The sequence below is a fragment of the Daejeonella oryzae DSM 19973 genome (genome assembly GCF_000422945.1).
GTDB classification, from domain to species: Bacteria; Bacteroidota; Bacteroidia; order Sphingobacteriales; family Sphingobacteriaceae; genus Daejeonella; species Daejeonella oryzae.
This window is the reverse complement of the sequence record NZ_KE383964.1, coordinates 526,992-584,662: the sequence shown is the minus strand read 5'-3', so window position 1 is coordinate 584,662 and position 57,671 is coordinate 526,992. Positions and strand designations below refer to the sequence as shown.

The 57,671-nt window shown below is 37.6% G+C and carries 52 protein-coding genes (2 of these 52 cut by a window edge); 23 read left to right on the top strand and 29 right to left on the bottom strand.

The features are described from left to right. A protein-coding gene (locus tag G521_RS0115780) for a DUF5916 domain-containing protein (RefSeq protein ID WP_026899387.1) crosses the window boundary here: on the bottom strand, positions 1 to 1,483 show its 5' portion. The gene continues 950 nt to the left of window position 1, outside the view; only the first 1,483 of its 2,433 coding nucleotides appear in the window; it begins with the start codon at positions 1,481 to 1,483; its stop codon lies off the left edge, out of view. A 155-nt stretch (positions 1,484 to 1,638) separates the two neighbouring features. On the opposite strand from G521_RS0115780, the gene sucC reads away from it, so the two are divergent. Then, positions 1,639 to 2,832 carry an ADP-forming succinate--CoA ligase subunit beta gene (gene sucC, locus G521_RS0115775; RefSeq protein ID WP_026899386.1) on the top strand — a complete coding sequence of 398 codons (1,194 nt, stop codon included), beginning with the start codon at positions 1,639 to 1,641 and terminating at the stop codon, positions 2,830 to 2,832. A gap of 94 nt (positions 2,833 to 2,926) precedes the next feature. Here sucC and G521_RS0115770 read toward each other — a convergent pair whose 3' ends face one another. Then, complete coding sequence (locus G521_RS0115770) at positions 2,927 to 3,838, bottom strand: DUF72 domain-containing protein (RefSeq protein ID WP_026899385.1); 912 nt, start codon at positions 3,836 to 3,838, stop codon at positions 2,927 to 2,929. A 139-nt stretch (positions 3,839 to 3,977) separates the two neighbouring features. Between G521_RS0115770 and G521_RS0115765 the strand changes: the two genes are divergently transcribed. Then, complete coding sequence (locus G521_RS0115765) at positions 3,978 to 5,762, top strand: hypothetical protein (RefSeq protein WP_155975832.1); 1,785 nt, start codon at positions 3,978 to 3,980, stop codon at positions 5,760 to 5,762. Positions 5,763 to 5,829: 67 nt separating this feature from the next. Here G521_RS0115765 and rplT read toward each other — a convergent pair whose 3' ends face one another. From rplT to G521_RS0115740, 5 genes are all read right to left on the bottom strand, one after another. After that, on the bottom strand, positions 5,830 to 6,174 hold the full coding sequence (gene rplT, locus G521_RS0115760) for a 50S ribosomal protein L20 (protein WP_026899383.1): 345 nt from the start codon (positions 6,172 to 6,174) through the stop codon (positions 5,830 to 5,832). 71 nt (positions 6,175 to 6,245) lie between these two features. Beyond that, on the bottom strand, positions 6,246 to 6,446 hold the full coding sequence (gene rpmI / locus G521_RS0115755; protein WP_026899382.1) for a 50S ribosomal protein L35: 201 nt from the start codon (positions 6,444 to 6,446) through the stop codon (positions 6,246 to 6,248). Between the two features lie 86 nt (positions 6,447 to 6,532). Next, on the bottom strand, positions 6,533 to 7,105 hold the full coding sequence (gene infC / locus G521_RS17515; protein ID WP_026899381.1) for a translation initiation factor IF-3: 573 nt from the start codon (positions 7,103 to 7,105) through the stop codon (positions 6,533 to 6,535). A gap of 15 nt (positions 7,106 to 7,120) precedes the next feature. Continuing rightward, positions 7,121 to 9,046 carry a threonine--tRNA ligase gene (gene thrS / locus G521_RS0115745; protein ID WP_026899380.1) on the bottom strand — a complete coding sequence of 642 codons (1,926 nt, stop codon included), beginning with the start codon at positions 9,044 to 9,046 and terminating at the stop codon, positions 7,121 to 7,123. Positions 9,047 to 9,401: 355 nt separating this feature from the next. Beyond that, on the bottom strand, positions 9,402 to 10,190 hold the full coding sequence (locus G521_RS0115740) for a GLPGLI family protein (protein WP_026899379.1): 789 nt from the start codon (positions 10,188 to 10,190) through the stop codon (positions 9,402 to 9,404). Positions 10,191 to 10,247: 57 nt separating this feature from the next. Here G521_RS0115740 and G521_RS17510 point away from each other — a divergent pair, with 57 nt between their 5' ends. Beyond that, positions 10,248 to 12,071 carry a glycoside hydrolase family 9 protein gene (locus G521_RS17510; RefSeq protein WP_245580882.1) on the top strand — a complete coding sequence of 608 codons (1,824 nt, stop codon included), beginning with the start codon at positions 10,248 to 10,250 and terminating at the stop codon, positions 12,069 to 12,071. Then, positions 12,041 to 12,769 (top strand): polysaccharide deacetylase family protein, encoded by a 729-nt coding sequence (locus G521_RS18390; RefSeq protein ID WP_309425085.1) that lies wholly within the window; start codon positions 12,041 to 12,043, stop codon positions 12,767 to 12,769. Before G521_RS17510 ends, G521_RS18390 begins: the two co-directional genes overlap by 31 nt. Here the strand turns inward: G521_RS18390 and G521_RS0115730 are convergent, their stop codons facing one another. The 6 genes from G521_RS0115730 to G521_RS0115705 all read right to left on the bottom strand — a co-directional run bounded on the left by G521_RS0115730 (position 12,770) and on the right by G521_RS0115705 (position 19,412). Continuing rightward, a complete protein-coding gene (locus tag G521_RS0115730; protein ID WP_026899378.1) occupies positions 12,770 to 13,498 on the bottom strand; it encodes a (Fe-S)-binding protein in 729 nt (242 codons plus the stop codon). A 59-nt stretch (positions 13,499 to 13,557) separates the two neighbouring features. Continuing rightward, on the bottom strand, positions 13,558 to 14,874 hold the full coding sequence (locus tag G521_RS0115725) for an MFS transporter (protein ID WP_026899377.1): 1,317 nt from the start codon (positions 14,872 to 14,874) through the stop codon (positions 13,558 to 13,560). A gap of 145 nt (positions 14,875 to 15,019) precedes the next feature. Next, entirely contained in the window at positions 15,020 to 15,478 is a 459-nt protein-coding gene (locus tag G521_RS0115720) for a MaoC family dehydratase (RefSeq protein ID WP_026899376.1), read from the bottom strand. Positions 15,479 to 15,667: 189 nt separating this feature from the next. Next, positions 15,668 to 16,387 carry a head GIN domain-containing protein gene (locus G521_RS0115715; protein WP_051189797.1) on the bottom strand — a complete coding sequence of 240 codons (720 nt, stop codon included), beginning with the start codon at positions 16,385 to 16,387 and terminating at the stop codon, positions 15,668 to 15,670. Positions 16,388 to 16,499: 112 nt separating this feature from the next. Further along, positions 16,500 to 17,174 carry a GIN domain-containing protein gene (locus G521_RS0115710; RefSeq protein ID WP_026899374.1) on the bottom strand — a complete coding sequence of 225 codons (675 nt, stop codon included), beginning with the start codon at positions 17,172 to 17,174 and terminating at the stop codon, positions 16,500 to 16,502. A 345-nt stretch (positions 17,175 to 17,519) separates the two neighbouring features. Next, on the bottom strand, positions 17,520 to 19,412 hold the full coding sequence (locus G521_RS0115705; RefSeq protein WP_026899373.1) for a RecQ family ATP-dependent DNA helicase: 1,893 nt from the start codon (positions 19,410 to 19,412) through the stop codon (positions 17,520 to 17,522). A gap of 414 nt (positions 19,413 to 19,826) precedes the next feature. Between G521_RS0115705 and G521_RS17505 the strand changes: the two genes are divergently transcribed. From G521_RS17505 to nhaA, 4 genes are all read left to right on the top strand, one after another. Continuing rightward, a complete protein-coding gene (locus G521_RS17505; RefSeq protein ID WP_051189796.1) occupies positions 19,827 to 20,609 on the top strand; it encodes a hypothetical protein in 783 nt (260 codons plus the stop codon). 210 nt (positions 20,610 to 20,819) lie between these two features. Then, complete coding sequence (locus tag G521_RS0115695; RefSeq protein WP_026899372.1) at positions 20,820 to 21,269, top strand: nuclear transport factor 2 family protein; 450 nt, start codon at positions 20,820 to 20,822, stop codon at positions 21,267 to 21,269. A 175-nt stretch (positions 21,270 to 21,444) separates the two neighbouring features. Beyond that, positions 21,445 to 24,699, top strand: coding sequence for an amidohydrolase family protein (locus tag G521_RS0115690; RefSeq protein WP_026899371.1), 3,255 nt, complete (start codon positions 21,445 to 21,447; stop codon positions 24,697 to 24,699). 116 nt (positions 24,700 to 24,815) lie between these two features. Beyond that, positions 24,816 to 26,024 carry a Na+/H+ antiporter NhaA gene (gene nhaA / locus G521_RS0115685; protein WP_026899370.1) on the top strand — a complete coding sequence of 403 codons (1,209 nt, stop codon included), beginning with the start codon at positions 24,816 to 24,818 and terminating at the stop codon, positions 26,022 to 26,024. On the opposite strand, the gene trpA is transcribed toward nhaA, so the two are convergent. From trpA to trpD, 4 genes are all read right to left on the bottom strand, one after another. After that, entirely contained in the window at positions 26,007 to 26,777 is a 771-nt protein-coding gene (trpA, locus tag G521_RS0115680) for a tryptophan synthase subunit alpha (RefSeq protein ID WP_026899369.1), read from the bottom strand. The two genes, nhaA and trpA, sit on opposite strands and share 18 nt — an antisense overlap. Before the next feature lie 62 nt (positions 26,778 to 26,839). Next, positions 26,840 to 28,021: a tryptophan synthase subunit beta gene (gene trpB, locus G521_RS0115675; protein ID WP_026899368.1), complete on the bottom strand. Its 1,182-nt coding sequence runs from the start codon at positions 28,019 to 28,021 to the stop codon at positions 26,840 to 26,842. Then, positions 28,018 to 28,665, bottom strand: coding sequence for a phosphoribosylanthranilate isomerase (locus tag G521_RS0115670; protein WP_026899367.1), 648 nt, complete (start codon positions 28,663 to 28,665; stop codon positions 28,018 to 28,020). Before G521_RS0115670 ends, trpB begins: the two co-directional genes overlap by 4 nt. Continuing rightward, positions 28,662 to 29,648: an anthranilate phosphoribosyltransferase gene (gene trpD, locus G521_RS0115665; protein ID WP_026899366.1), complete on the bottom strand. Its 987-nt coding sequence runs from the start codon at positions 29,646 to 29,648 to the stop codon at positions 28,662 to 28,664. Before trpD ends, G521_RS0115670 begins: the two co-directional genes overlap by 4 nt. A 232-nt stretch (positions 29,649 to 29,880) precedes the next feature. Between trpD and G521_RS0115655 the strand changes: the two genes are divergently transcribed. The 3 genes from G521_RS0115655 (at position 29,881) to G521_RS0115645 (ending at position 32,246) form a co-directional block, all read left to right on the top strand. Further along, a complete protein-coding gene (locus G521_RS0115655) occupies positions 29,881 to 30,768 on the top strand; it encodes a YitT family protein (RefSeq protein WP_026899364.1) in 888 nt (295 codons plus the stop codon). A gap of 87 nt (positions 30,769 to 30,855) precedes the next feature. Then, on the top strand, positions 30,856 to 31,716 hold the full coding sequence (locus tag G521_RS0115650) for an SDR family oxidoreductase (RefSeq protein WP_026899363.1): 861 nt from the start codon (positions 30,856 to 30,858) through the stop codon (positions 31,714 to 31,716). 71 nt (positions 31,717 to 31,787) lie between these two features. Continuing rightward, positions 31,788 to 32,246, top strand: a complete 459-nt coding sequence (locus G521_RS0115645) for a PA2169 family four-helix-bundle protein (RefSeq protein WP_026899362.1) — start codon at positions 31,788 to 31,790, stop codon at positions 32,244 to 32,246. Positions 32,247 to 32,311: 65 nt separating this feature from the next. On the opposite strand, the gene G521_RS0115640 is transcribed toward G521_RS0115645, so the two are convergent. The 3 genes from G521_RS0115640 to recR all read right to left on the bottom strand — a co-directional run bounded on the left by G521_RS0115640 (position 32,312) and on the right by recR (position 34,692). Then, the gene (locus G521_RS0115640) at positions 32,312 to 33,154 is read right to left on the bottom strand and encodes an alpha/beta hydrolase (RefSeq protein WP_026899361.1); all 843 of its coding nucleotides are present in this window, start codon (positions 33,152 to 33,154) and stop codon (positions 32,312 to 32,314) included. A 12-nt stretch (positions 33,155 to 33,166) separates the two neighbouring features. Continuing rightward, complete coding sequence (locus G521_RS0115635; protein WP_026899360.1) at positions 33,167 to 33,982, bottom strand: SDR family oxidoreductase; 816 nt, start codon at positions 33,980 to 33,982, stop codon at positions 33,167 to 33,169. Between the two features lie 92 nt (positions 33,983 to 34,074). After that, positions 34,075 to 34,692, bottom strand: a complete 618-nt coding sequence (gene recR, locus G521_RS0115630) for a recombination mediator RecR (protein WP_026899359.1) — start codon at positions 34,690 to 34,692, stop codon at positions 34,075 to 34,077. Between the two features lie 202 nt (positions 34,693 to 34,894). Between recR and G521_RS0115625 the strand changes: the two genes are divergently transcribed. From G521_RS0115625 to G521_RS0115590, 8 genes are all read left to right on the top strand, one after another. After that, a complete protein-coding gene (locus G521_RS0115625; protein ID WP_026899358.1) occupies positions 34,895 to 36,400 on the top strand; it encodes a sodium:solute symporter in 1,506 nt (501 codons plus the stop codon). A gap of 28 nt (positions 36,401 to 36,428) precedes the next feature. Then, positions 36,429 to 37,136 (top strand): LOG family protein, encoded by a 708-nt coding sequence (locus tag G521_RS0115620; RefSeq protein WP_026899357.1) that lies wholly within the window; start codon positions 36,429 to 36,431, stop codon positions 37,134 to 37,136. A gap of 290 nt (positions 37,137 to 37,426) precedes the next feature. Further along, positions 37,427 to 38,620: a DUF262 domain-containing protein gene (locus G521_RS0115615; protein WP_026899356.1), complete on the top strand. Its 1,194-nt coding sequence runs from the start codon at positions 37,427 to 37,429 to the stop codon at positions 38,618 to 38,620. Then, on the top strand, positions 38,620 to 39,279 hold the full coding sequence (locus tag G521_RS17935; protein WP_026899355.1) for a HEPN domain-containing protein: 660 nt from the start codon (positions 38,620 to 38,622) through the stop codon (positions 39,277 to 39,279). The genes G521_RS0115615 and G521_RS17935 overlap by 1 nt, the downstream gene beginning before the upstream one ends. 157 nt (positions 39,280 to 39,436) lie before the next feature. Next, complete coding sequence (locus G521_RS0115605) at positions 39,437 to 39,949, top strand: GNAT family N-acetyltransferase (RefSeq protein ID WP_162141802.1); 513 nt, start codon at positions 39,437 to 39,439, stop codon at positions 39,947 to 39,949. Between the two features lie 153 nt (positions 39,950 to 40,102). Then, the gene (locus tag G521_RS0115600) at positions 40,103 to 40,660 is read left to right on the top strand and encodes a hypothetical protein (RefSeq protein WP_026899353.1); all 558 of its coding nucleotides are present in this window, start codon (positions 40,103 to 40,105) and stop codon (positions 40,658 to 40,660) included. 181 nt (positions 40,661 to 40,841) lie between these two features. After that, positions 40,842 to 41,189: a GRAM domain-containing protein gene (locus tag G521_RS17930; RefSeq protein ID WP_051189795.1), complete on the top strand. Its 348-nt coding sequence runs from the start codon at positions 40,842 to 40,844 to the stop codon at positions 41,187 to 41,189. Between the two features lie 74 nt (positions 41,190 to 41,263). Next, positions 41,264 to 41,485, top strand: coding sequence for a hypothetical protein (locus G521_RS0115590; protein ID WP_026899352.1), 222 nt, complete (start codon positions 41,264 to 41,266; stop codon positions 41,483 to 41,485). Positions 41,486 to 41,496: 11 nt separating this feature from the next. Here the strand turns inward: G521_RS0115590 and G521_RS0115585 are convergent, their stop codons facing one another. From G521_RS0115585 to guaB, 7 genes are all read right to left on the bottom strand, one after another. Further along, positions 41,497 to 42,285: a PhzF family phenazine biosynthesis protein gene (locus G521_RS0115585; RefSeq protein ID WP_026899351.1), complete on the bottom strand. Its 789-nt coding sequence runs from the start codon at positions 42,283 to 42,285 to the stop codon at positions 41,497 to 41,499. A gap of 42 nt (positions 42,286 to 42,327) precedes the next feature. Beyond that, on the bottom strand, positions 42,328 to 42,972 hold the full coding sequence (locus tag G521_RS17490) for an ATP-binding cassette domain-containing protein (protein ID WP_036679495.1): 645 nt from the start codon (positions 42,970 to 42,972) through the stop codon (positions 42,328 to 42,330). 291 nt (positions 42,973 to 43,263) lie between these two features. Further along, on the bottom strand, positions 43,264 to 44,784 hold the full coding sequence (locus G521_RS0115570; RefSeq protein WP_026899349.1) for a serine hydrolase: 1,521 nt from the start codon (positions 44,782 to 44,784) through the stop codon (positions 43,264 to 43,266). A 121-nt stretch (positions 44,785 to 44,905) separates the two neighbouring features. Beyond that, entirely contained in the window at positions 44,906 to 46,351 is a 1,446-nt protein-coding gene (locus tag G521_RS0115565; protein WP_026899348.1) for a glyceraldehyde-3-phosphate dehydrogenase, read from the bottom strand. 81 nt (positions 46,352 to 46,432) lie between these two features. Continuing rightward, positions 46,433 to 47,293, bottom strand: a complete 861-nt coding sequence (locus G521_RS0115560; RefSeq protein ID WP_026899347.1) for a sigma-70 family RNA polymerase sigma factor — start codon at positions 47,291 to 47,293, stop codon at positions 46,433 to 46,435. Between the two features lie 219 nt (positions 47,294 to 47,512). After that, a complete protein-coding gene (locus G521_RS0115550) occupies positions 47,513 to 48,097 on the bottom strand; it encodes an LOG family protein (RefSeq protein ID WP_026899346.1) in 585 nt (194 codons plus the stop codon). Between the two features lie 56 nt (positions 48,098 to 48,153). Further along, positions 48,154 to 49,623, bottom strand: a complete 1,470-nt coding sequence (gene guaB / locus G521_RS0115545; RefSeq protein WP_026899345.1) for an IMP dehydrogenase — start codon at positions 49,621 to 49,623, stop codon at positions 48,154 to 48,156. Positions 49,624 to 49,772: 149 nt separating this feature from the next. Here guaB and G521_RS0115540 point away from each other — a divergent pair, with 149 nt between their 5' ends. After that, positions 49,773 to 52,106, top strand: coding sequence for a TonB-dependent receptor (locus G521_RS0115540; protein WP_026899344.1), 2,334 nt, complete (start codon positions 49,773 to 49,775; stop codon positions 52,104 to 52,106). Positions 52,107 to 52,143: 37 nt separating this feature from the next. Continuing rightward, positions 52,144 to 53,208, top strand: a complete 1,065-nt coding sequence (locus G521_RS0115535) for a PepSY-associated TM helix domain-containing protein (protein WP_026899343.1) — start codon at positions 52,144 to 52,146, stop codon at positions 53,206 to 53,208. 19 nt (positions 53,209 to 53,227) lie between these two features. Here G521_RS0115535 and G521_RS0115530 read toward each other — a convergent pair whose 3' ends face one another. Together G521_RS0115530 and G521_RS0115525 are read right to left on the bottom strand one after the other, a co-directional pair. Further along, positions 53,228 to 54,502 (bottom strand): M16 family metallopeptidase, encoded by a 1,275-nt coding sequence (locus tag G521_RS0115530; RefSeq protein ID WP_026899342.1) that lies wholly within the window; start codon positions 54,500 to 54,502, stop codon positions 53,228 to 53,230. Between the two features lies 1 nt (position 54,503). Next, positions 54,504 to 55,739: a M16 family metallopeptidase gene (locus G521_RS0115525; RefSeq protein WP_026899341.1), complete on the bottom strand. Its 1,236-nt coding sequence runs from the start codon at positions 55,737 to 55,739 to the stop codon at positions 54,504 to 54,506. 156 nt (positions 55,740 to 55,895) lie between these two features. Here G521_RS0115525 and mqnC point away from each other — a divergent pair, with 156 nt between their 5' ends. Both mqnC and G521_RS0115515 read left to right on the top strand, forming a co-directional pair. Then, positions 55,896 to 57,020 (top strand): cyclic dehypoxanthinyl futalosine synthase, encoded by a 1,125-nt coding sequence (gene mqnC / locus G521_RS0115520; protein ID WP_026899340.1) that lies wholly within the window; start codon positions 55,896 to 55,898, stop codon positions 57,018 to 57,020. 74 nt (positions 57,021 to 57,094) lie between these two features. Further along, on the top strand, positions 57,095 to 57,671 hold the 5' portion of the coding sequence (locus G521_RS0115515) for a LytR/AlgR family response regulator transcription factor (RefSeq protein WP_026899339.1). Its footprint extends 206 nt past the window's final position; only the first 577 of its 783 coding nucleotides appear in the window; its start codon is at positions 57,095 to 57,097; its stop codon lies beyond the right edge, outside the window.

Sequence of the window (57,671 nt, the reverse complement as noted above, 5' to 3'; positions counted from 1 at the left end):
TTTGAAGCAGATTGAATTGAAAATTACCGTTAATTTTTCCGTACTGCAGCGTGTATTTAAATCCATCCTGCACATTTGTTTCAAATATTTTTTGACTTAGGGCAGCAAATCCTCGAAGTGCATAGGTATTCGCACGGTTTCCTAATACAAAACCTAAACCGGTAACATTTGCATTATTCCTGCTAATATCATCGCGGGTTACATTTGTATTGATAAAACTAACTGATGAATTGTTATCAAAAGTTTGATTTAAAGCCAGGATATTGTAATTGGCAAAAGGCTCTGTAACAATAACAGAATCAGCACCTGAGCTGGTTTTAATATGAGCCTCCGTTCGGGCAGTAATTGCGTTTAATATCCCTAATCCTAAGCCGGATGGAGTGCGTCCTGAAATTTTTGCAGCATTCAGTAACCGAACCTGTGCCGGGTTATCAGTAACATCAACTCCTGATGCTGCCAATGATTGAATGCGATTAAAACCGGCTGGTGTTTTTCCAATTCTTCGCGGATAAAAAAGTGCGCCCTGATTAAATAGATCGATACCTTCTTTAAAAAACTCACGATTTTCATCAAACTGTACTTCATAAGGACTCAGATTTAAAACTTTTGGATCAGAAGCGATCTGGCCGAAATCAGGAACCAGAGTCATATCTAAGGTAAAGCTTTCATTAATGCCATATTTTAAATCAGCACCCGCACTATAAGATGAAGAGTAATTGTTCAGGCCGGATTTATTTATGGGATAATGACTTACGGTGGTTCCCAGATATGGAGTTAAAAACAAACGCAATGGAGGATTTACATGAGATATGCCCTGCAAAGAGCCGAAATAGGGTACAATATTTTGAGCCGTTGCCGGAGTTTGTGACCACAAATCTTCTTCGCGTAAGCGCCTGATATCCCGCCTAAAATTTACTCCCCATAGCTGTATATCCTTTTTAGGAAATCTTAATGCTGAAAATGGAATTTTCATTTCTACGAACCAGCCTTTGTCGGTTATTTTAACGGCACTTTCCCAAACTACATCAAAATTTGAAGCTGAATTAGCTGCAATATTGGATCCTATCCGGTCGTCAATTTGTACACCTGCGGCTGTAACGCCAAAAATAAAGGCATTCTGCTGATCCGAAAAAGTATCAAATGAAACCAAAAATTGATCGGCATTTCCCGAATCGTCTCTTTGAGTTAATTGTTTTAAAATACTGTCGGGATGTGTATCATAAAGAAATGCAGCAATATATATCGCCGAATGGTCATAGCCTATTTTGATTTCTGAATTTTGAGATGGTTCTGCATCATTACGTGGCGAATATTGCCTGAAATCTTTGGCAGGTTCTATATTTTCCCACACCTCATTTTCCAATATTCCATCAATGCGTGGCTGAATTACTAAACGTACCGCATTTACTTTTTTAGAAATCGGTTGAGCCTGAGATTGGAAATTGAAAAGTAAGAAGATAAACAATACGTAAAGTTGCTTCATAAATTATTTTGAGCCACAATGTTAAAGAGAAGCATTTACATAAATTGGATGGAAACGAAAGTTTTACATGTTTTAATTCCTGTCCTTATAATTTCCATAATATAAGTTTTGGAAACAAAAGCAAAATGGTAGTTTTACCGCAAATTACAAGCAAAATGAATATTCACGAATATCAAGGCAAAGCTATATTAAAAAGCTTCGGCGTACGCGTTCAGGAAGGCATGGTTGCCGATACTCCAGACCAGGCAGTTGAAGCTGCAAAACAGCTTAAACAAGATTATAATTCTGACTGGGTAGTTATAAAAGCACAAATTCATGCAGGTGGCCGTGGTAAAGGTGGCGGCGTGAAGCTGGCTAAAAATCTTGATGAAGTAAGAGAAAGAGCAGAACAAATTATTGGAATGCAGCTCATTACTCCACAAACAAGTAAAGAAGGTAAAAAAGTAAGTAAAATTCTGGTTGCCCAGGATGTTTATTATCCCGGCGAAAGTGAAACGAAAGAGTTTTATGTAAGTGTATTACTTGACCGTGCACGCGGCCGTAATATTATCATGTACTCTACACAAGGCGGAATGGATATCGAAGAAGTTGCGGAGCACACTCCTCATCTTATATTCAAAGAAGAAATAGATCCTAAAGTAGGTTTACAAGGTTTTCAGACTCGCAAAATAGCTTTTAATCTTGGCCTTAGCGGCGATGCGTTTAAGGACATGACCAAATTCATAGCTGCTCTTTACAAAGCTTATGAAGCTACCGATTCATCCATGTTTGAGATCAATCCGGTATTAAAAACTTCAGACAATAAAATTTTAGCTGTAGATGCAAAGGTAAATCTAGATGATAACGGATTATTCCGTCATCCTGATTATGCCGACATGCGGGATACAAGCGAAGAAGATCCAACTGAAGTTGAAGCAAGCAATTCTAACCTCAACTATGTAAAGCTTGACGGAAACGTGGGCTGTATGGTGAACGGAGCAGGATTAGCCATGGCGACTATGGATATTATTAAACTGGCAGGCGGTGAGCCGGCTAACTTCCTTGACGTTGGTGGAACTGCAAACGCAGAAACTGTAAAAGCCGGTTTCAATATCATTCTTCAGGATCCAAATGTTAAAGCAATTCTGATTAATATCTTTGGTGGTATTGTTCGTTGCGATCGTGTTGCACAAGGTGTTATTGATGCTTACCAGGAAATTGGAAATATCCCAGTTCCTATTATTGTTCGGTTACAGGGAACAAATGCGGTAGAAGCTAAAAAACTGATAGATGAATCTGGATTAAAGGTTTTTTCTGCTATTCAGTTAAAAGAAGCAGCAGATCTGGTAACGCAGGTTTTAGAAAATTAATTTGACAAAAGCCCGGTAATTAATTAGCGGGTTTAATTGAAATAAAACATGAAAGGCGCATTAAGCGCCTTTCATGTTTTATTTTTTTCTCTACTTAACTTTCGGTTTTTGTTATGATCTTGGGTAATTCAATACTCGTACCCAGTAGCCTATTAAATTTTTCTATTGCATAACTTGCCAATACAGGTGTATCTTTCTCATCATGCTGATGCAAAAAGAAATATAAAGATTGAAGTCCACGTTCTTTCCAGCTTAAAATCCTCTCAGCCCATTCATCGATCCGGCTATAATCGGTAGGATGCAAACCGTTTCCAACATAACGGATAAAGGCTTGCGGCATTGGCACTTCCATATGAACACAATCCCTCCGACCCGCTGCATCGGTTATTACTGCACCCTTATTTAATTCATGCAGCATATTAAACAAATCGGATCGCACAGATTTATCCGAAAACCATTCCGGATGCCTTACTTCAACAAAAAGCTTAAAATCATCGGGCAGCGCTTCCAAATATGATTTTAGAACGTCAAAATTTTTAGGTCCGAAATTATCGCTCAGCTGAAGAAAACAAGGGCCAAGGGTAATTCCAAATTCAGTTATATTCTCAAGATATTGCGAAGTAAGCTCATCTGCATTTTTCAGCCGCTTTAAATGACTAATACCACGTGTAATTTTTGGAAAAAACCTGAAATCATTTCGCACGTTCTCAGCCTTTTCACGCCAAATTTTAATCTGTTCTTTTTTAGGCATATTATAAAATACTGCATTTAACTCAATACTGTTAAATTGCTTTACATATTCATCAAGGAAATGTGCTTCTTTGGTTTTCTCCGGATATATCAACCCAATCCATTCTTTACGGCCCCATTTTGCACATCCCACATACGCATCAAATGAAACTTGCGTATTCGTTGATTTTAAAACACGGGATGTCAGGTCCGTATCCGGAGGTAAAGTGAAATCAATCTCTTTTATTAATTCAGGTTTAACGTATCCAAAATCCATTTTTTTAATAATTAATAGCAACTAATTACTCTAAATAGCTCTTAAATTGCTTATTGATAATTACTTTATTAAAATTATATTTATACAAGCTTTCTGCCAATAATCATTTCTCACGAATACTCATCTGTTATTAAATACGATGAAGAGATTACTTTTAGTTTTGCTTTTACTGCCTTTAATGCTGGTTGCTCAGCAAAGCAGCAGCTTACAGGAAGAAAACACCCGCTTAAAAAACCGAATCGATTCTCTTGAAAAAAGAATGGATGAAAAGTTTTACACCCGTGTACCTAATACAGATTTCGACAGAACATTACAGGATATGGTTGATAAGCAGGTGGGTAATTACATTTCGGGGAAAATTGCATTAACCAGTACTGTAATCGGTCTGATTTCATTTTTACTGGGATTTCTGGCTAAATATTTTTTTTCAGAAAGTACCCGTAAACAAATTGATAACAGTGTCTCAGACTTAAGCAGAAAAGTTAGAGAAGATAATCTGGAATCAAAAGAAAAACTTGACGTTCTTCTCTCAGAACAAAAGGATTTTATAAACAGCAGCACAAAATTATTCGATGAACGAATAAAAGATATTGGCCTTAGGCTTGATAATTTCAGGTCTATACTGGATAACCAGATCCAGCAGTTTAATTCAACCATAACCAAACGCATTGTTGATTTCGAAGGAACAACTCTTACCCGCATCAAACAATTTGAAGAAATTCTTAATAAAAATACATCAGACCTTTTTACAGCAATTCAAAGCCAGGAAAATTCCCGCAACAGTTTCGAGAAAACCATTACCAGCAGACTGGATACAAAGTTTTCCGAAACCCTTGATTTTTTATGGGCTGATGTGATAAGTGCTATGATTGACCGGGCGGCTGCAAAAAAATATGAAGGCGACGATCTGATTAACAGCTTTGAAAAGCTGTTACAAACCGAATTAAACGTAAGTAAAGGATTAAAAATCCAGATCATTGATACTTTAATGAGGTGCTATTACAGCTCAAATAATGAAAAAGAGAAATATGAAAAAATGGTGCAACTGATTCAGAACTATGAAAATAAATATGATCTTTTGCCCCAAACGTATGTAAATGCAGCCATTGCGCATACCAACATATTTGAGAAATATGGTACTCCGGAACTGAAAGAAACCTCGCTGTCTAATTGTGATAAAGCCATTAAAAAGGAACCAAGTTATGGAGAACCTTATGCTTTAAAACTGGAAATTTTCATGATCGACCTTTTCAGGATGCGGGATGATCAGCACAAATCAGCAGTTAGAAAAGAAATTCAGGATTTTTTATTTCTGATCAACAGTATAGAATCGCCACTTTTAAAAGGTTATTTCCTGGAACGCTTAATCACCGATGGATCTGTACCTTATCTCCAAAAATACATCAAGGCAATAAATGAAGATTATGCCCATGAATTAGCGCCTATTTATGAAAATGTTTTACAAGCTCTTTATGAAAACTATTCCATTGCCACAGACCGTGAGAAGGAATTGATGAAAGATATATTAACGCAGGGATTAAATTCCAACCCCAATATTGACGGGGTATGGGAGGGGGAGACTTATCAGCATTCGGGCGTAGGAATCGATCTAACAGGCACAACAATAACCTTAACGCTGCAGAGCTCCAGTTTTGAATTAGGACTTATGAATACTCATTCAGCCGGTCTGGTTTATTACCTGCCGCATATTCAACCCTATTGTATAAACCTGTTATGGGCTGATGAAAAGTCTAAATTCCAAATTGTCAGGGGAATTTATCAAATACAAAATCCGGATAAGATTTTGCTTTGTATCAGCGATGCTGATCAGCCCCGGCCTGCAGAATTTACCTCGAATGCCGAAAACGGTTATTCCATTCTGCTATTAAATAAGGTCCAGAAAATCGATGATCAGGAAGTGTAAGCTTAAAATTTTAATCAAAAAAAAGGGGAATCAATTGATTCCCCTTTTTTAAACTATTTCGAAGAGATTATTTAACTGATTCAACGATAGCTTTAAATGCTTCCGGATGATTCATTGCTAAATCTGCTAAAACCTTACGGTTTAATAAATTTCCGCTGGCAGTTAATTTTCCCATGAATACAGAATAAGACATTCCATACTGACGAGCACCTGCATTAATACGCTGAATCCATAATCCTCTGAATTCTCTTTTCTTTGCTTTACGGTCACGGTAAGCATATTGCAAACCTTTTTCGACTGTGTTTTTAGCAACGGTGTACACCTTGCTTCTTGATCCCCAATAGCCTTTGGCTAAATTTAAGATCTTTTTTCTTCTTCTTCTTGACGCTACTGCGTTAACCGAACGTGGCATGTTGTTTTCATTTTGATAAACGGTGCCCTTTATGGGAACTTTTAAACCGGTTACCTGGTTAAATTAATTAATTACTTTCCGATACAAAGCATACGCTTTACGTTGCCCATATCAGCATCAGAAACTAAACTGGTCTGACCTAAGCCACGCTTACGTTTGTTACTCATCTTGGTTAAGATGTGACTTTTGTATGCGTTTTTTCTGGCAATTTTACCTGTTCCAGTAAGCTTAAAGCGCTTTTTTGCACTGGAACACGTCTTCATTTTTGGCATAACTATTATTATTTATTTGTCAATTATTCAATGTATTCATCGGTTAAATCAATAAGCAAATGCAAACTGAAATAGTGCCGATGGATTTATTTCTTGCTTGCGCTTTTTGGTGCAACAGTCAGGAACATCCGTTTTCCTTCAAGTTTTGGCAATTGTTCTACTTTACCAACCTCTTCCAATGCCTGAGCAAATTTCAGCAAAAGGATTTCACCCTGTTCTTTATAAACAATAGCACGGCCTTTAAAATGAACGTAAGCTCTCACTTTCTCACCTGCTTCAAGAAAACCGATAGCATGTTTCAACTTAAACTGAAAATCATGTTCATTTGTATTAGGGCCAAAACGGATCTCTTTGATCACGGTTTGCTTTGCATTGGCCTTAATCTCTTTCATTTTCTTTTTCTGCTCGTAAATAAACTTGTTGTAATCAACAATTTTACAAACGGGCGGAACTGCATTTGGAGAAATTTCTACCAAATCAAGATCTTGTTCAACCGCAATGGCTAAAGCTTCCCGGATAGGATAAATACCTGTTTCCACGTTATCACCAGTAAGGCGAACTTCCGGAGCCCTGATCAACTCATTGATCTTATGCTCTGCTTCTTTCTTTTTAAACGGAGGGCGTGGTCCTCTGTTAAAGCCTGGTCTTCCTAATGCCAAATTATATTTTCTTTTTTAAATTGTAATTTCTTTAATCAACTGATTACTAAACTCCTCTGTTGTTATGCTTCCCAAATCTCCCTGACCGTGTTTACGAACTGAAACCAGTCCTTCGTTCATTTCCTTCTCTCCTACAATCAACATATAAGGGATTTTTTTCATTTCCGCATCACGTATTTTGCGTCCGATTTTCTCATCCCTTGAGTCTATCAAGCCGCGAATATCGGAATTATTAAGTGATTCTAAAACTTTTTTAGCATAATCCTCATATTTTTCGGATATAGGCAGAACAATAAATTGCTCGGGTGTTAACCATAAAGGAAATTCACCGGCACAATGTTCTATCAATACAGCAACAAATCTTTCCAATGATCCAAAAGGAGCCCTGTGAATCATTACAGGACGATGTTTTAGATTATCACTTCCGGTATATTCCAATTCGAAACGCTCCGGCAAATTGTAATCAACCTGAATAGTTCCCAGTTGCCATTTTCTTCCCAGCGCATCCTTAACCATAAAATCAAGTTTAGGACCATAGAAAGCAGCTTCACCTAATTCAACAATTGTAGATAATCCTTTTTCGGCGGCAGCCTCAATTATAGCACTTTCGGCAAGGGCCCAATTCTCATCAGAACCAATGTACTTAGTTTTATTTTCAGGATCGCGTAAAGAAACCTGAGCCGTATAATTATCAAAACCCAGTGCTTTAAAAACATATAAAACAAGGTCAATTACCTTTTTAAATTCTTCTTTCACCTGATCTGGGCGACAAAATAAGTGTGCGTCGTCCTGAGTAAATCCGCGAACTCTGGTTAAGCCATGCAGCTCACCACTTTGTTCATATCGATATACAGTACCAAATTCGGCATACCTTACCGGAAGATCTTTATATGAACGGGGTTTGAATTTATATAACTCGCAATGATGAGGACAGTTCATCGGTTTCAGGAAAAACTCCTCTCCTTCCTGCGGTGTCTTTATTGGCTGAAAAGAATCTGCTCCATACTTGTCATAATGTCCGGAAGTAACGTACAAATTTTTATGCCCGATATGCGGAGTAATCACTTGCTCGTATCCGGATTTAACCTGAGCTCTTTGTAAGAAATTAACCAATTTTTCGCGTAAAGCGGTTCCCTTAGGCAACCATAAAGGCAATCCCATACCTACTTTTTCTGAAAAAGTAAATAGTTCCAGTTCCTTGCCCAGCTTTCGGTGATCACGCTTTTTAGCTTCTTCAATCATTTGAAGATATTCCGTCAGCTCACTTTGCTTCGGAAAAGTCACTCCGTAAATTCGCGTTAGCTGTTTACGGCTTTCGTCACCTCTCCAGTAAGCACCGGCAACATTCATAAGCTTAACCGCTTTTATAAAACCGGTATTTGGAATATGTGGCCCGCGGCAAAGGTCTGTAAAGTTACCCTGATTATAAAAGGTTATCGTTCCGTCTTCCAGATCCTTAAGAAGGTCAAGCTTATACTCATCGCCTTTTTCGGTGAAATAATTTATTGCATCGGCTTTAGAAACCTCGGTGCGTTTGTACTCTGATTTAGTTTTAGCAAGCTGCAAAATCTTATCTTCAATCTGTTTAAAATCGTCGGAAGAGAAAACACGGTCACCGAAATCAACATCATAATAAAAACCTGTTTCGATAGCCGGACCGATACCGAATTTCGTACCCGGATATAATGCTTCCAGAGCCTCGGCCATTAAATGCGCTGATGAATGCCAGAATATAGATTTTGCCTCCTGATCATTCCAGGTTAACAATTTCACATTTGCATCCGTTTGAATTGGGCGGCTTGAATCCCAAACTTCTCCGTTTACTTGTGCTCCTAAAACATTGCGGGCGAGTCCTTCAGAAATTGATAAAGCAATCTGATGTGCAGATATTCCTTGTTCATATTGACGGACAGTTCCATCGGGGAGTGTAATATTGATCATCTACAAAATGATTTATAAGTTGTGTGTTAATAAAAAAACGAATCACCTACTACGTGATTTTTAAATTGAGGAGCAAAAATAATATTATTTGCCGAGCAAACCCTGCGCATTTTATTTATTCCATTAAATTATTCAGCAAATTAAATTGGCAGGAGAAAATGAAGCCGGGATTTTAATAATAGCTATTGTAACCTAATTAATTAAGAGAAGAAATTCCCCGTTTGAGTATTAAAATTTTCTAAAAAATTTAGGTTGAAAAGTAACTGAACTAATAGCTCAGTTGCTTTATTTTCGATTTTTAAATAGTTATCAATTCGATAAACAATTATTCAGGGCGATTGGAAACTCAATAAAATTAGTTTCCGCCTTCACGGATAATTACATTACCATTTCCACCGGAACGAAATTGTTCACGCATTTTTTTTCGCATCTCTTCCTGCTTTACCTGGTATTCTTCCTGACTGATCTTTGTTGATTTTTTTGGAAGCGTAATTTCTGAATCTTTAATTTTTGTATATTCTATGCTGCTTGCCATATACTTCATTCTTTGGTTCTCCACTCCCATTACAACTCCTTCGGTCCATAAGGATGGCACAGGCGAAGCAACAAAAGGCAGAGAATTAGTGTACCAAATAGATGTTTGATTTCCATCTTTATCATTCATCACGGCTTTCTTACATTTAATGCCTGCAATTATTTTTGTTTCATCAGTTTTTACAAATCCTTCAGATTTAGATCCCAACAGGCTTTCAAGCAGATAGGGAACACCATTCATTTCAAATGATTCAGTAGCTTTTTTATCGGCCAAATTAAAAAACACCTCACGGTCAGTACCTCCGGCAAAACGCATCATCATCTGTCCGCCGCCAGCAGTATTTCCAGCATCCGGATTCAGATCTTCATCTAGTATAGATTTTTGAAGTCGGGCGCCATTTGCGTTGTATATAATTTCCATTTTATTGGTAATGCTTTCGGGCATATTTGCTCTTTGAGGACGATTCCCCTGAGTAGCTGAATTGGCACCCACATTCCTCAAATTTATAACCTGAGTATAATATATAACTCCGGAAGTTTTCTGCTGGGCAACAACGTAGGTTGTTAAAAAACAACAAAACAATATTATAATTGAAAACTGCTTCGACATGGCTTTTTTATAAATGTAATCAAAGAAAGTTTACTTTAGCATATTATGGTTAGAGCAATGAAAAAGTTACTTTATTCACTTTTACTACTTCCTGTTTTATTTTCTTTTAAACCTTCAGGACAAAATTCATGGATTAGAATTAACCAGCTTGGTTATTTACCATCAGGAGTAAAAACTGCAATTTGGGTTTCAAAAGAAATAACAAGTATAAAACGTTTTGAGGTTATTGATGCAACAACCAATAAAATTATTTTTAAAGGAAAGGCGGGAACAAATTTTGGCGAGTACGGCCCTTTTAAATCATCCTTCAGATTATCCTTTTCCAAATTAAAGTTGGCAGGAGAATACTACATTCAGGCAGGAAAAATAAAATCACCCAGGTTTAAAATAGGTTCTGATGTGTATAAAGGTTCTGCGGATTTTGCTCTCCGGTATATGCGGCAGCAACGTAGCGGGTTCAATCCGTATTTAAAAGATAGTTGTCATACCAATGATGGCTTTGTAATTTACGGATCAAAAGCTGGACTTAAAGACAGCACTTTTATTGATGCATCAGGAGGCTGGCATGATGCAAGTGATTATTTGCAATATTCCAGCACCTCTGCCAATGCAACCTATCATTTACTTGCAGCTTACCGCGATTTCCCAAAAATATTCAGCGATGAAAAGCAAGCAAACGGTTTGGATGGTAAAAATGGATTGGCCGATGTTCTGGATGAGGCTAAATGGGGATTGGACTGGCTGCTTAAAATGCATCCCAAAGAAAACTGGATGTTTAACCAGATTGCCGATGACCGTGACCATATTTCTATGCGAATTCCCAAAGAAGATAATCAGTATGGGAAAGGTTTTGAAAGACCATTGTATTTTATTACAGGCGAACCTCAGCAACGCGGAAAGTTCATGAATAATACTACCGGAACCAGTTCTACCGCCGCTAAATTCGCAAGTGCCTTTGCTTTGGGATCTAAAATTTATTCATCCATTGATAAAACTTTTGAGGAAACATTAAGCATTAAATCTTTAACGGCCTATAAATATGCATTAAAGAAAAAGGGTGTTACACAAACGGCTTCGGTTAAATCTCCATACATATATGCGGAAGATAACTGGGTTGATGATATGGAACTCGCATTGGCATCCATAGAAAACTCCCCTGCGAAGCATAAATTAATTTCAGATATATATGGTAATTTAATTGATACAGCTCTTAATTATGCCAGATCAGAACCTGTTACGCCATGGATGGGTGCTGATACAGCTAAACATTATCAATGGTACCCATTCCATAATTTCGGGCATTATGAATTGGCAAAATCCGGACGTTCAGAAATAAAAAATGAGTTGATGGCTAGTTATAAAACCGGAATAGAGAAGGTTTGGGCAAAAGCAAAAAACAATGCATTTTATCGCGGAATACCTTATATCTGGTGTTCCAATAACTTAACAACATCTTTTGCAATTCAGTGCTACCTGTACCGAAGCTCTACCAATGACCGAAGTTATGAGGAACTGGAACAGGCAAATATAGACTGGCTTTTTGGTTGTAATCCCTGGGGAACCAGCATGGTTTACGGACTTCCGGCAAATGGAGATACTCCAATTGACCCGCATTCTGCCTTTACACATTTAAAAAACTACCCGATTGATGGAGGTTTGGTAGATGGACCAGTTTATGGATCAATTTTCAATAATCTCATTGGGATAAAATTAAATGATGCTGATGAATACGCCCAATTCCAGTCGCCGTTGGTTGTTTACCACGATGATTATGGAGATTATAGTACGAATGAACCTACAATGGATGGTACGGCTTCTTTAATTTATCTTCTCGCTTCTAAAGAAAACGCATCCCGGGAGGAAGATGCCGCAAAAAAGTAATTGATACATATGGAGCAATTAATCGTGGCGATATCACTAAAAAAGAAATAGCCATAGTTTTTACCGCCCATGAATTTGCTGATGGCGGTGAAAGTGTAAGCAAAACACTTAAAAAAGAAAATGTTAAAGCTTCTTTTTTCTTCACAGGAGATTTCTTAAGAGATCCTCAATTCAGCAACTTAATAAAAACAGTAAAACGGAATGGGAATTACATCGGAGCCCATTCAGACAAACATTTACTGTATTGCGACTGGACTTATCGCGATAGCTTGCTGGTAAATAAAAATCAGTTTTTTGAGGATCTAGAAAATAACTATTTAGAACTGGTCCGTTTGGGTATCCGGAAGAAAGATGCACCCTATTTTCTACCTCCGTATGAGTGGTATAATAAATCTATAAGCAGCTGGACTGAACAAGCGGGTTTGACACTTATAAATTTTAGTGCGGGAACCCGATCAGCGGCCGATTATACCTGGCCGGAAATGGGCAATAAATACCTGAGCAGCAATGAAATTTATAAATCAATCATGAACTATGAAAATTCATCGGCAAATGGATTGAATGGATTTATATTACTGATCCATCTGGGAACAGATCCGAGACGTACTGATAAATTTTATGAGCAATTAAATGAGCTGATTCCCGATTTAAAAAGAAGAGGCTATAGTTTTAAACGCATTGATGAACTGTTGCGTTGATTATACATTTCCCCAGCCGCCTGCAAGCACATCTGCAAGATGAATCGTTTTAATAGGTAACTGTTGTTTTTCAATATAGCTTTGCAAATGCAACAGGCACGAAGCATCAGTTGAAATAATATAATCTGCTTCCATATCCAAAGCATTGTTTACCTTTTGCTGAGCCATTGCACTGGAAATTCCTTCAAATTTAACAGAAAAAGTTCCTCCAAAACCACAGCAAACATCTGTATCTGCCATTTCCACCAGATCCAATCCATGTACTTTACTGAGGAGCAAACGAGGTTCATCTTTGATATTGCATTCGCGTAATCCGGCACACGAATCGTGATAAACAGCTCTTCCTTCCAATTCGGCACCAAAATAATCTTTCTTTAAAACATTCACCAGAAAATCAGAAAGCTCGAAAATATTATTTTGTACGGCCCTGCATTTATTGTGAACAGCTGTATTGGTAAACAGATCGTTATAATAATTTTTAACCATTCCTGTACAGGATGCAGAAGGTGAAACAATATAACTTGATTCAGAAAAATCATTTAAGAATTTAGACCCAACAGCTTTTGCTTCGTCCCAAAAGCCTGCATTAAATGCTGGTTGTCCGCAACAGGTTTGTTCTGCATTATAAGTGACGTTGCATCCTGCTTTTTCAAGGACTTTAATAGTATTGAATGCTGTTTTAGGATATATCTGATCCATAAAACAAGGTATAAAAAGCTCTACGTTCATAAATGTTTATAAGGCCCCATAATTGAGCTTTTTAAAAATGCTAAATTCAGAAAAATAATCTACTCTGGCTGTAAACGTTTCAGTTCTGCTGGCTTCATAAATAAAATCGAAATCAGAACCAGTAAGCCAATGATAAAAAAGGCTGTCAAACTTAAAGCCGAAATCCGCATATTACCTGTAAATTCTTCAATAAAACCAAAGCTTGCCAAGCCAATAACAATGGCCATTTTTTCGGTTACATCATAAAAGCTAAAAAAAGAAGCGGTGTCGGGAGTTTTTTCGGGTATTAGTTTGGAGTACGTAGAGCGAGATATAGACTGAATTCCACCCATCACTAAACCTACAAGTGCAGCAAGTACATAAAACTGGTACTCATTGCTGATATAAAATGCGCTTATGCAAACCCCAATCCAGATAATAACTACAAAAATCAGAACTTTCAGATTTCCGAATTTACGGGCAAAATAACCCATTATCAGTGCGCCCAGAATGGCTACCAGCTGGATAACAAGAAGGGTTGCAATCAGCTTGGAAGTACCCAGTTTTAAAATTTTTTCTCCAAAACCTGTAGAGGCCAGCATGATTGTTTGAACTCCCATTGAGTAGAAGAAAAATGCCAACAGGTAGCGTTTTAATAGCTTCATTTCATTTAACTGTTGCCATACTTTTTGCAGTTCCTGAAATCCGCTCTTAACCATATTTTTGTTTACCGCTTTGTAATTGGGACTTCCGGCAGGCAAAACTTTAAATGGAATTTGGGCAAAAGAGATCCACCAGATTCCTACCAATAAAAAGGATAATCTGGCGGGTAAAGACGCATCTGAAATACCGAATAATTCAGGTTTCAAAACAAATGCGAAGCAGATAATTTGTAATAGTACACTTCCAACATAACCGTATGCAAAGCCCTGGGCACTTACTCTATCTTGCTGATCAGGAGTGGCAATTTCGGGAAGGTAGGAGTTATTAAACATTACGCCACCGATATAGCCCATTGCGGCAAGTGTAAAGCAGATTATTCCAAGCTCCAAAGTTTCCAGTCTGAAGAAAAATAATCCTGCGCAGGCTACTCCACCGATGTAGGTGAAAATCTGCATGAATATCTTTTTATTGCCCCGGTAATCAGCTATTGATGATAAAACAGGTAATAAAAGGGCCATGAGCAGGTAAGCCAGCGATAAAGCATAACTTGAAAGAGCAGTATTGGTAAACTGTCTTCCGAAGAAAAAAACCTGATCTCCGTGTTGCTGGGTAGTAGTTATAATGGCATAATAAGCCGGAAAAATAGTAGAAGTGATTACCAGATTATAGGCTGAATTTGCCCAATCGAACATAGCCCAACCCCGGATGGTTTTTTTATTATTTTTGCTATTCATACTTAAGCTAAAGTAAAAAAATTTAGCAAAGAAAAAACCTGGAGGTAAAGAGGATGACTTATCGCCTTCTATAAGATCATATGCAAAAAGGCCGAACATAAATTCAGCCTTTTAAAAATATAAATTAGGGATGATTTAATCAGCACTAAATAAAGTGGTATAGAAATAATACATCTCCGGTAAAAGCAGGTTTTTGCTGATCTTTAATTTCCAACTGGATGGCCAATGTAGCTTTAGTAACTCCTCTTAAATTAGCAATTGATGCCAGTTTTACTCTGCAGCGAACTTCACTGTCCACTATTACGGCCTGACCAAATTTCAATCGTTCAATTCCGTAATTCACCTCCATCTTCAGATTTTGAACATCCACAATTTGTTTCCACAAAAATGGAATGAGGGAAAGAGTAAGATATCCATGGGCTATGGTAGCCTTAAAAGGACTTTCAGTTTTTGCTCTTTCGGGATCTGTATGTATCCATTGATGATCCAAAGTGGCATCGGCAAAACTATTAATCTGTTCCTGAGTAATTTTATGCCATGATGAAACTCCAAGTTCCTGGCCTAGTTTTGATTCAAACTCTGTATAACTTTTTATAATCAGCATATCGCTAAAGTAAAAAATTATTCAAATTAATAAACGGATAAATTAAAATTATTGCTCTGGGAACTGTTTAGAAAGGCACAAATGGTTATCAATTTATAAACTAATTTATCCGGCGATAGAACCGAAACCATAATCAGTTGTCTTCCAGAATTATAAGACTATAAAATTCCGATTCAATTCCTGCTCCTATTAATTAATCTTTTTTAGACTGGAAGCACCCGAGTCGTTATTGGAAACCGATGTAGGATTACCACGATATTGAACATCACTGGCACCGCTTGATTTTACACGTAATTCATTTAAAACATTTATCCGGGATTTGCTTGCGCCGGAGGACTCGATTTTATATTTACCGACAATAAAGTCAAGTGCTTCTATTGATCCCGCCCCGCTCAGATCTACTTCATGTGTTCCCGCCTGCCCCTTCAAATAAATCTCTGATGAACCGCTGGAAGTGGTAAGTACATTCGCTGCATTCAGATCAAGATTAACTTTGCTTGAACCGCTTAAATGAATTTCAAAATTATTTACCTTCAAATTCCCGTCGCTGTTTAATTCTACAGCCCCAGATGCATCAACACCTTCAAATGCTGGTGCGGTTATGTAGGCAGTTATTGGACCTGAATCACATAAATTCCCTTCCAATTCAATCTTAAGAGTTTTTCCATTAACCCGTGTTGTGATTTCTTCCTGTATATTATCATCAGCCACAATGCGTACATCCTGAACCGGGCCCTGTTTTAAAACAAGTTTAATAGATCCACCTGTTTCAATAAATGTAAACGAATCTAATTTACGGCTTTGAGTTACCTCATTGCCCGAACCCGAAATACAATCAATTTGATTACACCCGCTTTGCGCAATTAATATAACAAGAGCAATAAAATAAAACGAGGCTGATCTTTTCATAATTCTTTTTTTGAGACGTTGTTTTGTTGGTACAGGTAACTGCTAAAATAGAAAAAGGATTTGAATAGTATACAAATCCTTTTTTTAGAGATATATAATGAAGTTATGGATATTATATAGAAGGCTCAAAAACGAATCCATCTATAGGAGAAAGCGCTTTTGCAGATTTAATACTGGTAACTTTTCCATCCTGATAGTAAGAAGCTTCTGCTCTGTCTGATATTGAAATTGACCGGTTTTGGACATTCAACCCAACAGATTCATATACAGATGCATCACTTAAAGTAATTTGCTGGTTTTCAGCTTCCCCCCTCATTTCCAGTTTTGACGAGCCCGAAACATGGGTATTTAAATTGTAAACACGGGCATCCAGTTTTGCTTTTGCTCCATCCAATAAGTTAACATTTAAATCTACTGAACTGAGCTTATTGGTTGTGCGTATAACTGAATTGCCGTTCGCTTCTATGTCAGAAAGATTTTTTACAGTGATCCAAACACTCAGCTTATGATCTTCAAACGATGAAATTCTAAGCTCGCCGTTTTCCCACTGAACCAGGGCATTTTTTGAATAATAATCATCATAAATTCTTAAATTTTCGGTAATTCCCTGGGTTAAAAAAACTTCAACGTTTCCGTTAAGAATGATCTTTTGAATATTTTTAACAGAGGCCAGTTCGGTGACTTTAGCGTTTGCGTCGGTAGCTTTTGCAGGACGAGAACTACTAATGATAATAACAACGAAAGCTAAAACTATTAAAGCTAACCTGTTTAAAATTGTTGTTTTCATGAGGTTTAAAATTGAGAGCGTTAATTTTTGAGCGATTAATTTTTGGTAAATATTTACAAACTGCTACTATGTTAAACATAATACTATGTGCAATTTTAAAATGTGCAATAATTTATTGTTAACCTGTATATATGACGCAGTTAAAAATTAAACGTTACATATCCAATTAGAAATAAACGTTAAAATTTTGTTAAAAATAAATTGAAGCACATACAATCAATTGAATTTCAGGAGGAGATTTTCAGAAATTCGGATTGCAGAAATTGAATTTGAAGAATTCAGATTCTTCGGATAAAATATCCGGAAAGAATGGTTTGTAGTTGAGTAGGAATCGTTAAAGCAATATTAAATATAATATGTGTCACCGGTGGTTTTAATCTTTCCGGCATCCAGTAAATTACGGATCACGCTGAGTTTTTCCTTTTCGTTGCCTGATTTAATTCCCGATACCAGCTCATTCAATTTGAGATGTTTCTGATCCAGAAGCTGAAGAATATTCTCAGTAATAGTATCCTCAATAAATTCCTTTTTGTCAGAGCGCTTTAAATCCAGACAAACATCGCACACACCGCAAACAGCCGCATCGCTTTCGTCAAAATAATTCAGAAGTTGTTTGCTTCGGCAAATTGGTTCTTCTGCATACTTAATCACAGCTTCTATTTGCTGCTTAAATAAATGCTGTCGTTCTGCTATATGTTTGCCGTTGATGAATAAATGAGGAGAATCAACCCTTGGTTTAATGTAGGTGAGCTGTGGCTTATCGGTTTGAGGAAGATAATTGAGCAAAGAAAATTTTTGCAGATCCTGAAGCATTTTAACAATTTCAGTTTTTTGCATTCCGCAGCGTTTCGAAAGATCACTTTCTTTAACAGGAACAAAATGGTCAAAGATTCCTCCGTAAGATCTGAGCAGAGTTTTAATAAAGCTGTCGTAAACTGGCTGCTCAATCTGGAATCGGTATAATTCTTCCTGACCGGTTATAATCTGAACCCGGGAAGGTAGAAATACATTTTCGCTCAATACGATATATTCATTTCGTTCTAAAAATTTTAAGGCGTTTAAAGTCCGTATTGCGTCTAATTTAAATCGGCTGCAAAAATCACCCACATCAAATTCAAGGCTTAAACCCTCTCCTGCACCGTAAGCAAGCTGAAAATAATTCCCTAAATGGTGATAAACCTGCTTAATCTCTTCAACTGACGGAAAACTTTGTTCCAGCTTTTTATGCAATTGAAATTTGTCTGCCGCATTGTACAGCAAAACCGCGAATGCTTTCTTCTCATCGCGACCGGCTCTTCCTGCTTCCTGATAATATGCTTCCAGACTTTCGGGCAGATCTAAATGAACAACAAACCGAACATCCGCTTTATCTATTCCCATACCGAATGCATTGGTGGCAACCATAATGCGGGTTGCACCATTTTTCCAGTCGGTTTGTTTTTTCATCCGTAAAGGGGTTTCTAATCCGGCATGATAAAATTCGGCAGAAATCCCCTGCAGGTTTAATAGTCTGGCTACTTCCTGGGTTTCACGCCGGTTTCTCACATACACAATTCCGGTTCCCTGTACGCTTGCCGCTACTGCTTGTAGTTTTCGCATTTTATCATCCTGGTTAAAAACTACATAACTCAGATTTTTTCTTTCAAATGATTTTCTGAAGAACTGATCATTTTTAAAATGCAGTTTTTCCTTAATATCATTGATTACACGTTCGGTGGCTGTAGCCGTGAGGGCTAAAACAGGAATGCCCGGCTGTAAATTACGGAGTTCGGAAAGATGCAGATAAGGCGGACGAAAATCATATCCCCACTGAGATATACAATGTGCTTCGTCTATCGCGATCAGGTTTACCTTCATGTGCCGTATACGTTCCTGCACAAGGTCAGATAATAGTCGTTCCGGCGATATATACAGAAATTTGATATCTCCGTAAATGCAATTATCCAGTAAAATATCAACTTCCCGGTTTCCCATGCCTGAGATAATTGCGATCGCTTTAATTCCCTTATCTTTCAGGTTTTCAACCTGATCTTTCATCAGGGCAATTAAGGGGGAAACTACAATGCAAATTCCAGGGTTAAGCATTGCAGGAACCTGAAAGCACAGAGACTTGCCTCCGCCTGTAGGCATTAGGGCAAGCGTATCTTTCCCATCCAAAACAGAATGAATAATCTCTTCCTGTAAAGGACGAAATTCAGAAAATCCCCAATACTGTTTTAATATTTGATGAATGGTCATAGCCTGACAAAACTAAAGCAATGATTTGGGATTTTAGTTCTTCGAAATTTGACTTCCCTCAAATCAAATTCATAAATAAAGAATAATACAGGGTATCTTCTTATTCTGATATCTTAATTTATAATTTACAATTTTTATTTCAGTCATTATACTACCTCACACTTACTCATTTTTATTTTTCATTGAAATTATCCTATTATAATTATAACTTTAATACATAATTAGCCGGATCTCCCAATAGCTATTTATTTGCCAGAAACTTCGTTTCATAAGCATCCACATAATCTCAAAATTGCTGAATTCCTACTGATTAGTGTACTTAAGTAACACATATTTATGCTTGTATAATTTTCTGACTTCAGCACATTATTAATATAATGTAAAACTCAATTCAACTATTTTAAACTTTTAATTATGAAAAATTTCAAACTATTATTAATGGCCATGGGATTTTTGGTTCTTAACATTTTACCCGGTTGTGAAAAAGAAATGGTTTATAATGAACCCATTGTTTTAAGCCCGCTATCAGGGAAAACGTACTACTGCGACAAAGTAAGTTATTGTCATGGTACTATTCAATCATTCGTGACTTTAGATAATGAAAATAAGCCACTAAGTTTGGGTGTACGCATTAGTGAAAATACTTTAAAAGGTTTACCTACTGATATAAATAACAATCTAAAGCAAGCTCTTTTAAAAGTACCGAAAGAAGCTAAAGATATAGGTATCGATCATATTGATTTTGGCTGGAACCCTCAAGGTCACGAACCTGATCCGATCTATACTCTGCCCCATTTCGATCTTCATTTTTATATGATTAGCCGAAAAGATCAGGCCGCAGTAATTCCTGGTCCTGATCCTATTATCGTATTGCCTCAATTTATCCCTGAAAATTACATTTCAGGAGTGGTAGCCGTACCAAATATGGGAGTTCATTATGTGGATGTTACTGGTCCGGAGTTTAATGGCTCTACGTTCGACAAAACTTATATTTATGGATTCTACCAAGGCAAAATGATATTCTGGGAACCCATGTTCACCCTTAATTTCCTTTTAACAAAGCCTGATTTTACAGCAGCGATTAAGCAGCCTCAAAGCTTCCAGAAATCTGGCTACTATCCAACTACTTATCGTATTTCTTTTGATGCTGACAAAAATGAGTATGTGGTAGCAGTAGAAGGTTTTAAATATCATTAACGTATCATATATATTGCTTTGTTGAATCTTTCAATCATAACAGAAACGTTAAATACATATTCTCAAAATCAGAAGAAGTCATTTCCAATAAATTATGTTTGGAAAGCCATATTTGTTTAAAGACCATTTAACAGGAAGGGGCGGATTTTCAATCAGCCCTTTCTTTTAAAACGCAGAATATTCGTTTCCACTTAAAATAAATTCATCCTAATGAAAAAACTCAGAATTATACTTTTATTAACTTTCCATATTTCCATTAGTACTATTTGTTTGGCTCAGCACCCTGAAGAAACAATAATAAAAGGACTGGAAAATGAAGAACGTGAGGCCATATTAAAAGGAGATACAAGCAAGCTTTATCAATTAATGTCTCCCGAAATTGTAGTTCAAAATCCTGAAAATGCTCTTGTCGGACTTAGCCAAATCATGGAAAGAATCAGAACCGGGAAAATCAATTATGCTTCTTTTGAAAGACATATTGAAAGGATAACATTTTTCAACAATGTTTCTATAGTGATGGGAAAAGAGGTGTTAATACCTCAGGGCTTAACTAATAATCCCGGGAAAACAATTACAAGAAGATTTACCAACATCTGGATCAAAGAACAGAATATCTGGAAATTAACTGCCAGACAGGCAACCATTGTTTCGATTAAATGAGACAATATTGTAATTGTGCTTTTTAGATTTGGAAAGTAAATACATAGCATAGCATACCCACAAATACTTGCATGCATTAAAAATCTTGAAAGTAGCGTCTGCCGGAACAGTCATAAATTTGATACTATCCAAAACTATGAATATTCTTACATTGCGGGTTCAAGCATTGTAAAACATGAATAAAACCATTATTGTCGCATTCGGTATTGTATTGTTCAGTCAACAAAACTTCGCCCAGCAAATTCCCAAAGAAAGTCCAAAATGGAATATTGAAAAACCGGCGGGTCCCAGCAAAAACATTTCTTTTACCACCGATGAAGGAACCTGGATGGACCTGGATGTAAGTCCGGACGGGAAAGAGATCGTTTTCGATCTGCTCGGCGACATTTATAAAATGCCAATTAGCGGCGGAAAGGCCAGCCTGCTTGCCGGCGGAATGGCCTGGGAAGTACAGCCGCGTTTCAGTCCGAACGGAAAATACATTTCATTTACCAGCGACAAGGAAGGGGCTGATAATATTTGGGTAATGAATGCCGACGGATCCGCCAAGCGTTCAGTTACAAAGGAAAACTTCCGGCTGCTGAATAATGCTGTATGGACACCAGACAATCAGTATTTAATTGCACGAAAGCATTTTACAGGTTACCGTTCACTTGGCGCCGGTGAAATGTGGATGTACCATATTGCCGGAGGCGGCGATGGAATTCAATTAACCAAACGCAAAAACGATCAGCAGGATGCAGGCGAACCTAATGTTTCTGCAGATGGCAAATATTTATATTACTCTGAAGATGTTTCTCAGGGGCCGACATTTCAATACAATAAAGATCCCAATGGCGAAATATATGCGATCCGTCAGCTGAACCGTGAAAGCGGCGAGATAAAAACTGCTGCCGGTGGACAAGGAGGAGCTTTCCGCCCGCAAATTTCTCCGGATGGAAAATACCTGGCTTTTGTTAAACGTGTTCGCTTAAAATCAGTTCTGTTTTTGCAGGATCAGGAGACTGGTGAAGAATGGCCGCTTTACGATGATCTTTCTCACGATCAGCAGGAAGCCTGGGCGATCTTTGGCGTTTACCCGAATTTCTCATGGACACCTGATGCTAAAAACCTGATTTTTTATGCGAAAGGAAAAATCAGAAAGCTGGAAATTGCTACTCAAAGAGTGAACGAAATTCCTTTCGAAGTTAATTCAAATCAACAGATTACCGAAGCCCTGCATTTCGACCAGCAGGTTTTTAAAGAGGAGTTTTCGGTTAAAATGATCAGGCAGTTAACCACTTCGCCGGATGGCAAAAAAGTGGCTTTCAATGCAGCAGGTTATCTTTATATCAAAGACCTTCCAAACGGAGTTCCTGAAAGGGTTACTAAAAGTGTTGATTTTGAATTTGAACCCGAGTTTAGTCCGGATGGAAAATCCCTCATCTATGTTTCATGGAATGATGAATATAAAGGTTCGATCAATAAAGTTGAACTTAAGAATGGTAAAATCAGCAAATTAACTTCTGAAAAGGGTTATTATTATTCGCCCAAATATTCAAACCGCGGAGATAAGATTGTCTATCGCAAAGGTGTTGGAAATGATGTATTGGGATTTGCTTACGGTAAAAATACTGGTATCTATGTAATCCCTGTAAATGGTGGAAATGCTGCCTTGATTTCAGAAGAAGGAATTCGTCCGCTGTTTAATGCAAATGACAGCCGAATTTATTTCCAGTCTTCAGAAGCCGGTAAAAAAGCTTTTAAAAGTGTAGATCTTAATGGAGGAAATAAGCGGACGCACTATACTTCTACCTATGCAAATTTATTTATTCCTAGCCCGGATGGAAAGTGGATGGCCTTCACAGAGCTTTTTAATGTGTATATCACCCCGATGACCACGTCCGGGAATACTTTGGATCTGTCTTCTACAAATAAATCTTTGCCATTAACCAAACTTAGCAGAGATGCCGGTAATTACCTGCACTGGAGCCGCGACGGACAAAGAATAAACTGGTCTTTAGGGCCTCAGTATTTTTCCCGTGAGGTAAAAAACGCCTTCACTTTTGTAGACGGAGCACCTGATAAATTACCGGCTATTGATAGTGTCGGTTTAACTATCGATCTGAAACTAAAATCAGATCTTCCTTCAGGAAAAATAGCCATCACAGGCGCCCGCATAATTACCATGAAAGGTGATGAGGTAATAGAAAATGGAACTATCCTGATCGACAAAAATAAAATAGCAGCCATTGGAGCAAATGTGCAAATCCCTGCTGACGCCAGGGTTGTAAATGCTAATGGAAAAACCATAATGCCCGGCATTGTTGATGTACACGGTCATTTACATACCAGTCCGGATGGAGTTTCTCCTCAACAGGATTGGAGTTATTATACCAATCTGGCTTATGGCGTAACTTCATCTCATGATCCTTCGGCAAACAGCGAAATGGTATTTAGCCAGGCCGAAATGTTAAAAGCCGGGCGCATGGTTGGGCCACGGGTTTATTCAACAGGTACCATATTATACGGAGCCGATGGCGATTTTAAAGCCGTTATTAATAGTTTGGATGATGCACGCTCAGCACTTCGCAGAATGAAAGCAATGGGTGCTTTTTCGGTAAAATCATACAATCAGCCCCGTCGTGAGCAAAGACAGCAAATAATACAGGCTGCACGTGAACTTAAAATGGAAGTAGTTCCGGAGGGCGGCTCTACCTATTTCCATAATATGACCCATATAGTTGACGGACATACCGGTGTAGAACACAACATACCGGTTTTACCTCTTTATAAAGATGTAAAAACGCTCTGGAACCAGAGTAAAACCGGATATACCCCAACATTAATTGTAAGCTATGGTTCGCAAAGCGGAGAAAATTACTGGTATGACCGAACCAACGTGTGGGAAAACGAACGTTTATTGAACTTTACGCCAAGGCAAATAGTGGATCAACGTTCCAGACGAAGAACCACTTCCGAATTTGGAGATTATGGCCATATAAACGTTTCTAAAGCCGTAAAACAACTTGCCGATGGCGGAACTAAAGTAAATCTGGGAGCTCACGGACAATTACAGGGTTTAGGTGCACATTGGGAATTATGGATGCTTGCTCAGGGAGGCATGTCGCCATTACAGGCTATCAGAAGCGCTACCCTCAACGGTGCGGACTACTTGGGAATGAGCAAGGAAATCGGCTCATTAGAAATCGGCAAACTTGCCGACCTGATTATTATGGATGCTAACCCGCTGGATGATATTCGCAACAGCGAAAAAATTACATATGTAATGCTTAACGGTCGTTTATATGATGCAGAAACCATGAATGAAATAGGAAATCATCCAAAACCAAGAAACAAATTCTGGTGGCAAATGGGCAGGTCAGATAGTTTCAGCATCCCAAACGGAAATGTTGAAACCTATACTTTTACTACTCCGGATTGTGATTAGAGATTAATTTCGCTTAATAAGCTGAAATAAGATCCAAGAAAGAGCATTGCCTGCCAGGTAATGCTCTTTTTTGTTTTTGATAAGCTATATAATTTTAAATTGTTACTTTCGGGATTATGGGAAAATTGATTAACCTAAACACATTTAAGGCATTTTTCAGGTCGGAGCAAATTGGTGGAATTATACTTATTTGCTGTGTCATTATTTCTTTATTAATTGCCAATTCTTCATTAAATGATGAATTCAGTTCCATATTAGCTCAGCAATTAGGTTATGAAAGTTCTGATATTCAACTTAAATATTCTGTATCTCTCTGGATCAATGATGGTTTAATGGCCATATTTTTCTTACTGGTGGGATTGGAAATCAAGCGTGAAATTGTAGAAGGAGAATTGTCATCACCCAAAAAAGCGGCCATGCCCATTTTTGCGGCCTTAGGCGGAATGCTTGTTCCTGCAGCTGTATACGCGATTTTCAATTTAAACGCCCCAACAAGTCATGGCTGGGGAATTCCGATGGCAACAGATATTGCTTTTGCATTAGGTGTTATCTCTTTATTGGGGAAGCGGGTTCCAGCATCATTAAAAATTTTCCTGGCAGCTTTAGCCATTGTTGATGATCTGGGAGCAATTCTGGTGATTGCCATTTTTTATACCAATGAACTGCACTGGATGCAGTTATTGTATTCAGCCGGTATTTTGGCCTTATTAGTTGGAATGAATTTCATGGGAGTAAAAAAATTGATTTTTTATATTATACCCGGAATATTCCTCTGGTATTTCATTCACCATTCGGGCATACACGCTACAATAGCCGGTGTATTGCTCGCATTAACAATTCCTACCAATGAAACTGCTGTTGAATCTCCGCTTGAAAAACTGGAGCACATGCTGGTCAGGCCGGTTAACTTTGTAATCATGCCTATTTTTGCTATCGCCAATACCAATATACGTTTCGAAAAACAGATGATAGATGGATTGTACAGTCCTTTAGGAATTGGAATTATTCTGGGACTTCTGGTAGGAAAACCGATAGGAATTACCTTATTTTCATGGTTATCGGTAAAATTTGGCTTTAGCACTCTTCCTTCAAAATCAAGCTGGAATCATGTGATCGGGCTTGGTTTTTTAGCCGGAATCGGTTTTACCATGTCGATATTTATCGGCTTACTTTCCTTCAGTGATCCCGAGTACCAGGTTGAAGCAAAATTCTCCATCCTGGTTGCTTCCGTATTGGCCGGTGTTGTAGGTTATTTATACCTCAGCATGCTAAATTCAAAACGGAAAAAAAGGATTGAAAAACAACGGTTAGCCTCGAATTTCTGAAATAAACTGGGGTATTTGATTTAACGCATTTTCAGTATCAAGAAATTTTACAAAAGCGCTTCCGACAATAGCGCCGCGGGTATATTGGGCTGCTTTATTAAAGCTTGTACTATCTGAAATTCCAAATCCTATCATTGTTGGATTCTCTAAGTTCATTGACTGAATCCGGGAAAAATAAGTTTCTGAATCACCGGAAATGCCTGTGGATTTACCGGTTGTTGAATTTGAAGAAAGCAGGTAGATAAATCCATTACTCAATCCGTCAATTTTGCGGATGCGCTCTTCTGAAGTTTGAGGAGTTACCAGAAATATGTTTGTGAGATTATTATCTATAAAGTAATCTTTATACATTTCTTCGTATTCATACATCGGCAAATCAGGAACTATAACCCCATCAACACCAGCCTCAGCGCAAGCTTTACAGAAATTTTCCACTCCGAACTGAAGAACCGGGTTCACATATCCCATTAATAAAACAGGGATGGTTACCCTTTTCCGCAGGTCTTTTAACTGCTCAAAAAGAACATGGAGAGTCATTCCATTTTCAAGAGCTTTTTGAGAACTGTTTTGAATAACCGGTCCATCGGCCAGCGGATCAGAATAAGGGAATCCTATCTCAATAAAATCTGCGCCTGCTTGCTCTAGCTTTTCAGCAATATCAAGTGTACTTTCGAGCGCAGGATAACCTGCTGTATAATAAATTGAAAGAATTGGCTTGCTTGTATTTTTGAAAAGTTGGTTTAATCTGTTCATTATATATTATGAGATTGATATTAAGGTTTTAGAATACTGAAAAAAGCTTTAGATAATGAAATTTATAAATCGAAGTACCTCATATACGTATCCAGATCTTTATCCCCTCTTCCTGAAAGACATATGACAACAGTTTCATTACCTGAAAATTTCATTTTTTCCAAATAAGCAAATGCATGTGCAGATTCTATGGCAGGAATAATTCCTTCCAGCCGGGCGCACAGTAATCCGGCTTGCATAGCTTCATCGTCTGTAATACTCACGTACTTTGCCCGCTTTACTTTAAATAAATGAGCGTGCTGCGGGCCAATGCCGGGATAATCCAAACCTGCAGAAATAGAATAAGGTTCTACAACCTGCCCATCAGCGGTTTGCATTAATATAGAGCGGCTTCCATGTAAAACTCCTTCTTTCCCAAGTAAAGTAGTGGCTGCAGATTCACCGCTTTCCACGCCTTTGCCGGCCGCTTCTATAGCAATGAGATTTACATCCACATCATCCAGAAAATGGTAAAACATACCCATGGCATTGCTGCCGCCTCCAACACAGGCCAAAACATGATCCGGAGTTTCAGAACCTGTTTTTTCTTTCAGTTGCTTTCTGGTTTCTTCTGATATTACAGATTGAAATCGGGCAACCATATCCGGATACGGATGGGGACCTACCACCGAACCAATAATATAATGGGTATCCACAGGGTTGTTAATCCAGTCACGCATAGCTTCATTGGTTGCATCTTTTAAGGTCTTGCTTCCGGATGTTGCCGGAATTACCTTTGCTCCCATCATTTTCATACGGGCAACATTGGGTGCCTGGCGTTCAATATCTACTTCGCCCATGTACACTACACATTCCAAACCCTTTAAAGCACAAACAGTTGCTGTAGCAACACCATGTTGGCCTGCTCCTGTTTCGGCAATGATTCTCTTTTTGCCTAATCGTTCGGCAAGTAAAATTTGCCCAACGGTATTATTAATTTTATGTGCACCAGTATGATTCAAATCTTCGCGTTTCAGATAAATTGTGGTTCCGTATTTTTCTGATAATCGCTCAGCAAAAAATAAAGGTGATGGACGTCCTACATAATCTTTTAAAAGCTGCTGGAATTCCTTCTGAAACTGACGTTCCTGCATAATTTCCAAATACTGCTGACGCAGATGTTCTATATTAGGATAAAGCATCTCGGGAATATAAGCCCCTCCAAAATCACCATAATATCCCTTTTCATTTACCTGATATTTCATATATCCTCCTGTTCCCTAACGGGATTTAATTTATTAAATGCCAATTTTAATTTGCCTATATTTTTAAAACCCGGTTCTGTTTCAAACCGGCTGTTCAAGTCCACAGCATATAGACGGTTATCGCTTACAGTTAAAACTTCATCCAAATTTTCCAAACCGATACCGCCGCTCAGAAAGTAAGGCTTCTGATAGGAATATTGTTTCAAAACATTCCAGTCGAAAGTTTTTCCGGAACCCCCATGCTGTGCTGATTTGGTATCGAAAAGAAAAAAATCAGTTACTGTTAAAAATGGTTCCAAGTCAGAAAAATTAAAGTCCTCATCTATCCCGAATGCTTTAATTAATTCTACCGAAGGATTTTGCATTTTTATTGAGTGGCAGTAAGCAGGTGATTCATTTCCATGAAGCTGAACGGCTTTCAATTTAAATAATTGAATCTTTTGATTTACAATTTCGGGTTGCTCATTTACAAAAACCCCTGTAATCTTACTTAACTGTGAAACTTCGGCTACTAATTCTAACTGAAGTGTTTCTAGATATCTTTTAGAACCGGGATAAAATATCAGTCCGAGATAGTCAGGTTTAAGTTCAATCAGATCCCTGATATTTGAACTGTCCCTCATTCCGCATACTTTTATTTTCATGCAAGTAGTTTTTTAAAACTTGTCAATGCAGCCTTGCTGAGTAATGATTCTTCTGCTTCATAAAAACAATCGGCAAAACTGGCGGATGGTTTAATAGTGTTAATTGCGATAGCAGCATTGCTTAACACCACATTATTTTGCTCTGTACTTCCCTCTCCAATTAAAACAGCTTTGAAAATTTCTGCCGATTCCTTAACCGAACTACCACCGGCAATTTTATTTGGTTGAATTTTCTCAAACCCCAAATTTTTAAGGGAATAGGTACGCTCTCCCGCATTAGAATATGTTTTAAAATCGCAGGTTAATGAAACCTCATCATATCCTTCTAAAGAATGCAGAATAGTGTATTTCTGATCTGATTTCTGGTATAAATATGCATATAGGCGAGCTAATTCCAGACTGTAAACCCCAACCATTTGGAACTGCGGTTTAGCAGGATTTACCATCGGGCCCAACATATTGAAAAATGTCTTTACTCCCAGCTCTTTACGAATTGGGGCAACGGTTTTCATGGCCGGATGAAATAAGGGAGCGTGCAAAAAACAAATCCCTGCAGTATCCAAATTATGTTTAAGTGCTCCAATATCATTTGTAAACCGGTAGCCAAGGTATTCCATTACATTAGAAGAACCGCATCCGGAAGAAACGCCGTAGTTGCCATGTTTGGCAACTTTGTATCCTGCTCCGGCAACTATAAAAGAAGCAAGGGTAGAAATATTAAATGTATCTTTTCCATCGCCACCTGTTCCGCAAAGATCTATAAGCTGATAATCTGCTAAATTTATGGGCAAGCACAATTCAAGCATGGCATCTCTAAAACCTTCCAACTCTTGTACCGTTATGTTGCGCATGCAATACACCGCCATAAACGCAGCCATTTGCGAAGTATTAAATTTACCTCTGGTCAGATCCATTAAAATCTCTTTGGCCTGTTGCTTGGTAAATGTTTTTTGTTCGAATAAATGATTTAATATCTTCTTCATTTTATAATCTTTTCCGGCATAATTTTCAAAAACCGGGGGTACAAAAAAAGGGTTGCTTGCGGCAACCCTGGTATCTGTATTTTTATTAATAACATTACATACCTATCCTGATCGCCAAATTTTGATTTTGGTGCCAGCGCCAATTGATATGCAGGTTGTTGATTTTCATGTGTCTGCTGCAAAGATGAAGAATCTTTTCTTCTGCTGCAAACCATTTAAGTATTTTTAAAAAATGAAGGCGACCAGAAGATCCAGAAACATTTTAAGACTTAAAATCAGACTTGGGAAAATATCACTGATGTTATTGGGGATTATGCTGGCTGCGTTTGGCTTAAAAGGTTTCCTTGTACCTAACCATTTTATTGACGGCGGAGTTACCGGCATTTCATTATTAACATTTCAAATTACCGGAATTCCTGTATCTGTCTGGCTTGTTGTATTTAATATTCCATTCATTCTAATCGCTGTAAAGCAAATGGGAAAAGAATTTGCTATCAATACCAGCATTGCTATCGTCATACTTTCTCTGGTAATTTACTTTGTTACATTCCCGGTTATCACCAATGATAAATTGCTGATCTCAATTTTCGGAGGTTTTTTTCTGGGTGCAGGTATCGGGCTTTCAATTCGGGGCGGATGCGTTATTGATGGTACAGAAATTTTAGCGGTTTATATTACCCGAAAGAGCTTTTTAAGCATTGGCGATATTATACTTCTTATCAACCTGGTGATTTTTATAGCAGCTGCCTTTATCTTAAATATTGAAACTGCTCTTTATTCAATTCTAACTTATTTATCTGCTTCCAAAACAATCGATTTTATTATTCAGGGTATTGAGGAATATACCGGCGTGACCATTATTTCATCAAAAAGCAAAGCCATTCGTGAATCTATAATTCAGACCCTGGGCCGCGGTGTCACCATTTATAAAGGCGAAGGAGGCAGAGGAAGTGAGGATTTCAAAAATAAAGAGATAGACATCATTTTTACAGTAGTTACCCGTCTGGAAGTTTCTAAATTAAAGGATGAAGTGAACCGGATAGATCACAAGGCGTTTATGATTATGAACCCCATTAATGAAACCAAAGGCGGTATGATTAAGCAAAGACCTTTACATTAAGTTGAACGCTGATAACTAAAGTATCGTAAAACTTCCAAACAATAGGTTTTTCAGCAGGTTTCTATAGGATATTAATTCTCAGAAACTATGGAAGCAAAACCTAAAAATTTCCCGAAACAGAAGCAGAATCATCAGCCGGGTAAAGAATCAGAAATGAATCCCAAACCTGAATATATCAGTAAACATTACAAAGCTGCAGGTAAGTTGCAAGGCAAAATTGCCCTGATCAGCGGAGGTGACAGCGGTATTGGAAGGGCAGTTTGTGTTCATTTTGCAAAGGAAGGTGCGGATATAGCTATTCTTTATCTGGATGAAGATAAAGATGCGAAGGAAACCCAAAAACTGGTAGAAAAAGAAGGCAGGAAATGCCTGCTCCTAAAAGGAGATATCAGCAATTCTGACTTTTGTAAAAAAGCAATAAAGCAAACTGTAAATGATCTTGGAGGTTTAAATATCCTTATTAATAACGCAGCAAAGCAATATCCACAAAATGACATTCAAGATATTGATGAAAAGCAGCTGGATCTGACTTTTAAAACCAATATCTACCCCTATTTTTATCTTTCGCAAGAAGCATTAAACTATTTTAAAGAAGGTGATGTAATTATCAACACAAGTTCTGTAACTGCATATCGCGGCAGCGAACACCTGATAGATTACTCAGCTACCAAAGGCGCCATTATAACTTTTACACGGTCGCTGGCAAAAAATCTGGCTGCTAAAAAAATACGTGTCAATGCGGTAGCACCCGGTCCGGTTTGGACACCGCTCATTGTTTCAAGTTTTGATAGTGAGCATATTAAAAACTTTGGGAAAGATACTCCCATGGGGCGTGCTGGGCAGCCTTCTGAAATTGCACCGGCTTATGTTTACCTCGCCTGCCCTGATTCTTCTTACGTAACGGGCCAGGTTATTCATATAAATGGAGGTGAAATAGTGAACGGTTAAATTCAGTTTTTAAAATTCAATTAAACAAAAAGTAAGTCAGGGGGTTAATTTAGAAACAAAAGCTATTAATTATGGAAAATAACAAAGAAGCAGTAGAAGTTTTAAATGACCTGGTTTTAATTAATAATGACAGAGTTGTAGGGTACGAACGTGCCATCGAAGAGACTAAAGCTGAGGACGCAGATCTGAAGGCTGTTTTTAATGCTATGATTCAGGAAAGCAATCAATACAAACAGGAGTTGAGTAATGAGATCAGAACTCTGGGAGGAGAAATTGAAAGCGGTACAACCAATAGCGGTAAAATCTACAGAGCGTGGATGGATGTTAAAGCAACATTTACCGGTCACAGCCGACAAGCAGTTTTAGAAAATTGCGAATTCGGTGAAGATGCTGCTCAAAAGGCTTATAAATTAGCTTTAGAAGACGAAGATCTTTCCGGCACTTGTCGTGAACTGGTAAGCAGACAAAAGCAGAGTTTAAGATTATCTCATGATAAAATAAAAATGATGCGTGATCAGCAAACTCATTAATATTTCTAATTAATAAAAAAAAACCGGTACTAATAAATACCGGTTTTTTTATGCAGTAAAGTTCATCAGATAGAATTCATGAAGTTTAGTATTGTTTTATAAACATCATTCCCTTTGAACAGCATTTGAGTAATCATACCTATATGCCTTTTCTTTTCAATAAGTTCATATTTGACCGGTACATTTAAAGTAGAAAGGCTTTCATATAATCTTTTAGATTGCAGCTTAATAGCTGGATAGGTTTTCGCTCCGACCAGTATCAGGTATGGATTCTTCATGTTATCGAGATATGTAAAAGGCGACCCTTTTATCCAGTTTTGTGACTGATCTGTAAAAGTGAATAGAAAACTGTTGGTTTGCTCATTTTTAGCAGCCTGTAGTAAATATTCATTCATATCAAGTCCAAAACCATCATTTAATATGACCCCACGGATTGGATTTTCGATTTCCTGTTCATTAAAAAACCGGGGATCTGAATCAATTAAAGAAGCCAGATGGCCGCCTGCCGAGTGACCCATCACAAATATCCGGGAAGCGTCTCCGCCGTATTTTGATATATTATTTTTAACCCATTTTAAAGCCGCAGCACAATCGCCAGCCATTTGCTCATACTGATATGCCGGAGAAAGACTGTAATTGATAGTAACCGTAACTACATTTTTTTTGGCAAAATTTCTGCCCAGCCACCAGTATGTATCTTTTTTACCGCTGTTCCATGAACCACCATGTATAAATACAAGAACATCTTTCTGCCCGCTTACATCTTCCGGGAAATAAACATCCAATAAATTGCGATTTCCATAAGACTGGTTGGTATAGCTTATATTGAGATCGTTCTTTACACTTGAAAATACAGAAGTAATATTTGTAAGAAATATTAACATAAGCAACCAGACTTTTAATTTCATAGGTAGATAAATTTATTTAATCAGCGGATCTTTTTCTTTGGTAAAATGATTATAAACTAAAGTATCCAGCCATGATGGTAAAAACTTGTTCAGGAAAATAGTAAGCTTGCCCTGCCCTGTCATGATGAGACTGCGCCTGCGGTTTACAATTCCATCTGCAATAATTTCGGCCACCTTTTCCGAAGACATCATTTTCCCTTCATCCATGCTGCTTTCGCCCTGTGCAGATCCATCTTTAACAAGGGCGGCATTCCGGATATTTGATGCTGTAAATCCCGGAGAGGCAATCAATACATGTAAGCCGGTTTTTAGATTTTCCACACGTAAAGCTTCCAAAAATCCATTTAAAGCAAACTTCGATGCAGAGTAACCGGTGCGGCCCGGTAATCCGCGGTAGCCTGCTATTGATGATATTCCAACCACAGATCCCTGTCGTTTCAATAATTCAGGAAGCGCATATTTAGTGCAGTACACGGCACCCCAAAAATTTACATCCATTAAATTACGTAATACCAGCAGATCCAGATCTTTAAACAGGGCACGCATAGAAATTCCGGCATTATTAACCAGCACATCTATCCGGTTGAAGGTTAACAAAGCTTGTTTGATCAGGTGCTCACATTCAATTTCTTTGGAAACATCACATTGCACTGCAACCGCTTTAATATTGTATCTCTTTTCCAGATCCTCTGTTATCTGGCAAAGAGTTACATACTGACGGGCCCCTAAAACGAGGTTGGCTCCTCTTTTTGCAAATTCTTCGGCACATGCTTTTCCAATGCCTGAAGATGCTCCCGTAATAATTATTGTTTTATTTTTCAGATCCATGATATGCGAACTCGATTTGGTGATATTTATTCAACCGGAATAAATGTTCATCCGGCAGAACTTTAATTATATATAATTAAAAAATCAGGAATTTATTTAATGAGTGAGTTTTCATAGGGAACCCGGGTTGCAATAGAACGGCCCAGAGTTACTTCATCTACATATTCCAGTTCACCGCCGAAAGCAATTCCGCGGGCAATTGCACTGATTTGAACACCCGCATCTTTAAGCTTTTTATAAATGTAAAAAATGGTGGTATCCCCTTCCATGGTAGCGCTAAGCGCTAAAATAACTTCTGTAATGCCGCCGGAATTAACACGTTGCAGCAGACTTTCAATATTCAGATCAGATGGCCCTACTCCATCCATAGGAGAAATTAATCCGCCCAAAACATGATACACCCCATTATACTGATTTGTATTTTCGATAGCCATCACGTCGCGGGTATCTTCAACAATACATATTATAGATTTATCCCGCTTAGCGGCAGCACAAATTTCGCATATTTTCAAATCGGATATATTGCTGCATATTTCGCAAAACCGGATTTCCATTTTTAACCGGGTAATTGACGAACTGAACTTTTCTACATCTGCGGCAGGCTGATTAAGTAAATGAAGTACCAATCTTAAAGCAGTTTTCTGGCCCACTCCCGGTAATTTGGCAAATTCGCTGACGGCGTTTTCTAAAAGTTTAGAAGAGAAATTCATTCTGCAAATTTAATTTTTATACTCAATGTTTATCGAACCCGCTAATTTAATTCAACAGGGAATCCTAATCTCCAAATGGTTTCCCGATAAATGACACTTAACCCTATCCGGGATGAAATAATATTTTTAAAGTTTTATCTCAAAGGGAATTGATTTTTTAAAAACTTAAATATTACTTTTAGCGGCTTAACTAAAACAGAATATGGCCCCAGCAGTTCTATTATCTTTTCTCGTCGGATACTTTATCGTTTTAATCAGTATTTCCTACTTCACATCCAGAGAATCTTCAGACAATTCAACCTTTTTTACAGCGAACAGAAATTCTAAATGGTACCTGGTTGCCTTTGGAATGATAGGTACTGCGCTTTCAGGAGTTACATTTATTTCGGTACCCGGAGAAGTTGGTTCACCCGCAGGTAATGAATTTAAATATTTTCAGTTCGTTTTAGGAAACGCAATCGGGTTCATCCTGGTGGCCACGGTTTTGCTTCCTTTGTATTACCGGATGCGCCTGACTTCCATTTATACGTACATTGAACAGCGCCTTGGAACCTACAGCTATAAAACCGCTGCCAGTATTTTTCTTTTAAGCCGGACCATTGGTTCTTCATTCAGGTTATATCTTGTTGTAATTGTATTGCAGCGTTTTATTTTTGATTCGTACGGCGTGCCTTTCTGGGCAACAGTATTAATTTCTTTGGGATTGATCTGGTCGTATACGTTCCGAGGCGGATTAAAAACCATTATTATTACCGATACGCTTCAAACCATTTTTCTGGTTTCTTCCGTTTTTTTAACCATTTATTTTATCTGCAGCAATTTGGGGCTTAGTATTCCGCAAGCCTTTGAAACTATTAAGGAAAGCGGGTATTCTAAAGTGTTCTTCTTCGAAGATTTTGTAACCAGCAAATTTCATATTTCAAAGCAGTTGCTGGGCGGTATTTTTGTTACTCTGGCAATGGTTGGCCTGGATCAGGATCTGATGCAGAAAAATTTAAGCTGTAAAAATATCGGCGAAGCACAAAAAAACATGTTCACATTCACCGCCATTTTCGTGGTGATCAATATCTTCTTTTTAAGTGTCGGAGCCTTGTTATATGTGTTTGCAAGCAAAAATGGCATCGCTATTCCAACAGATGCTGCCGGAAATTTACGAACAGATTTTCTGTTTCCTGAAATAGCCCTAAATCATTTATCAGTAGTGCCTGCAGTAGTTTTCATGCTTGGCTTAACCGCGGCAACTTTCGCAACAACGGATTCTGCTTTAACCGCCTTAACTACCTCTTTTTGTGTAGATTTTCTGGGCTTTGATAAAAAAGAAAATATCAACGAGCCATCGGTTGTTATGACCCGCCATGTTGTTCACGTAGGAATTTCCCTGCTGATGTTTTTAGTGGTTATTTTATTTAACGCCGTTAATAACGCCAGTGTAGTAAGCGCCATTTTCACCGTTGCATCATACACTTACGGACCATTACTGGGCTTATACGGCTTCGGATTATTTATGAAAAATCGCGGAGTTAAAGATAAACTTGTTCCATTTATCTGCGTTTTGTCGCCGGCCATCTGTTTATTTTTAAATGCAAATTCAAAAACTTTGATGGGTGGCTATGTTTTTGACAATGAATTAATTGTTGTTAACGGCCTGATCACTTTTGTGGGATTATTACTGATCAGTCGCCCGACTACTTCTAAAACTCAATTTTAAAATAAATACCTAATATATTGTGGAGATTATGACGAGTGAAGACAAAATAAGAAGCGCCTTCGAAAATAAAAACTGGCAGGAAATCAAGGTAACCGACTCCTGGCAGATATTTAAAATAATGGCCGAATTTGTAGATGGATTTGAGAAAATGGCCCGTATCGGTCCATGCGTTTCTATTTTCGGTTCTGCCCGTACGCATAATGAAAACCAGTATTACAAGCTTGCAGAAGATTGCGCCCGACTACTTACAGAACGCGGCTATGGAGTAATTTCCGGCGGTGGCCCGGGCATTATGGAAGCGGCCAATAAAGGAGCTTACGAAGCCGGCGGTAAATCTGTTGGATTAAACATTGAATTGCCTTTTGAGCAATTCCATAACAAATATATCGATCGGGATAAAGTAATGGAATTTGACTATTTCTTTGTCCGTAAAGTAATGTTTATGAAATATTCCCAGGGATTTATTATCCTTCCTGGAGGATTTGGAACACTGGATGAAATGTTTGAGGCATTAACCCTGATTCAAACCGGTAAAGTAGCCCGTTTCCCCATCGTTTTGGTTGGAAAGGCTTATTGGGGCGGATTATTAGACTGGATTAAAAACACGATGCTGGCTACCGAAAAAAATATCAGCGAAGAAGACATGAACCTCTTCCGCCTGGTAGATACCGCTGAAGAAGCTGCCGAACATATTTTCAGGTTCTATGATAAATATGTGTTGAAGCCGAACTTTTAGGGAGCAGTCGGGAGTTCAAACGGAGGTTTAAAAGACTTAAAAGAGAATCCCGGAGCTCAAATGAATTTCTCTTAATTATTTAATTACAAATCTATCTTTAAGAAAATTATTGAACAGATAATGCCCTTGATCAATGAAGTTGGACACAGTACTTAACCTCTACTTTTAGAGAAAATTGAATATATATAGTATATATATATGCAATTGACAGCCTATATCTACTAGTTAGGTGACATTTTTGAGCCATCCACCACTTAATTCACTATTTTAGAATTAACAAATAGATAACAATGAAAAATTACGATATAGAAGAAGAGCGTATTGGCGAAGAAACCGAAAATGATATTCAGAATTTAAGCAAAGAGAGTTTTTCCGAAGCAGTTTTATGGTCTACTGACTGGACAACGGAAACTATCGTATCCCAGCTAAAAAAAGGTAATATTGAGTTATCCCCAAATTTTCAGCGTCGAGATGCTTGGGGTAGCGATAGAAAAAGTAAATTCATTGAATCAATCATTCTCGGTTTACCAATTCCTCAAATCATACTTGCAGAACGCAAAGATAAACGGGGGTCTTACATAGTAATAGATGGAAAACAACGTTTATTGAGTATACGTCAATTCGCCTCAAATGATGTTAATGATGAATTTGAACCTCTAAAATTAGTTGGACTTAAAGTACTAGATGATTTAAATGGTAAAGTCTACTCTCAACTTATCGCTGAAATAGATTATAATAACTATATCACTGCTTTTGAAAATCAGACTATTAGGACAATTATCATTCGCAACTGGCCAAACCATAATTTTCTTTATACCGTTTTCTTGAGACTAAATACAGGAAGTCTACCTCTTTCACCGCAAGAATTGCGGCAAGCGCTGAATCCTGGACTATTTACCTCATTTGCAGATGCTTTTTCAGCTCAAAATGAGGAAATAAAAAGAGCTTTAAAAATCAAAAAACCAGATTATAGAATGCGTGATGTCGAGGTGGTTGTCAGATTTTTTGCATTTAAAAATTATATTGACACATATACTGGAAATTTGAAAGAATTTCTAGATGGCACTTGTGAAAAGCTAAATAGGGAATATATTAAGAGTGAAAAAAGAATACATGATCAAGCTAATGAATTAACGGAGTCAATTAAGGCTACTTATTTGATATTTGAAGAAAATGCGTTTAGCAAATTCTCTGATGGTACGTATACTGGAATCTTCAATAGACCAGTATATGATATTATGTCTTATTACTTTTCTATTCCGGAAATTAGAGATGAAGCCGTTAGAAAAAGACAGGATGTAAAAAAACTTTTTGAGTCTTTATGCACACACGATATTGATTTTTTAAGGAGCCTAGAAACATCAACAAAAAATATTGAACCTACCATGAAACGTTATAATACATGGGGAACTAAATTAAAAGATGTTTTGCAAAAGGAATTCAAAATCCCAACAAAAACAGATGATGGCATAAAATTATTATAATGGCAGTATCTCACACTTATACAACTACGTTTGCAAGAATCCATCAGCTCGAAGCGCATTTACTTCCTCCTATAAATCCTATGGGAACTTACACAGATAAAGATCAAGATCTCCTGCGAGCATATTGTCTATTATGCCACGCTGAATTTGAAGCTTATCTGGAAGGAATTACTTTACAAGTAGTGACTCGAGCATATAATAAGTGGTTGACAGATAAATCTGTAATATCACCTATAATATTCCAGTTAGCATATAATTTTGCTTCAAAGATTAAAGATGTCCCGTATTCACTAGTTGTCAAATCCTATCTGGAATATAAAAAATCCATTGAAGGCAATCATGGAATTAAAGAAAATAATTTGTCAAACTTCTTTAGGCCAATAGGTTTTGAAATGGATTCGCTATTAAAAGCTACCTTACATAATTTCGGTGGTGCTCGTGGAGAAATTGCCCATACTTCCTTTAGCACACAACAGCCGTTAGATCCAGCAACCGAAAAAGCAAACGTTGTTCAAATATTAAATGGTTTACGTTTATTTGACGATGAATTAGATGTCTATGAATCACTGGGGACTTTGAGCAGAAGCCCTAAGTCAATGCAATGGTCAAAATTTAATTTGCTACAAAGAATAAAAATTTTGTTTACCGGCCAAACGTAAAAACGTCACTTACATCGCATTTACGCAAGAGCTGGTTTTTAGTTAATTGAACGTTTTTCCAAACCAAGAAAGTTGTAAGTTAGCGGAGAGAACTCTGCTCCTATTTTCCGCTCCTGAGCAAATGCGAGAACCGCTATACACTATTATAAGAACCTTCATGATCGAACTACAAGACTTTGAAGAAAAGGACTTTAACCGACTTATTACTTGGGTCAAAAATGAAGAGGAAATGATTCAATTTGCTGGACCTATATTCACTTACCCATTGAACCTGGAGCAGTTATCAAAGTATACTAGTGACACTACAAGAAAAATATTTAAAGTTCGACTAATATCAACCGGAGAAATCATCGGGCATTGCGAACTTAACTTTCAAAATGAGATTCCACGACTTTCAAGAATATTAATAGGCGATCGTTCTTTCCGAAATAGAGGGTTAGGAAAAGCAATAATAAGAAATTTATTAACGCGTGTATTTACAACCACTGAGTTTGAAAATGTTAACCTAACTGTTTTCGACTGGAATTACAACGCAATCGCTAGTTACAAAAGTGTAGGCTTTGAAATCAGACCAGGTTTTGAAACTCACATGAAAATCAATGAGGAAACTTGGACCGCTTGTAACATGATAATTAGTAAGCAAGTGTATTTGATTATTAACGGTGTATAACAAAGCCTATTTCAAAAATGGCGGGTGACGTTATTCTTGAAATTTCTACATTTAACTAAGTTTTGTGCCGGGCGACAATGAAGTGTTTTCTATCCGCCATCTTCGGCAAGCCCGAACCGTTGTACGACATTATATAAAAAAACGCATCAACAAATGAATATCAATAAATTTCATCTTCTCATTTTTTCTCTACTTTTTTTTTCTTGTTCTGCTCAAAAGAATAAAATGGGAAAAATTAATACTAAAATTAATAAGGAATATATTGCAAGTAGAAAAAAATCTGTAGGAAAACTGAATCTTGACGAATACAAAAAAATTCGTGAATTGATTATCGACGAATTAAAAACAGAAATTCCAAGTAACAAGTCTATTCTAGTAAACTTTTATCAATTTGGTTCAAATTGTTTCGAGTATGGTATTACTAAAAAGGATGCAATGACTGTGATTGACAATAGCATTCGTATTTCTTCAAGGATGTCAAAGGAAAATAATGCAATTGACTTTTTTGTTTATTCTGAAAATGTGTTGAATAAAGAAAGAGTTGAAAATAGAAAAAACTTCATTTTAGATTCAGGTTTTTTCGCTGAAAATATTTTCACATTGCAAGAAAATTGTAGAGCATTCTTTATATTAAAACCAAATGGAGAATTTTTGAAATACTATGGATCTGATTATTATTCTGAAGTAGAAAAGTTCCTTAAGGAAAAATAAAAAAAACGTCGCACAATACCTTATTTCTGTTAGCGGGTTTGAAGTTTACAACATAAAGATTTTCTCTAATTATTCTTTTTTGTTATATCTACTAAGACTTGTAATAAAAAGTCCCGACAACAGAAATACCCAAACGTTACCTGGAATTTCAGAACATGCAAAAAATAGAATATAAAATATTATGTTAAAATTATTAAATCTCTTTATCGATGACATTGAAAAAAAACTCGAAAATGATGAAAATATCATTCTTCAAGATGCCGCAAATCTCTTTCGTGGTCCAATTTCAGTAGGCGGAAGATTAACTCTAACAAATAGCAGGTTAATTTTTCAACCACATAAAATAAATTTTGAAAAAAATGATGAAGTAATAGAAATTGAAAAAATTAAAGGAGTAAAAAAAGTAAGAACTCTTGATTTCTTTGACACCTCATTAAGAGTAACTATTGAAAATGATGATGAATATAAATTTGTATTATCTGCAAATACAAGGGAAAAATGGTTTGAAAAGGTAAATTCAATGCTTTAAAAATAAACTGCAGGTAAAAGCAGTTTAACATTGACATTTATAGTTTGAAATCTCTCAATAAGAATTTATAAACAATGAAAAAATCACTAAAAATCATTTCTATCGCTTCAATTATTTTGTTTGGAATTTTATGGGTTTTAAGCAAGTTTGTTGATTCCACTGAATTCAATACTATGGATATCAGAAATATTCTTGTTCTTATTTATCTGGTCACAAGTCTTAAATATTATCAAATGGAAGTAAAAGATAAGAACTCCATTATTGAGGAACTACAAACAAAACTGGTAGAAAAATAAATTTTTTAAATCTAAATATAGATTTCGCCTTTTAAATAAGTTACCGCTTTGCCGCTCATTAGTACCCGGTTTCCCGATAGCTCGCACCACAATTCCCCCAGCCTCCCGGAAACCTGGAAAGCATGAAGTTTATTTTTTCCCAGCTTGCCGGCCCAGTAAGGAATCAGGTTGCAATGTGCAGAGCCGGTTACCGGATCTTCATTGATTCCTGCTGCAGGAGCAAAAAAGCGGGATACAAAATCGCAATGATCTCCCGGTGCCGTCACTATAATTCCCAAAGCATCAATTTTTGCCAGAGCATTAAAATCAGGTTTAAGGGCTCTGATTTCTTTTTCATTTGCGTAAACCAGCATGTAATCCCGCGAGCGTAAAACTTCGAGAGGTTTATTCCCTCCCAGCGCATCGAGCAATCCGTCCGGTGATTGGGAAACCTCAGCAACTCTCGAAGGGAAATTCAATGTATACAAATTATCTGCACGGCTAACTGTCAGAGAACCTGCTTTTAAAGTGTGAAAGTGAATAACATCATCGGTATACCCCAATTCTGTAAAAATGATATGTGCGCTTGCAAGTGTTGCGTGACCGCAAAGATCAATTTCAAGTTCGGGGGTAAACCAGCGCAACTCGAAACCCTTTCCCTGCTGAATAAAGAAAGCGGTTTCAGCCAGATTATTCTCTGCTGCAATTTTTTGCATTTCGGGCGCAGGCAGCCAGTTCTTTAAAGGACAAATTGCAGCCGGATTTCCGCCGAAGAGCTGATCTGTAAAAGCGTCAACCTGGTAAATGGGAAAGGTTTGCATAGGTAATTGCTATTTGAAATTTGTAAATATTTAAGGGATATTTTACCCTGGAATATAATTATAAGTAATTAAATCATCTTCATTATGTATGTCATAAACAGCATTATTATGCAGCAAAATTATTTTATTACTAACTGTTAATAGGGGTCTATAAATATGATCAGTAAGTATTATCGCTTTGTCTTTACCAATTTCTGCAATTACACATTGAAGAAATTCAACATGAATTGGAGATATGGCTGAAAAAGGCTCATCAAGTAAAATATAATCGGCTGGCTGACTAAGTATCCATAAACACTCTAAAAGGCGCTTTTGCCCTTTAGAGGCGTCACCTATTCTCTTATTTAAATCATCAATTATTAATCCTTCATCCAAAATTCTTTTTTGAATAATTGGAGATAAAGCATTTACAACTTCTCTTATTTTTAAGAATGGAATTATAAAAGATTGCTGTGGCAGATAAGCTATTCTTCTGGTTAAATAACCTTTTTGAACAATGCTATTATCAATACACAAATGTTTGAAATTTGCTTTAAGAGAACCAAATATTATTTTCAACAAGCTTGATTTGCCGGAGCCGTTCCGCCCGAGCATACCTAAAATTTCTCCGGGTCTAACTTGAAGATAACAACCAGACAAAATTTGGCGACCTCGAAAACTTAAAAAAACGCTATCAATTTCAAGCATTAAAACAAAAACTTTAAGGGGGCGACCAGTACAGAAAAAAGGATGAAATCCATTAAGCAAACGATCAGGAACAATCGAAGTGGCGAAATTCCCAAATTCTTAAAATAATAATCATAAATAGAATATTTTGGGCGGGTGATTAAATAAAGAGCGGCATAACCTATTGGCTTAATTGTCAACACCAGCAAAATATATGGACTTCTAAATAAAAAAATAACAAATACAAGATTGCATAAAATAAAGCCTGCAATGTGCATTCGAACAAATTTTTTATAAACTTCCATTAACTGACTAATCCTTCACAAAAATATACGGATCGTATTCAATAAAATCATTCGCTTTTATAGTTATTGATTTTACAGATTTGCCTTCGATTTGAAATTTAGTTGCGAATACGCCATATGCAATATTATTATAGCGCATTAACCATTCGTTTTTGTCCATGTACTGAAGCGTGGCTTTTAAACTTTTATGATTCAGAAATGTAATTTCCAAAGATTTATTTTTTACTTCTTTAATAGTTATTGGACCATAAATTTCATTTTTATAGTTCCCTGCATAAGCTGCAAGCGGAAGCTCGGGTTTTCCTTTTCCAATTCTATTTTCTAAATCAGCTACTTCCTTTTTTGCTTCAGCAATTCCTTTCAACTGTGCCGGCAAAGCTTTCTCGCTCCGGTTTACATACGGCTGATCTAAATAAGCATCCAGGATCTGATAGCGTAAAAGTTCGAAAAAATTCTGATTGTCATTATTCGTCAGAATGGTAATACCCAGATTAAGTTCGGGCACAAAACAGGTATTGGTAACAAATCCAAATGCGCCTCCGGTGTGCCAGAAAACCTGTTTTCCTGCAAAATCCGTCATAAAAACACCCAGACCGTAACCAGTAAAATGGCTTGGATTTACCGGGCTTTTACGGCTTGACATAGCCAGGTTGATGTCGCGGGTTTTACGGATCACGGGCCAGGGCAAAACACGTTTTCCTTCAAAACGTCCGCTGTCGAGCTGGGTGAGCAGCCATTTTGAAACATCTTTTACGTTGCTCACCATACTTCCGGCCGGACCTAAATTATCTACCTGATCGTAGGGCAATTCGGTGATCTTTCCGGTAAACTGATTAGTATAAGGTCTGGATACATTGTTGCGGGAAGCCATTCCTTCGGTAAGCATATAGGTATTCGACATTCCAAGAGGTTTTAGAATACTGTCCTGTACGTATTCTTCCCAACGTTTTCCGGTTACAACCGGAATCACTTCGCCGGCAGTTAAAAAGCAGCTGTTGCAATAACCAAAATCCTGTCTGAACTGTCCGCTGGGTTTTAACAGCTTCATTTTTTCTACAATCTGCTGGCGGCTTAAGGTACCGTTCCAGAAAGTAAAATCTCCCTGGAAAGTTTTGGTACCGATGCGGTGACTTAATACATCTTTTATAGTCGCCAGTTCTGTAGATGTTTTATCGTATAATTGAAATCCCGGCAGATACCTGGTCACTTTATCATCCAGTGACAATTTCTTATTATAATCCAGCTGAGCCAGTGCGGTACCCGTAAATAGTTTACTGTTGCTGGCAATCATAAACAAGGTATTTTCATCTACCGGATCTTTTGTCTTCAGATCACGAACCCCGTAACCTTTAGATACAATGGTCTTGCCGTCTTTTACTATCGCAATAGCCAGACCAGGGATATCCCATTGAGCAATTCCCTTTTGTATATAAGAATCCAGACTATCTTTAATAAAGGATGGAGATTGAGCTTTTATTGAAGCTGATCCTGATAAGAAAATCAGGCTGACACAAATGAGTCTTTTCATAGGATTAAATTGATTATCGAAAAATACAAAAATATCACGCAGTAAAAAGAAATAAGCAGAAACTGAAAAGAGCAGAGATATATTTCAAACCCTGCTCTTTTTCAAATATGAATAATAATTATTAATAATACGTCAGGCGGATAACTCCTGCCAATGATTTGGCCAGGCGAACAACTTGTCTTGTGTACCCGTATTCGTTATCATACCAAACATATAATACCGCAGTTTTTCCATCTTTAGAAAGGATAGTTGCCGGCCCGTCAATAATACTTGCATGACTATTACCAATTACATCGCTGGAAACAAGTTCATTGGAAATAGAATATTCTATTTGTTCAACTAATCCGCCAAAGAGAGAAGCTTTTTTCAATACAGCTTCGATTTCTCCTTTGCTGGTTTTTTTGTTTAATGTAAGGTTTAAAATAGCAAGAGAAACATCCGGAGTTGGAACCCGAACGGCATTACCGGTCAGTTTTCCTTCCAAAGGAGGCAAAACTTTTGAAACAGCTTTATCTGCACCGGTTTCTGTAATTACCATATTTAAAGCTGCAGACCTGCCACGGCGATATTTCTGATGATAGTTATCCAGTAAGTTCTGATCATTTGTGTAGGAATGTACTGTTTCAATATGACCTTTTTCAATCCCGAAAGTATCCTGAACTATTTTCAATACCGGAACGATTGCGTTGGTAGTACATGAAGCAGCCGAGAAAACAGTTTCATTTTCGTTAAACTCGCTTTGATTGATCCCAAAAACAATATTCGGTACATCTCCCTTTCCCGGAGCAGTCAGCAAAACTTTCCCGATTCCTTTGGAAAGCAGGTGTTTAGCCAGTCCTTCCCGGTCACGGAAAACACCTGTATTATCAATGATTAAGGCATCGTTAATTCCATATTCGCTATAATCAACTTCATCAGGATTTTTGGCCGCGATCATGTAGATAACCTGGCCATTTATGATTAATGCTTTATGTTCAAAATCTTCGGTAATAGTTCCCGAAAACGGACCATGAACGGAATCGTTACGCAGAAGATCGGCTCTTTTTATCAGATCCTCATCACTGTAACTGCGGGTAACAATAGCCCTTAAGCGTAGCTGCTCACCTTTACCGGCCTGCGTCACTAATTCGCGGGCTGCGATGCGTCCAATACGGCCAAAACCGTATAAAACCACATCGGTAGGTTTCATGGTAATTTTATCTTTACCGATATGATGCCCCAGCTTTTTGATAACAAAATCTTCAGTTGAAGAGTATTTTCCTTCCTCATCGATCCATTCTGAAGCAAGTCTGCCAATATCTATTCGTGAGGGAGCCAGTCCGGATTTAGAAATCGCTCTGGCCAGATCCAGGGTTTCATAAATGGAAATGTCTTTATTAATGATTTTTCGGGCATATTGATGATGCGCCAGAACTTCGCTGCTGCCAATATCAAACAGAGGTTTACGAAACAGAACGAGCTCAATGGATCTGTCAAACCAAAGTTTGCCTACTATACCAATGAGTTCTATTGCCTTTTTTTCCTTATCGATCCAATTGCTAAATTCGCTTTCGTATTTATTTAACATGCTAGTGATTTTGATTTAGCCCAAAAATAAAAAAGATCGGGTGATAGCCCAATCTTTTTCATATATTTTGTTTGAAGGATGTTATCCCAAATAAGATTTTAAAATTTTGCTCCTTGACGTATGACGGAGGCGCTGAAGGGCTTTGTCTTTTATCTGACGAACACGTTCGCGGGTCAGATTAAATTTCTCACCAATTTCTTCCAGAGAAAGAGGATGATTGGTACTTAAACCGAAAAATAAAACGATAATTTCACGTTCGCGTTCTGTAAGCGTAGCTAATGAACGTCTGATTTCTTCAGATAATGATTCATCAATCAGGTTACTGTCTGTATTCGGATCGTGATTTTCAAGTACATCCAGCAATGTATTTTCTTCACCCTGAACAAATGGTGCATCCATAGAAACGTGGCGACCTGAATTACTTAAGGTATCTGTAATTTTATCAACAGTTGTTTCTAAAGTATCTGCCAGTTCTTCCGGAGATGGCTCACGTTCGTATTCCTGCTCCAATCTGGAGAATGCTTTACTGATCTTACTTAAGGATCCAACCTGGTTTAAAGGCAAACGCACAATACGGGATTGTTCTGCAATAGCCTGTAAAATAGACTGACGGATCCACCATACAGCGTATGAAATGAATTTAAAACCTTTGGTTTCATCAAAGCGTTTGGCAGCTTTAATTAATCCAAGATTTCCTTCATTAATCAAATCTCCGAGAGTTAAACCCTGGTTCTGATATTGTTTAGCAACAGAAACTACGAAACGCAGGTTTGTTTTGGTTAAACGTTCTAAGGCTGCCTGGTCACCTTCGCGAATCTTTTGAGCAAGAATTACTTCTTCCTCGGCTGTAATTAAATCTACTTTACCAATCTCGTGCAAATACTTGTCTAATGACTGAGATTCACGGTTAGTAATGGATTGAGTTATTTTGAGTTGTCTCATTTATGAATTTAAAACCCTTTCTAAAAGTCTGCAAAGTTAACAGAATATTAACTGCACAACGATTAATTAAGAAAAAAGTTGAAGAAAAATTGAAAAGATTTGAAAAAAAATTACTATAAAAATATCTACAAAAATCATTCCATTTGAGGACCTCAGTATCAGTTAAATAAAATATAATTGTAAATATTAATGAGGCTGATTTCCGGAGCTAATTTTAAATCAGGTTAAATTGCGGTCTCTGAACCAAACCTCATCCGGATCAGCTTTAAAGGAAGACATCAGATTAACAAGTGTTTCAGGATCATGATCAGCCAAAACCAGGCTTCGGTTAACAGGTTTTAAAAATTTTCGGGAAACCATCAGATCCATTTGTAAAAGCAGATGATCATAGAAACCATCTACATTTAAAAGTCCGATTGGATTTTGGTGCAAGCCTAACTGTAGCCAGGTGAGCACTTCGAAAAATTCTTCCAGCGTACCAAAGCCTCCCGGCAGAGTGATAACTCCGTCAGAAAGATCGGCCATAGTTTGCTTGCGCTGATGCATATTTTCGGTGACAATCAGCTCGGTTAAACCTGTATGGGCAACTTCCTTATCCATCAAAAACTGTGGAATTACACCAATTGCATATCCGCCCCGCTGTAAAACTGCATCAGCCATAAGACCCATCACTCCTACCTTGCCACCGCCAAATACTAGCTTGATATCGTTCGCAACCAGGACATCCGCCAGTTTGTTCACAGCACTTAATAAAACCGGATCTCCATTAAAATTAGCTCCGCAAAAAACACAAATTGATTTCATCTTATTTCTGGAACGTGGTGATGATAAAAGTCATTTTTAAGATATAAATTCAGAACCTACCTGCTGTAATTTGGAGCTTCTTTAGTAATAGTAATATCATGCGGATGACTTTCACGCATACCTGCTGCGGTTATTTTTACAAATCTCGCATTCTGCAAATCCTCTATAGTGGCAGCACCGCAATAACCCATGCTGGCCTTCAAACCCCCGATCAACTGATACATCACTTCGGCTAAAGAACCCTTAAAAGGAACACGACCCACAATACCTTCGGGAACCAGTTTTTTGATATCATCTTCAACATCCTGAAAGTAACGGTCTTTAGATCCCTGTTCCATAGCCTCTATAGAACCCATTCCGCGGTACGACTTAAACTTCCGTCCTTCGTAAATAATGGTTTCGCCCGGCGATTCTTCCACTCCGGCAAATAAAGAACCTGCCATAATGGAACTTGCCCCGGCAGCAATAGCTTTCGCTATATCTCCGGTTTGTTTAATTCCTCCGTCGGCAATTACCGGAACGCCCCTCCCATTCAAAGCTTTAGCACATTCATATACTGCGTAAAGCTGAGGAACTCCCACACCGGCAATGATTCGGGTTGTACAAATTGAGCCGGGACCAATTCCCACTTTTACCGCATCCGCTCCGGCATCAGCCAGGGCTCTGGCAGCTTCGGCTGTGGCAATATTGCCCACTACAACCTGCAAATCGGGATGCTTCGCTTTAACTTCTTTTAATTTATCAATTACTCCTTTTGAATGACCATGAGCGGTATCAATAGTAATTACATCAACTCCCGCTTTTACAAGGGCATCCACTCTATCCAATGTATCGGCAGTTACGCCAACAGCAGCACCCACACGTAAGCGGCCATGCTCATCTTTACATGCTTTTGGGAAATTTTTAAATTTCTGAATATCCTTAAACGTAATTAAGCCGCTTAATTTCCCATCATTATTTACAACCGGAAGTTTTTCTATTTTATAATCCTGAAGGATTTCTTCTGCCTGCAATAAGGTGGTTCCCTGTGGTGCTGTAATGAGATTTTCTTTGGTCATTACATCCCTAATCGGGCGATTCATATCTTTTTGAAAACGAAGATCCCTGTTTGTAATAATTCCAACCAGCTTCCCTTCTGTATCAACAATAGGAATTCCCCCGATCTTAAAATCTTTCATAATCAAAAAAGCATCAGAAACAAATGCTGTTTCCGGCAAGGTGATCGGATCCTGTATCATTCCGCTTTCAGAACGCTTTACTTTTCTAACTTCATCAGCCTGCTGGGTAATGCTCATATTTTTATGAAGCATTCCGATTCCGCCTGCCTGTGCAATGGCAATAGCCAATCCCGATTCGGTTACTGTATCCATTGCAGCCGAAACTATGGGAACATTCAAACGAATCTTCTTAGTAAAATACGAGCTTGTATTTACATCGCGTGGTAAAACTTCAGAATAAGCGGGGATTAATAAAACATCATCATAGGTAAGACCTTCTGAGACGAATTTTTCGGGATCGAGTTGCATGGCAAATAAGGGTTTATTACTTGCCGGGCAAAGCTAACAATTTAATGTATTTCTTTAAAATGAGTTTTCATAAAAAAAATTAAAAATCACTTGTGATTTTAATCTGATCGCTTACATTTGCAGCTTATTCATAATTAGTCTAAATAAGCATGCGATTATTTTTTACTTTTATATTGTCGTTGAGCCTGAGTGCAGTCATAGCACAAAACCATCAGATAAGCGGAAACGTTTCTGATTCTCAGGGAAATCTATTACAGGGTGTAACTGTCTCACTAAAAGAAATTTCCAAATCAACTGTTACAGATAGAAATGGAAGCTTCTTGTTTAGTAATCTGAATACCGGAAATTACACACTGTCTGTTAAAGGAGTTGGTTTTGAAAACCTGACTTTAAAAGCACAATCATCTGCAGAATACTCCCCGCTTACGCTGATATTAAAACCTTCTGTTAATCAACTCAAAGAAGTGACTATTTCGACCACCAGAAGTAAGGAAACCTTAGGAGAAACGCCGGTTTCGGTTACTATTCTCAATGCAAAGGATATAGAAACACAGGCATCCATAAATCCCAACATCAGCAATATTTTAAGCTGGTCTGTACCGGGTTTAGGTTATACCAATAATACTACATCTAATGTGGGACAAACATTAAGAGGAAGAAATGTACTGATTTTGATAGATGGAATTCCTCAGAGTACGCCCCTGAGAGCCGGAAGCCGGGATATACGCAGTATCGATCCTGCAGCACTTGAAAGAATAGAAGTTATTAAAGGCGCTACATCCATATACGGAAACGGTGCCGACGGCGGACTGATAAACTATATTACTAAAAAAAGCAATCCGGAAAAGAAATTTGGATCAATAACCAGTATTGGTAATTCAGGTAACCTGGTTGCTTTCAAAAATTCTGCAGGCGGAAGGTTCTCTCAGCAATTCTCCGGATCTGTAAATAAATTTGATTATATCGTATCGGGCTTATATGACTTTACAGGTGTTTTTAAAGATGCCGCAGGTGAGGTTATTTCTCCAAATTATGGTCTCGGAGAAACTAAAGCCTATAATGCCTTCGGTAAATTTGGGTATTCAATTAATCCGGACAACCGAATTGAACTGATGTATAATTATTTTAGTTCGGCTCAAAACTCTGACTATATAGTAGAGGCGGGCAAATACGGTATCAGTCCAACAATTGGCGTGAAAGGTGATCGGGGGGGAATTAATGAAGGGACACGCTTTAACCATAATGCGAATTTAAATTATAGTTCAAAAGATTTAATTGGTGAAACTGATCTGGAGACCAGTGTCTATTTCCAGGATTATAAAACCGTTTATGGTTTCGATGGATTTTTCTATGGTGGTGGGCAATCCCAGATTACCTCTTCCAAAAAAGGAATTCGGGCAAACCTGATTACACCATTTCATATATCTTCTGATGTAAAAGGAGATCTTACTTATGGATTGGATGTGTTGAATGATGTAACAGCACAAAGTTTAGTTGATGGCCGTGTGTGGGTACCCGAAGTAGATATGCGGAATATGGCGCCTTACGCCCAGCTTAACTCAGAAATTTTCGACCACTTTATATTTAAAACCGGACTGCGTTACGAAAATATAGCAATAAATATTGATGATTACCAAACTCTGGCTACCGGCCCGGCTAATCAGGGATCTGTAGCGGTTACCGGCGGAAAACTGGATTATAACGCATTAACTTTCAATGCCGGATTACGGTACACAAACTACAATTTCTTCAAACCTTATGTAAGTTATTCTCAGGGATTCTCCATATTTGACCTTGGACGAGTTCTTCGTACAGCAAGTGAAAATACCATTGCAGCTCTTAACACCAAACCTGTAATTGTTAATAATTACGAAGCCGGATTTGATTCTGATTTCAATAAATTCAGTTTTGAGGGTGTATACTATATCAGTAATTCAAAATTAGGATCAAATCTGGTACAGCAGGGAGATATTTTTGTACCACAGCGTGCTCCTGAACGTGTTTGGGGATATGAAGTGCTTGCTACTTTTACTCCGGTAAATAAGCTAAGCGTGGGTGCCAGTTATGCATATGTAGAAGGTAAAATTGATGGCAATAACGATAAGGATTTTGCCGATGATGCAGACAAGTATTTGAACAGCACACGTATCTCAGCACCAAAGGCAACGGCATTTTTAAATGTAAATCCAAGTTCTTCATGGGAAATCCGGATGGATTATATTTTTTCTGGCGAGCGTAAACGTTTCCAGGCCAATGCAACTACCGGAGCGTATCTGTTTGGCGAAGGTCCGGTTAATAACTTCCACCTGTTTAACTTCAGTTCATCGTACAAAGTAAATTCTGCTGCTAAACTGAATTTGGGAATCGAAAATATTTTTAACAAGAAATATTACACTCCGGTTGCCCAGTTTTATGGTCGCGATGCAGATTACACCCGGGGAAACGGTATCAGATATAATATTGGTTTAACTTATTCACTGTAATTTATATAGCCTGTACTGAAAAGTACAGGCTTGGGTTATGAGCAAAACTTTCGGAAAAAGTATTTATAAATTACATAAATGGACCGGTCTGATAGCCGGTCTGTTTATTTTCATTTTGGGAATTTCCGGATCTGTACTTGTTTTCCACAAAGAAATCGAAAAATCTGTTGATACGGATTATTTAGTAACGGACAATAATTTGCCGGTTGATATCGACAAAGCCTATGAAACAATTCATACCTCTTATAAAAATTGGGAAATACGGCTTGAGCATTTTTCAAATGATCCGAAAGAAACCCTGGTTTTTGGTTTAAGAAGACCCGCAGAGCGATTAACAGTTTTTATTCATCCGGCAAACGGTAACATATTAAAGCAGGCGGACACTGAAAAAGCAGTGGTTAAATGGATTCTGAAGCTTCATTACTCTTTGCATGCAGGAACAGCCGGAAAAACCATTGTATTTATTGTTGGATTACTTTTTCTGCTTTCGCTGATTACAGGCCTAATTGTTTACCGCAAAGCGCTTACAGATATACTGCTGTTCAGAATAAAGTTTAAGCAAAAAAATAAGAAAGCATTTTCATCCTCTCTTCACAGGTATGTTGGAGTTTGGGCCGTATTGTTAAATCTCATAATTGTTATAACAGGACTTTTAATTAGTTATGATGTAATGATTTATGGATATTCAAACCAAACAGTTTCAAATCCGAAAAGTCCGAAAATCAACATATCACTTCAAAAAACGCTGGAAATCCTGCAAAAAGATTATCCTGATTTTAATGCTAATTATATAAGGTTCCCGAAAGCAGAAGGTGCAGCGTTATCAATATTGGGATCGCTAAAAAATCAACCCTTTTACTACAGCAAAACAAGTAATTCTATAAGTGTTGACCCAAATACCAGCGAGATCAGGGAAATAAAAATCATACGAAATGCAACTTCCAAAGATCAGATAGCCAGCATCAGCAAAGCCATACATTTTGTAGAGTTTGAGAATATTTTTATTAAACTGATTTTCTGCCTTGCAGGATTAAGTGTTCCACTATTATCAATAACAGGATTTCTGCTCTGGAAATGGAAGGGGAAAAAGAGCAAAAAATAGCTGTTCAGAAACTGAACAGCTATTTTTTCCCTACAACTACCTTTTGAAAATCATCCCAGTTTAAATATTTATTGGCTAATTCCAGCACATCTTTAGCGGTAATATTTCTTACTACTTGAATATAACGATCGTAATAATCATAACCCAGATTAGAAAAGTAGATGTTTTTAAATTTATCTGCATGCGACAATGCATTTTCTAAACTGCCGAGCATAGATCCCAGCATATAATTTCTTACCAGACTTAATTCTTCATCAGAAACCAGATTATTTTGAAGGATGTTAATTTCCTTTCGGATTTCTTCCATGGCCGATGCTGTAACATCAGCACCCACCTCTGATGCAATAAAAAAGTATCCGGCATTTTTAAGAGATACTACCGCGGATCCGATTCCGTACGTATAACCTTTATCTTCGCGAATATTGGCCATTAATCTGGATCCAAAATATCCCCCTAAAATTGTATTCAGAACCTGAAAACCCGGAAAATCAGTATGGTTACGGTTGATTGCAAGCTGCCCAATCCGAATTGCTGATTGCAGCGCATCGGGCTTTTCAATATAAATTTCTGCCCCCGGCTTGCCAGTAAAATCAAAATTATTTTCCTTAAAAGAATCAGCGCTTTTCCAATCCTTTCCAAAATGCGAATTGATTTCATTCAAAGCCTTATCACTTACTTTGCCGGATAAGATAATTGTACAATTTGCGGGTTGATACGCACTTTTATAATATTGCGTCAATTGCTCCCGGTTTAGCTGATCATAATCTTTGGCTGAAATATCATATCCGTAAAGGGTATTTCCAAATAAAGTTTCATTAAAAACCTTACGCCCAATGAAATCATTCTTTTCGAGATTTACGCTAAGTTTCTGTTTTTGATTCAGAATAAATGTGTCTATTTCAACCTGTGGAAAAATGGAGTCAGTAATAATTGCCTTAACAATAGGTAGCGTAACTGACAAATGTTTGTTCAGCGTATATAACGTAACTGAAGCCTGATCGTAATTGTATTCTGTTTGCAGAAAAGCTCCGTAAAAATCAATCCGGTCGGCAATCTGAGCTGCCGAAAATTCAGAAGTTCCGTCATTTAGAAGCGTGTTTGTTGCAAATGACTGCAATGGAGATCCTGCATCCCAGTTAATATTTGAAAAAACAAATTCAATCCTGATCAGATCCTGTTCCCCGCCATTAATAATGAATGTTTTAAGTCCATTATCTAAAACGAATGGATTGGCTTCGATTAATTTTATATTTTCAATCTGTCCAAATTCCGGTGCAAGCGCTCTGTTTAACATATTAATTAGCTAGGTAATATAAAGTGGATGAATTCTCTTTACGGAAGATATTTTGGGCCTGATTGCGGATCTGCTCTGCAGTAACTTCAAGATAGTTAGTAGTTTCTGTATTTAAGAGATTTGCATCTCCCAATAATTCAAAAAACGCCAGGTTCATAGCTTTATCGAGCAAATTCATTTCCGAAAAAACCATGGTCGATTCAATTTTATTCTTCACTTTGGTTAATTCCTCCGGATTTACATATTCTGTCTTCAGTTTCTCGAGTTCAGTCCAAATTGCAGCTTCTGCAACTTCCATAGAAATTCCAGGCAAAGGTTTGCCTTCGAGAACAAACAAACCTGCATCAAGACTTCCGGTTAAATAAGCGTTTATTTCGCTGAATAATTTTTGATCTTTTAAAAGATTTCTGAATAAGCGGGAAGAATTTCCTCTGGATAAAATATCAGAAATAAGATCAGATGAATAATATCCTTCATCATTTCTGGATGGCATATGAAAAACAGTATATAATGCATTTAATGGCACATTTGCATGCACTGTTTCCCTGCGTTCTTCAGTTTGCTGAGGCTCGGCCGGAAGATTTCTTTTAACCTTGCTGTAACCCGGAATACTACCGAACCATTTCTCAGCAAGTAATTTTACCTGTTCTGTCTTTACAGATCCGCCCACTACCAGAATCGCGTTAGCCGGATTATAATGCTTTTTAAAAAAATCTTTTACATCCTCAATTGTGGCCTCTTCTATATGCTGCAAAACTTTACCAATGGTTGCCCATTGGTATGGATGTGTTTTGTAAGCCATGGGACGAAGTTTTAACCACACATCGCCGTAAGGCTGATTTAAGTAACGCTGTTTAAATTCTTCGCAAACCACGCTACGCTGCACTTCGAGACTTTTTTCAGAAAAAGCGAGGCTTAGCATACGGTCACTTTCCAGCCAGAATGCCGTTTCCAGATTCACAGAAGGTAAAGTAATATAATAATTAGTTATATCATTGCTTGTAAATGCGTTATTCTCTCCTCCCACTCTTTGCAAGGGTTCGTCATATGAAGGAATGTTTACCGATCCTCCAAACATTAAATGCTCAAATAAATGTGCAAAGCCAGTTTTATCAGGATCCTCATCACGTGCACCAACATCGTATAAAACATTCACAACAGCCATTGGAGTAGTTGGATCTTCATGAACCAACACTTTAAGACCATTGGGTAAAACAAAACGCTCGAACGAAACCATATACTGAGGTTATTAGTTAAAAAAAATAAAGCCGAATTTAGGAATTTTATAAAGCTATTAATAATGTATTGAGGATTAATATGCGGATAGTATCAGTCCTGCGTCAGAATTCTCCATGAGCGCATTTTACCATTTGCAGTGTTTATATTTGCCCTGATGAATACTCCGGAACTTTTACAAAAAGCCTTGAATTTTGAATTTCTGACACAGGAAGAAGGCGTTTTTTTATACAAAGAGGCGTCAACAGCCGAGTTGATGTTTGTTGCGAACGAATTACGAAAGAAACAGGTTCCGCATGGCAAAGTTACCTGGATTATAGATCGTAATGTAAATACTACCAATGTTTGCATTGCCAATTGTAAATTTTGCAATTTTTTCCGCCGGCCCGGTCATGACGAAAGTTATATTACTGATATAGAAACATATAAAGTTAAAATTGAAGAAACTTTTCGGCTGGGCGGAGAACAGTTATTATTACAGGGCGGACATCATCCTGACCTGGGACTACAATTTTATTCAGATCTGTTTAAGCAGTTGAAAGAACTATATCCCAATCTAAAACTTCATTCATTAGGTCCGCCGGAAATTGCTCACATTGCAAAACTTGAAGGAATAAGCCATACCGAAGTATTAAAATCGCTGATAGCTTCGGGTTTGGATTCGCTTCCCGGAGCTGGAGCAGAGATATTAAATGATCGCGTTAGAAGATTAATTTCAAAAGGCAAATGTGGCGGGCAGGAATGGCTCGATGTTATGCGTGCAGCCCATCAGCTACATTTAACTACTTCGGCCACCATGATGTTTGGTCATATAGAAACTATTGAGGAACGTTTCGAGCATTTAGTTTGGCTCCGACAGGTTCAGTCAGAAAAGCCTGAAGATGCAAAAGGGTTTCTTGCCTTTATCCCTTGGCCTTTTCAGGATGACGGAACTTTACTTAAAAAAGTAAGAGGAATTACCAATCAGGTAACAGGCGATGAGTATATTCGAATGATTGCATTAAGCCGCATTATGTTGCCTAACATAAAAAACATTCAGGCATCATGGCTTACTGTAGGCAAGCAGGTTGCACAAATTTGCTTACAGGCCGGAGCCAATGATTTCGGATCAATCATGATCGAAGAAAATGTTGTTTCAGTAGCCGGTGCACCCCACCGTTTTACTTCAAAAGGAATTCAGGATGCTATTAAAGAAGTAGGATTTGAACCACAACTTAGAACCCAGCAATATGAATTCAGAGATCTGCCAGAGCATATTGAACAACAGGTTATTAATTATTAACTTACAACTTATGAAAATTTAGTTTTCAACTTTTTTTTATTTATTGTTAACTAATATTACTTTTAGTACAATTTATGGTACTAAATGCTATTATAGTTGATGACGAGGAATACAGCAGGAAATCTCTATCCTATCTGATTGAGGTCAACTGTCCGAAAGTAAAAATAATAGACATGGCCTCCTCCGTTAGCGAAGCCCGATTACTATTAAAAACCCGGCAAGTAGATATTATATATTTAGATATTGCCATGCCCGGCGAGAATGGTTTTGAGCTTCTGCCCGATTTGGAGAGAAATGAAACTTCGGTAATTTTTACAACTGCATTTGACCAATATGCAATCAAAGCTATTAAAGCAAGTGCGATTGATTATTTGCTGAAACCTGTTAACATACATGAACTGCAGGAATCTGTAGAGAAAGTTTTAGCCTGGAAAGCTTTAAAACTGAATCAGAATTTAGGAAATCAAACATATACCGCTTCATTAAAAAGCTTATCTGAAAACATCAACAGTTCTGAGGAAATACGTAAAATATCCTTGCCTCATTCTGAGGGATTTAAAGTGAAAGATATCGGCGATATTCTGTACATAGAAGCTGATAATAATTACACTCAATTTCATTTCATAAACTCTGAAAAAATGCTTGTTGCAA

Coding starts and splice junctions, on each gene's coding strand:
- sucC (WP_026899386.1), top strand. CDS start 1,639: ATGAATATTCACGAATATCAAGGCAAAGCTATATTAAAAAGCTTCGGC.
- G521_RS0115770 (WP_026899385.1), bottom strand. CDS start 3,838: ATGGATTTTGGATACGTTAAACCTGAATTAATAAAAGAGATTGATTTC.
- G521_RS0115765 (WP_155975832.1), top strand. CDS start 3,978: ATGAAGAGATTACTTTTAGTTTTGCTTTTACTGCCTTTAATGCTGGTT.
- rplT (WP_026899383.1), bottom strand. CDS start 6,174: ATGCCACGTTCGGTTAACGCAGTAGCGTCAAGAAGAAGAAGAAAAAAG.
- rpmI (WP_026899382.1), bottom strand. CDS start 6,446: ATGCCAAAAATGAAGACGTGTTCCAGTGCAAAAAAGCGCTTTAAGCTT.
- thrS (WP_026899380.1), bottom strand. CDS start 9,046: ATGATCAATATTACACTCCCCGATGGAACTGTCCGTCAATATGAACAA.
- G521_RS0115740 (WP_026899379.1), bottom strand. CDS start 10,190: ATGTCGAAGCAGTTTTCAATTATAATATTGTTTTGTTGTTTTTTAACA.
- G521_RS17510 (WP_245580882.1), top strand. CDS start 10,248: ATGAAAAAGTTACTTTATTCACTTTTACTACTTCCTGTTTTATTTTCT.
- G521_RS0115730 (WP_026899378.1), bottom strand. CDS start 13,498: ATGAACGTAGAGCTTTTTATACCTTGTTTTATGGATCAGATATATCCT.
- G521_RS0115725 (WP_026899377.1), bottom strand. CDS start 14,874: ATGAATAGCAAAAATAATAAAAAAACCATCCGGGGTTGGGCTATGTTC.
- G521_RS0115720 (WP_026899376.1), bottom strand. CDS start 15,478: ATGCTGATTATAAAAAGTTATACAGAGTTTGAATCAAAACTAGGCCAG.
- G521_RS0115715 (WP_051189797.1), bottom strand. CDS start 16,387: ATGAAAAGATCAGCCTCGTTTTATTTTATTGCTCTTGTTATATTAATT.
- G521_RS0115710 (WP_026899374.1), bottom strand. CDS start 17,174: ATGAAAACAACAATTTTAAACAGGTTAGCTTTAATAGTTTTAGCTTTC.
- G521_RS0115705 (WP_026899373.1), bottom strand. CDS start 19,412: ATGACCATTCATCAAATATTAAAACAGTATTGGGGATTTTCTGAATTT.
- G521_RS17505 (WP_051189796.1), top strand. CDS start 19,827: ATGAAAAATTTCAAACTATTATTAATGGCCATGGGATTTTTGGTTCTT.
- G521_RS0115695 (WP_026899372.1), top strand. CDS start 20,820: ATGAAAAAACTCAGAATTATACTTTTATTAACTTTCCATATTTCCATT.
- G521_RS0115690 (WP_026899371.1), top strand. CDS start 21,445: ATGAATAAAACCATTATTGTCGCATTCGGTATTGTATTGTTCAGTCAA.
- nhaA (WP_026899370.1), top strand. CDS start 24,816: ATGGGAAAATTGATTAACCTAAACACATTTAAGGCATTTTTCAGGTCG.
- trpA (WP_026899369.1), bottom strand. CDS start 26,777: ATGAACAGATTAAACCAACTTTTCAAAAATACAAGCAAGCCAATTCTT.
- trpB (WP_026899368.1), bottom strand. CDS start 28,021: ATGAAATATCAGGTAAATGAAAAGGGATATTATGGTGATTTTGGAGGG.
- G521_RS0115670 (WP_026899367.1), bottom strand. CDS start 28,665: ATGAAAATAAAAGTATGCGGAATGAGGGACAGTTCAAATATCAGGGAT.
- trpD (WP_026899366.1), bottom strand. CDS start 29,648: ATGAAGAAGATATTAAATCATTTATTCGAACAAAAAACATTTACCAAG.
- G521_RS0115655 (WP_026899364.1), top strand. CDS start 29,881: ATGAAGGCGACCAGAAGATCCAGAAACATTTTAAGACTTAAAATCAGA.
- G521_RS0115650 (WP_026899363.1), top strand. CDS start 30,856: ATGGAAGCAAAACCTAAAAATTTCCCGAAACAGAAGCAGAATCATCAG.
- G521_RS0115645 (WP_026899362.1), top strand. CDS start 31,788: ATGGAAAATAACAAAGAAGCAGTAGAAGTTTTAAATGACCTGGTTTTA.
- G521_RS0115640 (WP_026899361.1), bottom strand. CDS start 33,154: ATGAAATTAAAAGTCTGGTTGCTTATGTTAATATTTCTTACAAATATT.
- G521_RS0115635 (WP_026899360.1), bottom strand. CDS start 33,982: ATGGATCTGAAAAATAAAACAATAATTATTACGGGAGCATCTTCAGGC.
- recR (WP_026899359.1), bottom strand. CDS start 34,692: ATGAATTTCTCTTCTAAACTTTTAGAAAACGCCGTCAGCGAATTTGCC.
- G521_RS0115625 (WP_026899358.1), top strand. CDS start 34,895: ATGGCCCCAGCAGTTCTATTATCTTTTCTCGTCGGATACTTTATCGTT.
- G521_RS0115620 (WP_026899357.1), top strand. CDS start 36,429: ATGACGAGTGAAGACAAAATAAGAAGCGCCTTCGAAAATAAAAACTGG.
- G521_RS0115615 (WP_026899356.1), top strand. CDS start 37,427: ATGAAAAATTACGATATAGAAGAAGAGCGTATTGGCGAAGAAACCGAA.
- G521_RS17935 (WP_026899355.1), top strand. CDS start 38,620: ATGGCAGTATCTCACACTTATACAACTACGTTTGCAAGAATCCATCAG.
- G521_RS0115605 (WP_162141802.1), top strand. CDS start 39,437: ATGATCGAACTACAAGACTTTGAAGAAAAGGACTTTAACCGACTTATT.
- G521_RS0115600 (WP_026899353.1), top strand. CDS start 40,103: ATGAATATCAATAAATTTCATCTTCTCATTTTTTCTCTACTTTTTTTT.
- G521_RS17930 (WP_051189795.1), top strand. CDS start 40,842: ATGTTAAAATTATTAAATCTCTTTATCGATGACATTGAAAAAAAACTC.
- G521_RS0115590 (WP_026899352.1), top strand. CDS start 41,264: ATGAAAAAATCACTAAAAATCATTTCTATCGCTTCAATTATTTTGTTT.
- G521_RS0115585 (WP_026899351.1), bottom strand. CDS start 42,285: ATGCAAACCTTTCCCATTTACCAGGTTGACGCTTTTACAGATCAGCTC.
- G521_RS17490 (WP_036679495.1), bottom strand. CDS start 42,972: ATGCTTGAAATTGATAGCGTTTTTTTAAGTTTTCGAGGTCGCCAAATT.
- G521_RS0115570 (WP_026899349.1), bottom strand. CDS start 44,784: ATGAAAAGACTCATTTGTGTCAGCCTGATTTTCTTATCAGGATCAGCT.
- G521_RS0115565 (WP_026899348.1), bottom strand. CDS start 46,351: ATGTTAAATAAATACGAAAGCGAATTTAGCAATTGGATCGATAAGGAA.
- G521_RS0115560 (WP_026899347.1), bottom strand. CDS start 47,293: ATGAGACAACTCAAAATAACTCAATCCATTACTAACCGTGAATCTCAG.
- G521_RS0115550 (WP_026899346.1), bottom strand. CDS start 48,097: ATGAAATCAATTTGTGTTTTTTGCGGAGCTAATTTTAATGGAGATCCG.
- guaB (WP_026899345.1), bottom strand. CDS start 49,623: ATGCAACTCGATCCCGAAAAATTCGTCTCAGAAGGTCTTACCTATGAT.
- G521_RS0115540 (WP_026899344.1), top strand. CDS start 49,773: ATGCGATTATTTTTTACTTTTATATTGTCGTTGAGCCTGAGTGCAGTC.
- G521_RS0115535 (WP_026899343.1), top strand. CDS start 52,144: ATGAGCAAAACTTTCGGAAAAAGTATTTATAAATTACATAAATGGACC.
- G521_RS0115530 (WP_026899342.1), bottom strand. CDS start 54,502: ATGTTAAACAGAGCGCTTGCACCGGAATTTGGACAGATTGAAAATATA.
- G521_RS0115525 (WP_026899341.1), bottom strand. CDS start 55,739: ATGGTTTCGTTCGAGCGTTTTGTTTTACCCAATGGTCTTAAAGTGTTG.
- mqnC (WP_026899340.1), top strand. CDS start 55,896: ATGAATACTCCGGAACTTTTACAAAAAGCCTTGAATTTTGAATTTCTG.